This window comes from Paenibacillus nasutitermitis, from assembly GCF_014641075.1.
Taxonomy (GTDB): Bacteria; Bacillota; Bacilli; order Paenibacillales; family Paenibacillaceae; genus Paenibacillus_Z; species Paenibacillus_Z nasutitermitis.
This window is the reverse complement of sequence record NZ_BMHP01000007.1, coordinates 173,015-230,203: the sequence shown is the minus strand read 5'-3', so window position 1 is coordinate 230,203 and position 57,189 is coordinate 173,015. Positions and strand designations below refer to the sequence as shown.

The following is a 57,189-nucleotide window of genomic DNA, read 5'->3' as shown; positions in this document are numbered from 1 at the left end:
ACGCTCACTTTCCGCCCACTTTCATTTTCCAGAGAAATGGAGTTTGGTGTTTTCTCGAAAATTGATGCATATTCGTAGATAACCGTCGTATTCGAAAACCAAATAAAGGTCACAAATATAAGCAGGGCAGTACAAATTATCATCATTATTTGCCACTTCTTTTTTACTCCATAAATGTTCTTCACCTCCTCTTAGCTCATTTAATACTCTTTACATTCTATACCTAAGTCCTAACGGATTTGTTACGCATAACTGTCGCCGATTCTTGAGAGCCTGTTTTTCGTTGTATTATCGTACCCGTTAGCTTAATCCCACAACCTCTATAAAAATGACATATATACACCCTTACCTTGTATTAATTTAAATCCAAGTTGCTTGTACAAAGTACGAGCAGGGGCGTTATCATCATCTGTTTCGAGCTGTACTCGTGTTGCTTTATTAGAAATAGCTAAATCAATGGCATGCTCCATTAGTTTCCTGCCAACACCCTTCTTTCTATGCTTCGATGATGAATATAATGCCTCTATACGCAATACTGGGTAGCCTTTGCTGATCGAGAAGCTCCAAGAAAGGATGATGAACCCAATATATTCATGATCCTGCTTAGCTAAAAAACAATTAGATGAGCCGTCATTAATAAACCTATTTAAGATTTGTTCACATTGTTCTAGATGCTCTGGTGATGGTTCTGATTCGCCCACTCCATTGGAAGAAGAATTTAAGTAGCCTGCTATCAAATTTTTGACTTTAGGAATATGAGATTCATCAAGGGATATGATTTCTATATTCAATACAATCCCTCCCATGCAAAGTTAAAATCTAAATATAATTAATTCATGAAAACCTCAGTATCCTGCCCGTACTTCAACGGACAACGGCAGCCGATCGTATGGCTGGCTGCTGCGGTGTGTGAGTAGATCCAACTATCGTTCACCGTTAGTGTAAGATTGTTTGCTTATTTTTTATCCCTTATTTCACAAAGAATTTTTTCAATTCCCTCCATCTTCCTTAACATCGAATATTGGTTCCCAATCATACCCGCCAAACCAATTACCAATACAATTATAATAAGTAATTCCATTCTCACCCTCCGTAATCTGATTTCCTTTTCTCATACCATTGTAACATTTATCCAATTAAATGCCTGTTAACTGACCAGGCAGCCGACTATATCGGCAGCCTGGTATCATTGTGTTATCATTCACCGATAATTAAGCAAGGACTGCCGATCGCAGGTAGCCTATTGGTCGTTGTGCTATCGTTACCCATAACGGAACTCCGATATTATTGTCATTATCCGATTTAGGATGAAGACTATTTTCTATTACAAAGAAATGATTGAAAATACCTACTACTCGTATTTTATTGTCAGTATCTCCAAAAATTTTTGTCTCTGCTGTCATAAAAATAATCTGATGTGTGAGATGTGATGATTTCAAGTCATTAATAGTGTGAAAGCAATTAGAGCTTTCGGTACTGTCACATTTAAGACCATGGATCTTATGGAGGTAAATATCATAATCTTGAGTACTTGGTTTTGTATAAACCATCACAAACAATAATATGGAAACTATTAGGAAGGCATATCTTTTCTTGATAAAGGCACCTCATCTCTTATGGATAATTGTACCATATAATACTGCAATAACTCCCCAATAGTTCAACAAGGCAACACCACGCTCTACTGCCCGTTACTTCAAATGAAAAGAAGCAGACTACCACTGCATTCTGCTTCATTCCACTATCGCACCCGATAGTTGAACAGCTATTTTCTAACTGAGATACTATTGTTTTCAACTCAATTAAGTCATCTATAACGATATCAGCCTGAGAAAGTTCGTCGTCTCGTGCAACCATTATCTTTAGCTGCCTTTATATCCGATAGGCGGTCTCCAAATACTGCTGCATGTCTTTTAATGATAATTTGAACTAAGTCTGATTTATTTAACGATTCAACTTGTTTGGATACTAAGGGTTTCAGCAACCCAATTTTCCAAATGATAATAACTCACAATCGCCTTTAAATATTCCGTTAAAATTGACAATCATTCTCTTTTAAATGACCGAAACTTCAATTACATTAAATGATTAAAAGCATCATCGAGTGATATTTCTAGAATTTTATCTGTTTGAAATAGTGTGCGCTGCTGCTCATGCTCCCACCTCTTAAAACCATCCCAGTATCACAGGCATTTGCTATTCCCGGCAATCCTTATCTTTACGCCATAGCGCCTAACGGGTTAGTATAGGGATGACCTGGTGTTACCGAATATTCAAAGAAAGAGGGGATTGCTATCAAGGCTTGGCTGAAAATGGGACTCTTCATGATCCTCGCCCTATTCCTGACGCGTTTCATCCCGTTTTCCGCGTTCTTCCGCAACGTCGATACGCTCGTTCATGAGCTGTCGCATGCGCTGGTTACGCTGGTTCTTTCGGGAAAAGTCATGTATATCCATCTGTTCTCCAATCAGGCCGGCGTTACCTACTCCTCCTATACGGAGCAATGGATGACGATTCCGATCTCGCTTGCCGGTTATATGGGTTCGTCTTTATTTTCTCTATTGTTGTTTCTGCTATATGCCCGCCGCAAGGAAAAAGCCGGGCTGATTATCGCAGCCGTTCTGGCCGTGGCAGGTGTCGCCCTGTTTGTCCGCAATGGGTACGGGATGACCTGGTGTGCCGGATTTGCCGCTTTGACGGCGGTCATTGCTGCCATGGCGCCTATCTGGCTGAGGCATGGCTATTATTTGCTGATCGCCTTTATCGTCCTTGTAGAATCCGTTATCAGCCCTTTTGTCATTCTATCGAATGCCATCCTTTCAACCGGCTCCGCGGGTGACGCCGCCAATCTGGGCAAAGCGACTTTTGTGCCGGCATTTGTGTGGGCGCTGCTGTTTACCGCTTTCTCGTTATGGTGCGCGAAGATGTCAACCGGTCTGCTGTTCAAGCGCGGGTTTGGTCAAAAAACTTGAAGCCTATGCCGCTATGGTCTTCATCAAGCCAAGGCTGCACAGCAGCCTGCTCCATTCAGTGAAGAATCTTGCGCAGCATCCATTCGATAAGCGACCAGGGCAGCCATCTTTTCATGATCGCGATCAGTTTGGCATCGCTCCCGCATGTATAACGGAGCTTCGGATGACGGGCTTTAACGATTTTGACAATCGTACGGGCGACATGAATCGGATCCGGGGCATTGTCCTCCGATTTTTTATTGAACCGGTTGAACGCATCCGTCATTTTGGCGTAAGGTGAATCAGGGGCCTGATGATAATCATGTTTCTCGGCAATTCCGGTGTTGTAGGTTCCCGGCTGCACGAGCACAACGGCAATGTTGAAAGCAAGCAGCTCCAGGCGCAGTGCTTCGCTGAACCCTTCTACCGCAAATTTAGAAGCCGAATAAGGTCCCGTGTTGGAAAACCCGATAATCCCTGCACCGCTGCTGATGTTGATGATTTTCCCTTGGGCTTGCCTGCGCATATGAGGAAGAACGGCTTTGGTCACCGCGACGGTCCCGAAGAAATTGGTGGCGAATTGGGCGTGCCAATCCTTGACAGGAATCTCCTCTACGACTCCCATCACGGCATACCCCGCATTGTTGACGAGCACATCAATGCGGCCCCAACGGCCGACTGTCTCGCCGATCGCCAGGTCCACCTGCTCCTCTCGCGTAAAGTCCATCTCCATAACCTCGATCCGATCCAGAACCGCCTTCTCCCCAGCCATCGAAAGCAATTTATCCTGCTTCCCCATATCTCGCATCGTTGCGATGACATGGTAACCTTCCTGCGCCAGAGCAATCGCTGTTAATAAACCAAAGCCGCTGGAAGCTCCCGTAATCAAGGCTACCGGCCTGCCGCCCGTGGACTCCATATCTCTCAATTCAAGACCACCTTCTTCGAACCAACTGGATAAAGCTTTTTCTTACGATCACCATTTCCAGATTCATATATTTGCGCTGGCAGGCATAGCCTTTCAAGCTCCTGCAAGGAATTCATACGATTCCAGGAGGAACGTTCCCCCGCCCCAGGACCGGGAAACAAACCAACCTGCAGCATGTTTTCCCGCCACCCTATCTCCTGTACGCTTAAAGCAGCAGAAACGGAAGTTTAATCCAGGTACGGGGGCACGATTCCAATGAATGATCAGAAAACCATATATGTCTTGATGACGGATACCGGAACACTATTCACGAGGATGATTAAATTGGTCACGAAAGCAAAGCATAACCACGCCTCCATCGCATTTGACCCGGACTTGAAGGATGTATACAGCTTTGGCCGCAAGCAGCCCCGCAATCCGCTGTCCGGCGGATTCGTCAAGGAGGATATCAAGGGAAAGCTGTTCGGCAAGGCCGCCTGCGCGGTTTACAGCTGCACCATTAACCGCTCCGCATATGAGCGGATGCAAGCTTACATTCAAACCATCGAAGCCAACCAGCAGGACTACAAATACAATCTGATCGGCCTCTTCGGAATCATCCTGAATATGGAGGTTCAACGGGAGAATGCTTATTTCTGCACGCAGTTTGTGGCCAAAGTGTTTGAGCACAGCGGGCTTCCCATTGCCGACAAGCCGGCGTCTCTGGTCACTCCCGGCGATCTGGAAAGCTCAGCCGCCCTGCGGCTGGAATACCAAGGCGAGCTTGCGCGTTATATCCATCGGCAAACAACCACGAATCCGCAGGAGAAGCAGTCTGCCTGACGGAAGGCGCATCCCCTAAGCGTTCATCTTATTTCTTCGAAATCAGCTTTCCGACAAGTTGGGCTGCCGATTTAAGCCTGGGCTTGATCCTGTGCTTACGGACATAATCATACGTTGTCAGGGTTACCCCTGCATCCCGCAGCGCATAAGCAAAATCATCGCCCTGCATCAGCTTGTATTCCCACACCCGCTTCTCCCAGGATGGCACAAGACTGGAAAGACGCGCATCTTCTACAGCCGGGTGAATATACGTTTCACTGACCCCGTCCGGAAGATCATAGACCTTGGCCAGCATCATCTGCTTGAAACGGTCATAGGTTTCCCCCTCTTCCACACCGTATGAGTGGCTGAGCAAATAGTCCGGAATTGGCACGCCCAGCGCATCCGCCAGGGTCACAACCTTACGCAGCGCCTGCTCCGCGCCAGGGATGGATGCAAGGAACTTATCTCTTGGATCGATCCAGCGGAACAAGCGAAACGGCAGACGGCGGCGGGAGCATTGCCATAGCACCTGCGGCAGATAGCTTCTGCCCGTCGCCAGTCCGTACAGGCTGCCCATATGGTTATCCGCATGAGAGATCTTAACTCCAGCCTGCTTCACGGCTTCAAACTGCGCCCGCATTTCACGCACGACCGCCTTCGGATCGGATAACCGCTCGAAAGCCTCAATGGTTGCAGGCATCCGCCCGTCCGCGTCTTGCAAGGACGCATCGCCGGTCAGACTGCTCCAGGGGAGCGCGTCATATTCGCTCGTGAACGTAAGATGAAGTCCAATGTTCGCTGCTTGCCGCTTGTGGCACCAGGCTGCCGCTTCTTCAAAAGCTGTAGCCGGGGGCATAATCGTTGCCGAAGAGACCTTCTCCTCCTCCAGCAGGTGCATAATCGCTTCGTTGGCTGCTCCGCTTTGTCCAAAATCATCGCAGTTTACTATTAAATATTTATCCAACCGGCTTACCCCTCACTTTCTTGAGTCTTCATTCACCGAAAATGGCTTCAGGAAAAGCGATATGATCAAAGAAACCATCAACAAACAAAAAGGAACCACACAAATTAATACCCGGAACGTTAAATCCGGGTTGGGGCCGGGATCATCGCCGCTGACATAACCGTAAATCATCCCGATAATCCAGAAGGACAAGGCCGAGATCAGGCCGCTGGAGCGGGTTATAAACCCGCTGACCGCCGTATAAACCCCTTCCCTGCGCTGTCCGGTCCGAGCAGTATCCAAATCGATGATACGGCTGTTCAGCACCGGCGGCGTAACCAGAAACCCGGCCAGTCCGAAGCCGACAATAATCCCGAACGTAATTCCGCTGGCAAGCCCCTGGCCGAACCACAGCGGAACAACGGATAAGGCGTAGACGGCAAGCGATACCCGCCAGCCGTTATGAGCCCCTAATTTATTTACGATCCAATACCAGACCATAACGAGCGGAATGACCGATACAAAGATTGAAGCCAACAGAAAGGTGACCTGGGCCTCAGGGATTCGGAGCGCATACTTCGCGTAAAAAGGGATCATGGAGCTGAGCAGCCCGTTCACGGTCTGGGCAAAGGAGTTGGCGATATTAAACAGCCAGAACTCCTTGTTCTTGAGCGTCTCCCGAAAAGCTTCCACAAGCCCCAGCTTCGGCTCGGCGTCCGCCTGGCTTCCTTCCTGTACCGACATGACGCACAGGAGCATGAATAACCCAAACAGGACAGCATAGATAAGCGCCATATAACCAAAACCAAACGCATCGAAAACCAGAGGGGTAAGTGCCGAGCCGATCAGAATCGCGACAATTTGGAAACCCTGCTGGATGGCGGAAGCTTTGGCGCGAATCCGGTTTCCCCGGAACAGCTCCGGAAAAAGAGCACCGTAATTGACCCAGAGTATGGTGGCGACTCCCTCATAGAGGATCAGCGAAACCAGAAACCACAAGAATAGATCCATATCCTTCAGTCCATGCGGCACCGCGAAAACCATGACAAATGCGGCCATGAAAAGCGGAATGGCGGAGTAAAGCCACGGTTTGCGGCGGCCAAAACGAGTCCGCGTCCGGTCGGACAGATAACCGGCAATCGGCTGGTTCACGGCGTCCCAGATCAAATATAGAGTTCGCGCCAGAGTGGCAAGCCCCACCCCCAGCCCCAGCTTCTCCACATAATAGTAGCTGTAGAACGAGTTGAAGGCCTGACTTGGAATCATTAAAGCAAACATTCCCAGCGCGTAAGTAAAAGGAGAATTCATCCATTTTTTGTTCATTCGATCTGCTCCTGTACCCGTTATCTTACGCTATACTCTTTCTCTTAGCCAAGTCCGGATTCCTCCCCTGGTCCAACCATTTTCTGACAGAAAACAGAAGGAGAATGCAACGCCGGCACCGAATATAAAATTTAGAAAGAAAAGGACATACGATTGGAGAGGAATCAAAAGCCATGCGAAGTGAACAGGAAATGATGAAGATCATCGTTGATTTTGCCAGACAGGATCCGCGGATCCGATTGGCCGTGTTGGAAGGGTCGCGAACAAATCCAAACATCCCCCCTGACCGGTTCCAGGACTACGATATTTCCTATTTTGTGACCGATTTGGATACTTTCAAAGAAAATGATCAGTGGCTGGATATTTTCGGGAGCCGTATTATGATGCAAAAGCCCGAGGATATGGAGCTTTTTCCTTCCGAATTAGGGAGCTGGTTCTCGTATATCATTCTTTTTGAAGACGGCAATAAAGTTGACCTCACCCTTATTCCCGTGAATGAAACCGAACAATATTTTGCCAATAGCGATGGTCTTGTAGAAGTTCTGCTTGATAAAGATGCTCTTGTCAAAAAAGAAGTGTCAGCAAACGACCACCAATATTGGATTAAAAAGCCGACCGCACGCGAATTTGACGATTGCTGCAATGAGTTCTGGATGGTTTCGACTTATGTCGTAAAGGGACTTGCGAGAAAAGAAATTCTATTTGCAATTGACCATTTGAATGAGATTGCCCGGCCTAATTTGCTCAGAATGATGGCTTGGCAAATCGGAGCGGAGAAAGGTTATTCCTTTAGCATAGGGAAGAACTACAAGTTTATCGAGCATTACCTCCCGGAAGACGACTGGAATGCATTATTAACGACTTATTCCGGAGACAGCTATTCAACGATGTGGCGGTCTCTCTTTACTTGCTATGAGCTATTTCGGACTTACGCCAAAGCTGTAGCCCAAAGTTTGGGATACGCCTATCCCGATTATGACGAAGGGATTACGAAGTATACAGAAAATCATTACCGTTCCTTTATCGAATAGCATTTTCAGTGGTAAAATTTGCGCTCGTCGCCTCACTCTTAAAAACGCAAAAAAGACGGAAAGGGAATCCGCTATAAGCGCCCCTTCCGTCTTTTTGCGATTTCTTACTGCACAACATTACTGCGGCTTCGCCGATAAGGAAGCAACGGACACAATTCCTCCGCTTTGGCTTGCCCGGACAACAGCCTCCAGAACCGCCTGGTTGTTGAAGCCTTCTTCCAGGCTCGCGAATTCACTAACCGTATTGCCGCGGATCAGCTCGCGAAAAGACTGCCATGGATTAAGCCCTTCTTCCGGCGGAACCGCGATCAATTCGGTTATCGTTTCCTTCACGCCATTCTCCTTAGGATGGGTCCATATTAGCTGTTGGTCATTCAAGGTGCTGATATGCAGCGTTCCCTGGTCGCCATAAAGCGTCACTTCATGCTGATTGCCGGAGCCGATGGCATTGCGGGAGGTCTGAAAGACACCAATCGCCCCTTCGTTGAAACGGGCATTAAAGCAAGCAAAATCGTCCACCAGCACATCATAAGGCTGACCGGTCAACGGATCCGAACGCTCCGGGACTATGGTTTTGAGCATCGCCTGCAGCTCGCTGATCCGGTCCCCGAGCAAATATTGCGACAAATCTATCATATGGGATCCAAGATCGCCAAGTGTCCCCGTGCCGGTCACTTTCTCGTCAAAGCGCCAGACATAGGGCGTATTAGAGGGGGGAGCCCCCCATTCCTGCAAATATTGAACAAACAAATGATTGATCTTGCCAAGCCGGCCCGCCTGGATGAACTTCCTCGCATGCTGGAAAGCTGCTCCGTTGCGGTAGGAGAAATTTATCATCAGCGGGATAGGATTGTGGCGATAGAGTTCCAATACCTCCTCAGCTTCCTCAAAGGTCCGCGTAAGCGGCTTCTCTGCAAAAAGAGGCTTACCTGCGGCTATGCAGCCTTTCAGAATAGCAGCATGCGTGTTGTTTGGGGTAACCGAAACAACCCCGTCCACTTCCCCGTCGGCAATCAGCGCTTCATAGCTGTCGTAACGATGCTCCGGCGAAATCCCCAGCTTGTCCCCCAGCTCCTGTACCGCTTCCGCGCTTACGTCACATAATGCCGTGATCCGGACGCCAGGTACTTTGCCGAACTGCTCGATATGCCAGCGGGCCATGCCGCCAAGGCCAATCATGCCAATTCTGATTTCATTCATGGTCAACCCTCATTTCTGAAATTTATCTTTTCCAACAACCGCCTACCATTAATGCTTTCTAAGTCTCATACCCCAAATCCTCCTTGAGTAAGCTGTCTGATCCATAATAAAGCGCCGGGATTGCTCCCGGCGCTTCACATACTTACTCTGTTTTTTTCAGCTTGTCCCTGTCATGAGCTTCAACCTTGCCTCCGCTTTCCTGCCTGGTCCGCGATTCCTTGCAGCGCTCACGGATTTCCTTGCGCAGCTGCTTGGCGTCTTTGCCTTCCGTAGCGATGCCAAGCTTCTTCGCAAAAGTCTGGAGCCTTACCAAGTGCTTGGCTTCTTGCTCCGCCACAAACCGTTTCCATTTGGCTTCATCCGCCTTGCGCGCGGCTTTGAGCTCTTCACTGAGCTGCTTGGCGTCCTTGCCTGCGGTCTCAATGCCAAAATATTGCGCAGCCTCTGTCAGGCGTCTCATCCGGAACTTCTCATGGTCGCGACCGCCATGTTTGTGGTGATCGCGGCCATCCCATTGGCGGATTTCTTTACTGTCTTCTTGGGAGGAAGAAGGACTTGCAGGAGGCATTACTTCCGCCGCCCGGGCAAATCCCGGTACAGCGGCAGCAAGAATGATGCCTGCGGCAGCTGCTGTTATCCAATTTTGTTTCCATACGATCATCTTCTGGTCAGCTCCTTATGAAGAGGAATGTCTATCACCACCGATAGTTTGTCCAACTTCAAGGAGTCGTAGTCAACTTTTCCCATTAACAGTACTTTAAGGGGCAATCCCGGTCGAGCCTGTACCTTCGTGAAGCCGGACAAGATCTTGAACGAGTGCATCCTTGGCAAAATGCTCTCCGATGAACACCGCGACATCATTGACCTTCCCCTGCGGCGTAATACGTGTGAATTCAAGCTCGCGATACGCATATTGGAACAGGAACCGGCTGTTTGTGTCCGAGAACGTAACAATCCCTTTCGCCCGGTAAACGTCATCCGGAAGCCTGGATATAAGCGACTCAAAATCGTAGCTGTTCACAGGACCGTCAAAGTAATACGTCAATGCCATCACATGGCTATGCGAAATCCCCATGTCTGTGGTCTGTTCGTCATGCGGATGGTGATGGCCTTCCTGGCTGCAGTTAGCCCCGCAAACATGGCTCTCGTGCAGCTGCCTGGCATCTGTGCCTGCTTGCCGCCCGGGAGAAGGATCGAACATATTCAATTCCACCATACACCGGACTGTGATCGTCAGCGGAGCGTAACTGTTCAGCTCCCTGATCAGCTGCTGCACTTCGATAAGCTCGTCGGGACCCAGCTTGTCCGCCTTGTTCATAATCAGGTCGGTCGCACAGCGGATCTGATCCTGCATCAGCCTGTAGGTTCTGCCGCCGCGGCGGCTGCGACTCAGCAGTTCCGGCCCGTCAACCACCGTCGCAATGGTCTGCAATTCGACCCGAATGTAAAGAGCTGCCTCCGTCACCGCATCGATAATTTCCATTGGATTAGCCGCTCCCGTTGACTCAATCAGCACCACATCGGGCTGATGCTCCTCGATCAACATTTTCAGCTCCAGACCCAGGTCTCCCCGGATCGTACAGCATATACAGCCACCGAGCATCTCGGCCATCGGTACATCGTCGTCGACGAACTGTCCATCCAGATTGACATCTCCAAGCTCGTTCATGATAACGGCCACTTTCACATCGGCCGCTTTATAATAATCGATCACCCGGTTGAGCAGGGTTGTTTTGCCGCTGCCCAAGAATCCGGAAATCAGATGAATCGGCACCCTAGCGGATGGCTGCTTCTGTAATTGCTCCGTCATGACCCTCGTCCTTTCTCTTTCATCCTATCCAAATTATATCGTAATCGTTAAGCCTCTAACAGGCTTTTCCTTTCAGTGGGGGCATAAGGGATACCTGTATGGCGGTCTGGCCGAGAGAATAATCGACCGAGTTTGAGAGAAGTATAAGGAAGGTTTCGTTACTTCCTTCCAAGGAGGTCCATGATGGGGACTGCTTCAACCACTCAAGATCCGCCGTCACTTGCACGGACGCTCGAAGATTTGCATAACTGCATAGAGGTCATACATCGTACATTCCCGGGCAACGAGGAGCTGCATGCCGTCTATTTCTCCAACCTGGTCGATATGGAGAGACTTCACCATGATCTCATCGTGCCGCTCTCACAGGCCGATAACGCTCAATTGGCAGCGCTTCTCCAACAGGGGGGCGGCTTGCTGCAGAACGCCGATGATCACACAAAATGCATTGATGGCATTCTGGATGGACAAGCGGCAGTCTTTTACCGCAATCAAGCTTATCTGATCGATCTGCTGAAGACAATCGGAAGGAATATCGAGCAGTCCGGGACCGAGACCGTAATGGCCGGTCCACATGACGGATTCGTCGAAAATATCACGGAGAATCTGAGTGTCATCCGCAGGAGGATTCGCAGCGCGCAATTGAAAACCATTTCGCTCCATGTGGGTGAAATCACAAAGACCCAGGTTATTGTAGCCTATATTGAAGGAATAGCCCAAGACGAGCTGATTCAGAAGCTTGTCGAACGGATCAAGGATATCGAAATCGATGCCGTATTCGACACCAATATGCTTGTGCAGATGATCGATGACAATCCCAATTCCGTCTTTCCTCAATTTATGACAACCGAGCGTCCGGATGCGATCTGTTCCAAGCTCACAGCGGGACGGGTTGTTTGTCTGGTTGACGGCTCTCCTTCAGCGTTCAGCTGCCCTTCTTCGTTCTTTGAATTTTTCACTTCGCCTGATGATTATTACCAGCGGTGGCTGTTGGGGAGCGCCCTGAGGCTGCTGAGGATCATCGGATTTGTCGTGACGATTGTATTTACGGCATTCTATGTATCCCTAACGACCTTCCATTATGAGATGATCCCGCATACGATGCTGCTCAATCTGACTCAATCACGCAGCCGGGTCCCTTTTCCGCCGCTGTATGAAGCGCTGCTGATGGAAATCACCATCGAGCTGCTGCGCGAGGCGGGTGCGCGGCTTCCCACCAAGATCGGGCAAACAATCGGCATCGTCGGCGGTATCGTGATCGGACAGGCGGCTGTCCAAGCCGGATTCACCAGCAATATTCTCATTATTGCCGTGGCTTCATCCGCTATCGCCTCTTTCGTTATCCCCAGCTACATTATGAGCGCATCCATCCGCCTGGTCCGGTTCGGATTGATCATTCTGGCTGGTGTACTGGGCAATTTCGGCCTGGCCATCGGCATTTGCTGGATCGTCATACATCTGAGCGGCATCACGAATTTAGGCGCCTCCTATTTATCGCCGGTAGCTCCTCTGTCTGGGAAGGAATGGCTCGACACCTTTATACGCGGACCTTTCTCTACCCTTCGCAGGCGCCCATCCCTGGTGCGCTCACCCAACCCGAACAAAAATAAAATGCGAAAGTAGTGCTTTGCCCTTGAAGGAAAAATTGAATTGGTTTCATATTGCCATTCTCATTTACATGATCGAGCTTGATGTCAGCATGTTCAGCATGCCCCGGCTTGTTGCCGAAAATATCGGAACCAACGGATGGATCGGGGTTATGCTGCTGTCTCTTGTCGCGGCCTTCAATATCTGGCTGATTCAACTGGTTTACCGGGCAAGCCGGGGGCGGTCCGCATTCGAGATTGTCGAGCGGTCGGTTCCCCGCTTTCTATGGATTCCCGTCTATCTTCTGCTTGCTTTTCTTTGGATAGCCCTTGGAGGTTTAATCGTGAAGAAGTATGTCCTGATTTTTCAAATGCTTTCTTTCCCTACAACAAATCCATTGCTTCTTTATGGAGTTATCGTGCTCTTGATGTTTTATCTGTTGTCCAAAGGGATTTACAATATCGGGAAAGCAAGCACGATTTTCTTCATTTTTACCATTGTGCTAATCTTCTTCATCTTCTATTTTTTCTCCGACTGGCGGGCAATACGCTTTACAAATTTTATTTTTCAAGGAACCACTGCGGGCAATCCCGTCTTCAAATGGCTCCAAGTATTCCCCATTTTTATCGGCTACGAGCTGGCCCTCTTGTTATTCCCATTTGCGAGCAAACAAAGCAAGCTGATGAAAGGGGTTTATATAGGTCATTTCTTCCATACATTTACGATCCTGCTGATGATTGCCACCTGCTTCGGCTTTTTCAGCTTTGAGCAATTGAAGTCGCTTATGTACCCCGTTATCAATTTGTTGTCCTATATCGAGCTCCCCTTTATCAACCGGGTTGAAAATCTGATCTACACGATTTTTCTTTTCGCTAATCTTATCTCTATCGTCTTATATGCATGGGCGGCACTCTTATGTCTGAGGCGTATCTTTCCAGGAGTACGGTCAAGGCTTCTGGAACTGGTATTGACGGTCCTATTATTCGGATTCGGATTCATCCCCCTTATTTCCAGGGAAGCGGATGAATGGCTCAACACAGTCTTTTATAGCGAGATTACGCTCTCCTTTGCGGCTCCGCTTGTATTACTGGTGCTGTTGGCCTGGCAAAACCGTTTCCGCAAGGAGGAACTAACGTGAGAAAAAAAGCTATACTCTGCCTTGCACTTTGCTGCTGCACAGCAGGCTGCAGAGACGAGAAGATTATTGAGCAGCTGGGTTTTATACGTACCATCGCCTTCGATACCGGAAGCACGAATAAAAATGGCAAGCAGCTCCGCGTTACCATAAGCATACCGAAAGCCGAGCCGCCAAAAGAAAGCATCGTTCTGACATCTGAGGCCGCAACGAGCAAGGAAGCGAGGAGCACTTTTGCCCGGGAGAATAACCGGCAGGTCGTAAGCGGGCAGCTGCAGACCGTGCTTTTTGGCGAGGTTTTGTCACAAAAGGGATTGTGGCAGCATGTTGACACCCTGATCCGCGATCCAGCGATCGGCAACAAAGTCAGCCTGGCCGTTGTTGAAGGAGATGCAAACCAACTGCTCCAGAGAGAATATGCCCAATATCCGTCTACCGGCGATTACATCGAAAATCTGATCCGTTCCGCGTACCGCACGAACGAAATTCCTTATTCGAATTTATACACCTTTACGCGGGACTATTTTGACAAAGGGATAGATCCCATAACACCCCTTGTGAGAGCTTATAAAAATGCGATCCGGATAAGCGGATTGGCCTTGTTTCGGGAAGACCGTTATGTGGGGAAAATTGAATCCCGGAATTCGCTGCTCTTTGCTTCTCTGATCGGACCCGTGAAGGCCGGAGACCTGTCGATACCCGTGCCTGACGGGGATGGGGAAGGGAGCGATATAGTGTTTATGAGCTTTATTTCCAGCAAAAGAAAAGTGACGGTTAACGCGGTTCATCCGATCAAAAGCGGTTCCGACCTCTCCGTAACGATAAAGCTGAAGATCCGCGGTTCCCTTCTGGAATACTCGGGCAAACAAAATGTGCAGGATTCGAAGGTTCAGAGAAAATTAGAAACCCAGATGAATGCTTATCTCGAGAAAGAAGCGTTGACCATGATTAAGAATATGCAGCTGCTGGGTGCAGATTCCATGGGGATCGGCCAATACGCCCGAAATAAAATGGGCTACGCCCAGTGGAAAGAAGTAGATTGGCACGCTTTTTACTCCCAAACCCCTATCAAGGTCGTCGTCGATATGAAAATCAAGGATGTTGGAAAAGTGCAGGAATGATCTGCACCGTTCACCAGGCAAACAAAAAAGACCCGCTTATTGTTATTGGCGGGCCTTTGCAGCAAGAGAGTTTGTTTTTTTCCATTGAGCGATGGCGCTGCTTACTTCCTGATCACGCAACTTGTCGTTCGGTCCGGGCACGGTTGGGGCGACCTCATAGACATCGAAACGATGATCGATAGTTCCCATGAGTCGGCGTCCGGAATTTTTCACATCCTTGTTTCTGTGCATTGAAATCCACCACCTTTATGTTAAGTATACCTCAAATGCATATGTCTGACGTCACCAATTTGCATGGGTGTAATGGTGACGGGAACACGCTGACCGGTTTTATCATCCTCGCACCTAAAAACTATGATATACTCCCTTTTAGAATATCTTGCAGGAGGTTTGCTGAATTGAAAATTTATGTGATCCTCTCGTTTAACGAAGACGGGATGGAAAATGTATATGCAGGTACGGACGAAGAAAAAGCTTTGTCCTTAAAGCCTGACGACTTTGATAATTGTGATGCTCTATTTGTGGAAATTTGGGAAGATGGGGAGAAAACGGACGATTATCGCCTGGAATAATGCAAGCATGGTTAAGGGGAAGTGCGCGTTAAGGGCAGAATGAAAAAAGACGCTCCAGGCATGGCAAGATGCCTTGGAACGTCTTTTCTTTCGTTGCAGGCAGTATTAAGGAATCGGGATATCTGCCGCCCGGCGTATTTCATTGGCAAGACGGTGGATTTCCGCCCGGGCTTGCCGGTCGGTCGTCAGCTCGTAACTGGCGGCCAACAAGCGGATGATCGCTTGTGCATCCCTGGTTTCCATTTTATATTCCCGCTGGGCTAGAGGCGGCTTAACCGGCTGTTCGGATATCCGCGTATTCCACCAGCCTTCTTTCCCAAAGGATTCATTAAGGTCCAATTTCACCCCGGCTACGCTGGTGTCATTCTGGTACTGATAGATGTTGGCATGTTGACTTTTTTTCCCGCGGCTCCAGGCATAGGTCTGCCAAAAGTGGGAACAGGCCTGACGCTTTGCCATCTCCTCAATGACGGCATAGGAGCCATACACGCCTGTATGGTAGTCCAGCAATTGAGCTGAAGCAGCTCTCAGATAGTGTTCGATCACCTCGTAATCCTGCTGGCCCGCATCGTAATCGACCGCAAAATAGATCGCACTCCCTTTCGGCTGCCCGATCAGCTTGGCCTCCCTCAAGGCGGCCAGGCCGTCTGACTTGCCATGAGCTGCGCCTCCTGCAGGACGATTGGCGCTGGTTTCATAGACGGATACAATTTGCATGCCAGCGGATGTGATAGCCTCCGCTTCAGCGCGGTTCAGCCTCTTCCAGGACAGCCGCTCCGGGACAAGGTACCGGGCGGCGAAGACGAATCCCGCACCGGCCAGCACTTTCGCATTCGATGCGCTCAAGGGAATCGCACAATCGAGACCTTTTGCCATGGAGATCACCTGCTTTCCTGGGGTTGGCCCGTGTTGTAATCCAATACGGCCTTCTCGATTGCGGCGCGGATCGTTTCCGAAGAGACTTCAATACCAAGTTTGCCTATACGACTCGTGATGTAGTCAAAAGCAGCTTCGAGCTTCTGGGGACCGCCGCTTTCGATATAAGTGGCTTCAGCCAGCGCCGCTGCTTCTTTGGCGAGCTTATCCAGCAGGTCGCGTTGACCGGATGTCGTATGGATATCCAGCCATACATTCAGCTTCCGGTGCAGCTTCGCGATGATGCCGAGCAGGAAAGCAGCCAGCAGGCCGACAAGGGCCTGTAAGATCATAAGGACATACGGTTGTAGATGGGCCATGTTCAGTCATCCTTTCGTTTTCGTATCTTTTTGAAATGAATAAAGGCATCATAACGTTTCTTGTAGGTTTGGATGGACAGCAGAAGCAGCCCCAAGGCGGCCGCCAGTTGAGCGGTCAACCAAGCCGCCTTCTGAAGCTCCTCCAGTACCTCGTTGATGATTCCGAGCAATTCCGTTAGAGATATCCACAACATAATGCCCATCGACAGGGCGTAGGAGAATAAAAAAAAGAGCATAGCCAGCAAAAATGCGCTGACAACGCCCGATTTGATACGTTCCTTCAAATAGGTGATTTGTGAGACAAGCATAAACAAAGCCGATAGGGCAGAGAAGGTATATAATGCGAGCAGGGTCCAGTCCATGAAGCGGGACATCATCCTTCCCCCTCCTTCTCGTAAATCAGATATTTGGCGAAATTGTTGTTTCTGACGATCTCCTGCAGCTCCTGTGATAGATGGCAGTAGCGGTGGATGGACAAGGATACGCTGATGGAAGCGTTTTGGAGATCGTCCCGTTTGTCCCGGATGCGGGGAAGAAACCATTCCAACCATTTTAAAGGCATATGGATCATCCTCCCCTGTTATCAGGGGCATCTTTCTTAATTGTTTTGAACCATTCAATCATCGGCGCCATCACACCCTCGCGTTCTTTATCCAAAATCTCCTGCAGCCTGTCGCGATCCTCTTCCGCCCTGTCCAGCAAATGACGTGGAACCAAGTCACCACGGATCAGCATCCGGACGATATACAGCACCACAATGAGCAGGACAAGAGCCAGGATCAGCGAAAGACCATACTTTTCCGCCAGCTGGGCAAGCTTTTCAATGGATGATAATTGTTCCGGATCCATCCTGGTGACTCCTCCTTTTGATAGAAAGTTTTGGCCCCGTATAAACAGAGCCTCAAAGAATGATTACTTGATTAGGTTGATGAAGTCGTCATCGTCCCATTCCTGCTGCCTGATTGGCGATTGTTAGGATAGATATGAGTTTTGTGTTGGCCCCCAATGCCTCGCACCGCCATACGGCCATTGTTTTCCCACCTAAATGAACATAAGAAAAACCTTACCTAATAGGAAAGGTTTGGTTTATACTAAATGAGTACAATAACCGCTCGGGTCGTTCCTCTCCTTAAGGGGGTGGAACGTATGAAGATGAAAGATGTTCTCATGCTGCTCTTTGCGGCGGGAACTTTCCTTCTGGTCCTTCTGTCGTTTATCGCCAATCAGTTACGTTAATCGTGATTTGTAGGTAATAACACTGAAGGGACCCCTCGGTTAGCCGCCACAGGGTCCCTTCTTCAACATTTTATGGAGGGGCACGCCCTCGCGGTTCGTACACTGGAGGCTGTTAGCGCAGCCTCCTTTTGTTATCTTAAGCATATCATACACGTTTTAGACGTTCAAGAATCATTTAAATCGTTCAAACTCGCTTTGAATTAGGCACGGATGGCGTGACCACCTGAATTTGTCTCGTTGTTACCAACCATGTAGTTATAGCGCCATAAAATCCGTGCTCTAAAAGTTTCTACATGGGATCGCCTCGTAAGTAAGATATTCCACAAACTATCATAGTTTGTCAGGGCTCGACTATGGCCGATTTGTAGGGCTCCGGTATGTCAATCAATGAAATTCGATCCATGCTAAGCAGGAACCGATAGAGCCTAAGCTTGCGTTCGTCCATCTCTACACCTCCAGTTGCAGGCTTGCAAGATCTGCCACAAGCTGCTTGATCTCTGCAATTTCATCCGGGAGCGATTTTGGCGCCGCCGGCCGCGCCGCCCATTCTTCGTCGAGTTCCTGTTGTGAACGTTCTACTATCTCATCGCCCACAAGTTTTAGAATATACTGGCCAAGCTCGTTTGTGATGACTGGATTAAAATGCCGGCCGCCTGTCTCAAAAAAATGATCACTTGCCTGAGACGGTTCGAAGGCGTTAGAAAACGCATGAGTGACGAAACCCGCCGCATCCAGCCGGTAATAATGATTATATTCGTTCACGTCTGTTCACCTCCATTATAGTTCGGCATCAGCAGTCCAGTGACCGTAAATCTCGCTCGCCGCTGTTATGTTTATCGCATTCATTGAAATAAGATTGACTCCTGTTGTAGATGTATAATTTGTTCCCAACACCACATCCCCATAATTAATCGCCCACCATCTTCCAAGTTGGCCCTGATCGTTATAAAAAGAAATTGTAGGCACAACTCTCTTATCAACTTTGAACTTAATTTGACTGCCAAGCATCAACCTCGCTCCTGCTATATAATTCGCTGCGTTTAGGGTTGTTATATGAAGACCTAATCCAGTATAAAATGCTGGGGTTACATTCTCAGGATAGCTTTTTTCATAATACCTCTGACACAACGCCAACTCTTCGCCAAAACTGCGAGGCTGAAACGGCAGAGCGGTATCTCCGGCGTTGACTTGGACTTGTGCGATATCTATGTCTCCAGAGCCAACGAATGTTTCGGCCGTGCCACTACCAAATAATATTGTTGCATTGGCGGAGCCCCACATATAATAGATGCCAATTTGAAAATAATTATCGTTATTTGAGCCCAGTGTTTTACCCTGTAAGGTATTAGTATTTATGACAACAGTGTATTTGGTCCAAACAGGGCTTAAAGCTAGGATTTTACCTTGTATTTGCTCGTTTGCTGACGGAGAACCACCAGTGCCGTATCGCTGAGCACATGATACTCCTATTTTTTTCCCGCTGATACTTGACCTAGCCCAAAAAGATAAAGTCAACTTTTTGCCGGTTCCGCATAAATATTTTGTTGCGTTTTCGATACGTTGGCAAATGCAATACGATGCAGTAGCTCCAAATCCACTTCCGGAACCGTTAGGGCTGACTCGGTAGGCATAATGGGAACCTGGCAGCTCCGGTTGAGTCAAAACCAACTGCGAATTTATTAAAACAGGAAATGTGCCTCCATCAGCTGTCCCTGCCACAAGAAAGCGATCCGACAAAAAAGACGGAAGCACCGGATTAGTTATTCGCGTCCCCCTCTGCCACACATCAAAATTACCGTTAATCAATGCTTGCCTCTGAATCCCCATCATAATCGCATTGTCCACCGTATCCTTACGCGCCACATCGTCCGAATCCACAGGTGCTCCAACTTTAAACCGCCCATTCGAGTCGCGAATGGGCAGCCGGTTAGCTATTGCTGCAGATGTCGATTCTGCAAGCTTGGTTGTATTCGCGTTCAGTTCCGTGCCGAGCGTGTTCATATCCGCCTCGGTCACGATATCATCATATTGCCAGTTTGTTTTTGCCATCTTACTAAACCTCCTGAATATTAATAGTTTGAAGAAACAGCGCGTCAGCGGTCACGGGGATATTCACATCATTGCTGCTGATGATACGATTTGAGGCATCCTTGAGTTCAATCCTGGTTATGGCGGCAACCGATCCATTCGGCACTTTATACCGAAGGGAAACCGTACTGCCAATGATGGATTTGACCTCAAAGCTTGTTATCGTAAACGTTTCATTAAGAACGATCTTGGCAATGCGCGCCTCTATATATCCTGCTATATCAGATATAAAGCTTGTAGCAATTGTCATTTTATAACCACCTCCGGTTCCAGATTAGCAAATGCGGCAGCACCCAATCGCCATGTTGTATTGAGGCGTGTACGACGGTCAAATTTGCGCATAACAATGTGCTCCTGCAGCCCGATTTGATCATATACAGATGTTTGCTGTTCATAGATCATATTTGCCGGCAGGATCGTACGAACGGTGTATTCCACTTCCTTAAAAAGGGCTGAGTTTTCTAAGGCGGTTGCTACTCTCAGCGTGTGTGCCGCCACATCCCGGGTCACCAGTGTTTTGCCAGCCCCCACAAGGTAATCAAGACGTTCCTGCAGATAAAGGATTGTGAAAGGCGGTTTAGTCGAATACCGATTGACGATACGCTTACGTCGAAAATCAAATGACTCTATAGCAGGGTCTGCCTTGATACCCAGCATAGTTTCTCTACGCTTTAAAGCGTCTGCACCCGATGTCAGAACAAATTGATCATTGAATAATTGCTCAATCGCAAAGCTGGCAAGCTGAAGCTCAGCCTCCTCAGTAACAGCAAGCTCCATGAAATCCTTAACTCCAAGATAGTATTCCGGCCAGTTTGAAGAAATCGGATTAGGCATGCACGACCACCGTCCCAAACTCCGGGATCTCCTCAACCGCCAGAAGGACATTCGAAGCCGCACCGTTAAGTTTGGTTGCCTGAACGTCATTGATTCCGGATATGTTCAAGATGCGGGCATCAATTTGAGCTATACGAACGACTAGCTGCGTTTGATTCGCCCAATCTTGACGCAGCTCCAAGAAATACGTTTCAAGAACTGTTTCAACATCTGATTTCACCTGTGCCACGGTTACATTTGCTGCGAGCGTGACCGTTGTTTCAATATTTATCGTTCTGCCCTGCGCACCTGTAACCGTTACGACATGGTCAATAGGAGCCGAACCATATCCTTGCCCTGCAACCGGATCGACAATTTGCTGCACATTGGAAATAAGCGTTTCCGTCGGCTCGCTCCAATCCGCCGCAATAATCGTCGCCTTCACCGTTCCCCTGCCGTTCCAGACGGGGAATATTTTGGTCCCGCCGACACCGTCTAGCGCGTTGATTTTCTGCTTGTAATCGGCAATATTGCCGCCGAAGGCCGGTTCATTCACCGCTTCATAATAACGCTGCCGAAGCACCTCATCCGATTCCTCGTCTTCGCCGGGAACGAGGACATCTGCAAGCTCCGCCCGCACCAGTCCCTGCACGTAATCAATCGGCAGCAGAACGCCGAACTTCTGATTGCCTGCCGATCCCGCCGTCTCACTCTCCATCCGATAAATGCCCGCTTCCATTCGAGCTGTGGCAATCATCACGAGATTATCGATGGAGAACCGGCTGCCCAAGGACACCTCAACCGGCATATCGGCGTTTCCATAAAACATTCCTTTGCGCACCGCTTTAGTCGCCGGCTTGCGATTGACGCCAAACTCGGTTGTACGCCTGCTCAAATATTCGCCCGCCGCCGTATCCGCGAACGACAGGCTGTAATTGAGGTCCAGCTCCATATACATTTGTGCCAGCTCCGCCGCAGCGGGCGCACAGGCATCATAAATAATCGAACCCTCCCGCTTGTCGATGGAATCCGATACCCGCCCGAGCATCCGGCTCAAAATCGAATCAAATGTGATATGCTCATACACCGGCTGTCACCTCCCTTGTAAATTCAAATGCTCCGGTATCCGTCACGACTGTAAAAACAGCCGTTATCGCATCCCCGGTTACCTCAACCTTCAAATCCGTGATTCTGCGGATACGTTCATCCTGCAGCAGCGCTTCATCAAGCATTCTTCTGACCTGAGCTTCCACGAACAGCGGATTGGTCCCGATCAAGGACTCCAGCTCATGCCCATAATCGAAGCTATATATCTCATGCCGGTAACGCACCGTCTGCAAAATCTTAAACACCGCCTGCTTCACAGCGTCCTGTCCGTCAACCTTCCCCGACACGCGCCTTCTATCCAAATCCAGCTTGTACGTATTCGATGGCTGGATTACTTCGTCCAGCTGTTCATTGTTGATTTGACCTCCAAGCGGAATCATCCCCCCACCACCTTGTCCAAAATAACGTAACGGTTGCCGCCTTGTACACGCACCATCAGCACCCGGTCGCCTGCTTCAAGACCTTTCCGAATCACATACGTTTCGGCGCCAATTACAAGCTCATAACGCTGCACATTTTCCGTAAGGATCAAAAAATCCGCTGTGAGTGTAAAACGTTGGTCAACGTTTACCTCAAGCGGACTGGCCTGAATGACTTTACCGTATAAAATATGGACCGGGCTGCCCGACTCGACCACATTCCCGGCCGCCGATTTGATCACATCCAGTAAACTTCCCATTAATCCACCACCTTCAAATCTAGGCTCATGATATGCTGCGCCCCGTCGAATTTATGCTGGCACTCATCCACCAGATAAGGTTGATTGACCCCCATTTCATGAATGACAATACTGACATAGGAGCCTGCGCGAATCCTTAGATCCCCGATCGCGTCCACTTTCAAGGTCTTCGACTCCCTGTTCCTCAGCAGGAGCAGCTGATCCTGCATTTCCATAATTTGCGCGTCGTTCATTTTGTCATCAACCGACTGGTAAAGCAGCAGCAAGCCCCACTGGGCGATGGTATCGCTCCGCTGCGCGACGAAAATATCCCGCATCCCGGTCTCCTTATTGTCGCGATACAGCTTGATTTTGTTATACGTATCGCTGTCTATGGACCGTTTGGCGGAATAATCGTACATGAGGCTTTCCTCGCCAATCCAGAAGGGAACGCGCAGATTCTTGACATTGCGGAGCGACAAGGATCCGAAATCATCAAACAGCACAAAATTTCCGTAGCCGTTAATCAAGGTATAATCCAGCGCTTTGCAGATGATATCCAGCAGCTTAACATTGTCCTCCAGCATGGTCGGAATTTTGTAGCCGGTATCGTCGACGTCTCCCAGCGTTAATTGATAATCGCCGGCGATTTTGCGGAGCACTTCCGATGCCGTTTTGTTGGCAAAGCTATACATCGCTTTCCCCGTCAAATAACGGATCTGATCGTAGCAGAGGAGCTTCACATTCTCATCTCTACCGGAATTGATTGAAAAAATATAGCCGTAAAAGACGTTCTGGTTATCCTTGCGGAACCGGATAATATCCCCGTTGTTAAAAGCGAACTTCGAATCCTGCCACACGCTGTTCTTGATCAGCGTCAAATCTAGTGTGCCGGGCTTGCCGATCCGGCTCGTCTTCCAGGTGATGTCCGCAACAATATCGGAAATATTCCAGATGGTCCCCCGTTTGTCATCCATCAGCACCTCAAGCATGGGCAGCAGCTCCTTGCGGAATTTTGAGCACCATGCCAATCGGCAGCTTCTTCAACTGCGCATTTGCTATGCCGTTCAGCTTCTGAATTTCTCCCCAACGCTCCCCGCTGCCCAACAGCAGCTTAGCCACCTTCCACAGCGAATCTCCTGCTTTAAGCGTATAGATTGCGGGTGGAAGCTGGTCATTGGCCCGCGCCGGCTCCGGTTTCTTCGTCCCTTTATCGTCAACCTTCACCTTCTGTGCGGCATAGAATTCATATTTCTTGAGCGTGATGCTGTATTCGATATCTCCTCCGCTCCCGGCGACCTCCTTCCAGTCGAATTTCTCAATGCTGGCTGGCGTATTCAAGTTGAATGAGTCGCCCATGAATTCGAAGCGGATCGGGCGCTTGCTTCTCATCCAATTGAGGATATACTCAATATATATTTTGGGCTCCATCAGCGTGTTTGAAGTCACCAGCGGATCATGATCGACATAACCCCCAATAAGATTTTTTCGGCCGGATACCCGTTTGCCCGGATTCGGAAAAAATCCGCTGAAGGAATATTCCGGCAGCTGCGGATTCTGAATGACGTTGATCTCGCCTATTCCCATCACATCGTAGGTTTTCCCGTTGCCGCCCTCGCGGAGCTCAATCTCGCCGGGATTAATGGGAAACTCGAAGTTCTCCTGGCCATTATTCCAGCTTAACCGTATGCCGTATTTCATCCGTACACCCCCTGTGCCGATGAGGCGATCTCGGTTTCAAGCGAGGTTTTGATCCGGCCGACGATGGCATCCACATCATAGCCGTTGTTGATATTGCCCGTGTGTGTCATATTGACGCTTGGCGTCAGCGACACGAAGTTCTGAATATTCTTCATCTCGGCCAGCTCCCGCATCATCTTCAAATCCTCGCCTTTGATATCCACGGTATCGTTGACCTTGCCAACCTCTTCAACCTTGCCGATGTCCGGCAAGTCCCCTCCGGCGGCCGGAAAAGCTGGTGATACAGGCATTCCGGGTGTCACGGGCATTTGAGGTGTCAGAGTATCCATGCCCGGTAGGCCGCCAAGGCCTTTGTTTGGATCATCCAACGGTTGAACCGGAGACACAGCACCTCCCATTCCCCCAGACTCTCCGAACGGATTAAAATTACCTATCATATCCCCGGCATTGTTAAAACCACTAACTGCTGCATCGTAACCTGAATTAAATGAATCTTTTGCATCTTTATATTGCATTTTTTTATCTGAGTAATCATATACACCCTTGTCACTTACTGGTTTATCCCTCTCAAATTGCTCTTTTACATATGAGATCGTATCACTAACTGCATTAGAGAATCCCCCACTAATTATTTCTATATTTTTCCCTCCAAACAATCCAGAAATTAAGTTCCAAGCTCGTATGAACCCATTAACCAGTCCAGTAAACATATCTTCAATTGTTTTTGCAATCGATGCTGACTGTTCAAGAATGCCTATCAGCATGTCGTAAAATATTTTTTTAAAAGCATATGCAGGATGAATAAATAAATTTTTGAGAAACTCTGCAAAAGAAACAAATAAATTCCACATACTTGCTACTCTATTCTGTACAATAGCCCACAAGGAATAAAACAAACCCACTACAAAACCCACAACCTGATCAGTAGATACCCCCAAATAATTCAGGACAGTAATAAGAAGCCCTATTCCCGCTACAATTGCTAGCAAGGGCCATAACATAATGATTAAATCAACTAACATTGATGCAGCAATCACAGCAAATACAGCGCCGAGAACCAGCAGCATATTTTTAAATAAATCGAGATTCTCTATCACGAAACCGATAATGATCGAAGCAATATTCCCAAAAAATTCGAATCCCATATAGAGCGAAGTAAAAAAGGAATCAAATCTCCCATCTTTAAAAGCTTCATTCAGCATAGTAATCGCAGGCAGCAAAGCAATAATAGCTCCCATGCCTGCATTTGCTAATGAAGATTCCAAATTGACTCCCAGTGCTTCGACTTGTTTGGCGGGAGTGGCCAACATTTCCTCCAAACCTGACTTCCCCATGTCCTGAAGCTCCAGAAGCTTTTCGAACGAAGCTATAAAAGCGTCCATATTTCCTGTAGCTGCACTATCAACGATGCCGGAAGCTTGAATGACTTCGTCGCTCACCTGATATTTCTCGGTTAAAGCCCCTGTATCTCCGCCCATTACATCCTTGACCATCGACGAAGAGTTCGTCATGCCTCCCCCGCTGGGATCAAAAACAGATAAACGTGTCGCGATCTGCGTTAACTTCTCTGTTTGCTCTACATTTCCATTAAATAAAGAAAGGCCAGCCATCAAAGATTCATTAATATCCTGTCCTGCTGCACGCGCATCTTTCTTGATATGTTGAAACAAATCTTGTCCTTCATTGCCTAATTGAGCCTGAAAGGTCACCATCACTTTGGTCTGCTCCATAGCCCCGCCAATAGCCGTATTCACCATCCCTTCGATGTTCGAAAACTTGGCATACGGCTTAGCGACATCTCCAGCTTTTTTAAAATACTTTAGCGTATCCGCAATTGTCGGCACATCTCTTCCTCCCGCTTGCACAGCAAAACGCCCCTAATAGAGGCGTTTTACGATGCAATGTTTATTTCTTCCTCCGCTGCTTCTTCTCCGCTTCGATCCGAACGTCGATCATCGCAATGACCGCCGCCTTCTTCGTCATGCTCCATGCTGCAAAGTCCCACGGCAGGATGGAAAGTTCATGGAGGGCGTAATAGGCGTAGTTGGCTTCACCGTCGCCCTCCTTGATCAGTTTTTTACGTCTTCCACGAGCTCGTTGATGTCGCGGTCGAAACCGTTGACCTTCTGCACTTTTTGGACGAGCACCGCGTATTCGCCGGAAAGCAGCATTTTCTTGATCAACTGCTCCCCGCCAAGGACGCCATAGGATTTCTGCAGCTCGGCATTTTTCAAATCCGGGAAAACAATGCTCGCCACGACCAGCTTGGCCATATATTCCTCGGGACTCGTCTCCGGCACCTTCATCCCGTTCTTGCCTTTCACAAGGCGCGTGGCCGATCTGCGGATTTCCTCATTCTCCGCCTCCGACATCGAGCGGATTTTCCACGCCACCGGCGCGCCATCCTTGTCCTTGAAACGGTCCGATACGATGAAATCCTCCGACATTTCCGCTGCCGCGTTCTGGGCGAAAAATAAACTGAGTTCACTCATGAATGTCATTGCCTCCTCTTTATCTTTGAAAATAGCTGTTAAACGGTTGGATTGTTGAAAGCGGTCGACACCTCGACATCGTCGAAAGTGAACGCCACTTCTTCTTCAAGAGCATCATCCGAGGAAATATCGAACTTGGCCATAATGACGCTGTCCATGTTGCACTGCTTAAGCACAACGGTCTGCGACCCTACGGTCGACGCGGGATCCTCGTTCGTTACATGCAGATCGAAGTAGGTGTCAATGCCATCGGTAATATATTTCATCATCAGGCTGCGGAAAAAGCTGGTCATATAATAGATGGTCAGCGTTCCCGAACCGGTCCAGCCCGATGCCTTATGAGCGACTTGACGTTTGCCCAGAATCGGCACATCGGATTTGTTCTTTTCCACCGTAGCCTCCAGCGTCTTGGCATAAAATAATTCCTCCACCACGCCGTTCACCGTAATGTATGCACGAGCTGTTTTGCCATTAATCGTATCGCCTGCGTTTAAAAATGCCATAATGGATCGCGCCCCCTATTCTACTGTCACTTTGACATAAATTTTTTCGATGCTGTCGACCGGCGCCACATGCGCTTCAATCAAGACACTGTCGGATTCCGTGCCTGCCGTAACGGCAATATCCGTCTGCGAGTCGAAATTCTGAATCGCGTTGATATTTTGCAGCGTGTTCAAATAATTGACAACCTCGTTCTTGAGCAGATTGCGGCCATCCTGGTTATTGGTTACTTTACCGATAAAGAAGCTGCTGAAAATACGGATAAAATCATTGTTGATCGCATCAAGGACGCGAACCACCCGGTTCTTCGAGAAGGCTTTGCCTTTCTCCGGCGTGAAGCCCGTCAGCGTATTGATATCCTGCTCGACAACCGCCCGGTTGTCATTCGCCGTGAATACAAACTCGCCAGCTTGCAAGGCGGCAATAATTTGCGAATTGGTGTAGCGTGTGGCCACATCGACCGCCCCGTCATAAGCCGTATAAGTCAGAGATTCATTCACCTGGGCACCTGCAGTCGCTCCAGCTACCCAAGCTGTGCATTCGCCAGCCGTCAGCGTAGTGCCGTCATCCAGGACAACGCCATTCTTGACGCTGATGACTCCTTCATAATTGGCGACTGGATAATTCTCCACCACCACCTGGATTTTCTTGCCTTCATCCTCGCGCAGTCTCTTGGCGAAGGAGACGACGGTGCCTTTGAGCGCACTATCCCCGGAAGGCAGCGCCAGCGTATGGAAATCATGGATTTCGATGGCATTCAGATAATCCGCCACATCCTGGTTGGTCACCGTACCGTCGGCCCCGCCCGTAAGCGGAATGCCCGCCGATGCGCTCAGCGCCCCTGTCCCGCTGAACACGACCCAATCATTGGCCTTCAGTTCGCCGATATTGGCTGCGGATTGCTTGTCCGCTTCTTTGCCGGCCACAAGCGTGGTTACATCGAAGAGGGAGTTGTTATCCACATTTGCGGCTACGGTCACGGTGATATCATTGCCCCGGGCGCCTCCCCAGCGTGCGGTAACCGTCAGACCCTCATTCGTTTTGGCTGCCTTCGTGCCAGCATTCAGGCGGTACAGAAGCAGTGTTTTGGCCCGTTTGAGCGCTTCCCGGATCAATTTCATCTGTGGTTCTGTTGAACCGTAGCCTAGCTTCCCGGCCGTATCTTCTCCTGCTTCAATACGAATCACCTTCCCGGGTTCTCCCCATGACAGAGAGAGAGGCATCGTAACAATACCGCGTTCCCCCAAGGTTCCCACTGCTTTCGGTGCCGATTCGAGATTGACGTACACACCCGGTCGAACTTTATTTTGTGTTGTAAATGTTCCTGCTGCCATATTAACGTACCTCCTGTTTCATAAATTGGTTGATTCGCATGATTGCCTCTTCGATCGGATAATGGGCCGCATCTTCAAGGGTTGCGCTTAACACATCCCGCTCCAGCGGTGTAAAACGTGCCGATTTCAGCAGCTGCGCTTTTGAGAAGCTTATCTCCGCCGAATTCGGTTCGATTGTTAATTTGCTGCTCACTTATTTGGTCCCCTCCTTCACCTGCATGCTCTGCATCAGTGGTTCACGCGGTTGCTCCTTAATGACGGGGAACGTATAATCCACTGCGAAATGAAGCATATTTTCCACGACTTCATGCTTCATATTAGTACCATGATAGCGGGCCCCCTCGATGCCGATAAGCGCCAAATGCTCATACAAGCGCTCGGCAATATCACTGATCTCCCCGGCCGTGCCGCCAGCGGGCTTATATGCAATATCGAAGGTGTGCATCCGCCGGTAGCGATTATTCAGCTCCTGGGACTGTACAACCTTGGCCAGCTTCACGATTATGCAGGGCGGCTGCCCATCTCCCGCGCCGTCTTCCCCATAAATATCAATCTCAGGAAACAGCTCCTCAAGATGAGCTACAAGCCCTTCATAAATCCGATTGATCGTTACCAGAATCATCTTTCATTCTCCTCCCAACGGTTCTTTGGCCCGCTCACTCCTTTGATCCCCGTCTGTCTATCCTCGTTCTCATTCCGGTTGATCATCCTCCGTTCCCCTTCCTGGCTGACTTGCACTGCTGCCTAGTTTAAGGCCATCCGACAGGGCCTCTTCCGGTGATAAAGCCGCGTCGTTATTGGCTTTTCCGCTTCTTCCTGCTCGTTTTCTTCATTTGTTCATGCTATCATAATAACACGGTTTTACGAACGTTTGTTCCTATTTATGTCCTGCATTTGTCCACCTGCCCCTGGGACTTTCTCCATAGGAGAACGCGAGAAGCTTCATACAAAAAAAAAGCCAAGCCCCGTAGTATACGGAGCTTGACGTCTTGTAGAAATACTAATCTATTGCAAATCATCGGCTAGTATATAAGCTGGAGAATCAAAGCTTGTCTTTATCGTAAATCGTAATCTTGCGTTCCGAAGGCGTTCCAAGCTTAACTCCGCCTTCAGGATCCGACAGCTTTAATATAAAGGATTCGGGGTCTTCCGGCAGGGCATCATCCAGAATGTCAATATCAAAGGTTCTCGACATCTCGCCTTGTGCGAACGTCAGCGTTCCCGATATATCCGTATAATCCTCACCAGGTGTCGCTGACAGGGGAATAATCGAATAATGGACCTTTACAGGGCCGTCAAATCCGCCCTGCCTAAGTACCTTCATATGGATTGGCCCCGTCTCCTCAATTGCAAAGTAGGTTGGGGTATCAAAATAAAGCTTGCCATAATGATCGTTGCTCTTAATGGTCACGACAGTTGAAGATGCACCTGCCGTCAGTTTCGCTCCTCCAGTCGGATTGCTCAAAGTGACGGTAAACTGTTCGTCGCCTTCTTCATCATTATCGTTCAGGATTGGAACCGTAATCGTCTTGGTCCACTCTCCGGATGCAAAGGTTAAGGTTCCGGAAACCGATGTGTAGTCCTCTCCCGCAGCCGCCGTCCCATCGCTTGTCGTGTAATCGACCGTAACCGCACCACTACTGCCGTTGACGCGCGATACCTTGAGACTGATCGTCCCGTCGGTCTCGTTTATGCTCTGTATCGGTTCCACCTGCAAGGAGCCGGGCGGATTGCTGATGTTATCTTTGTCGTAAATCGTAATCAGCCGCTCGGAATACTTGCCCAGCTTCGCTCCGCCCGTCGGATCAGAAAGCTTCAGAATGAAGGTTTCGGGTCCTTCCGGCACATCATCATCGAGAATAACAATATCGAATGCTTTCTGGCTTGAATTAAAGATGAGCGTCCCCGACTTGTCGATATAATCCTCGCCAGGCACAGCGGTAACGGGAATAAGCGAATAGTGAACGGTTGGAGTGCCTTCGAATCCATTGCTCCGAATCACTTTCATACGAATCGGCCCCGACTCTTCCAGCGCGAGATAGGTTGGTGTCTCGAAACTAATGGTACCGCCAAGATCGTTGTCTTTGATGGTTACTTCTGTCTTCTCCGCACCGGCCACCAGGCCCGCCCCTCCGGTCGGATTGGTTAATGTAACATCGAATGTCTCGTTTTTTTCATAAATCGTATCATCGATGATCGGTATCGCTATGGTCTTGGCCACTTCACCTGGGCCAAATATCAACGTTCCGTTTGCGGCTTTGTAATCTTTGCCGGCGATAGCCGTTCTGTCGCTTGTCATATAGTCAACCGTAACGGTTCCTTCAGACCCGTCAGTGCGCGAGATATCAATGTTAAGTGTCCCTGCGGATTCGTCAACTAGCTGCGTTGCCGGAAGTTGGAATTTTCCTGCAGGTACAACATCGTCGTCGAGTATTTGCAGCGCCACAAAGTTGTTATAGATTCGTGCCCCTGCGCTGGGATTGCTGATCTTCAATCCGAACGACTCCGTCGGTTCATCCTGATTGTCATCGACGAGCGGGATGGTTACCTTCTTCACCATCTCACCAGGCGCAAAAACAAGCGTACCGCTGACGGGCTCGAAATCCGTCTCTTCCTCCGCGAAGCCCGCTCCACTTCCGTTACCCATCGCAGCATAATCAACGGTTACTTCCTGATCCCAGCCATAATCGTCAACACGGAGCACGCTTACAGTCAATTCTCCGTCATTCTCAGGAGCGGACGTAGGGCAAGTCTGGCCGAATTTCTTGCATTTGGCTGGATCGACTATCAACTCTCCTGGTGTCGCGTCAGGTCCATCATCCCTGATGGTTATCGTCAAGGTATCGTAATCACCCAGATGGTAACCATTTGTCGGGTTGCTTAGCTTAATGGTGAATGACTCATCAGGTTCCTTCACGTTGTCTCTCAGAATACGTAAAGGAATAGTCATCCAAACTTCTCCATTGTTCTTTAACGTCGCGGGTTCGAGGATGAAGTCTTCACCATTCTTTGCAGTACCATCGATTGCCGTATAATCGACTGAAAAGCCGCGGCCGCTATAATCAAACTTTATTCTAAAGTAATTAAGTTCTTCGTAGTCTTCCGAACCAAAAAATTCATCAATCGTCTTCTCCGGGGAATTAAATGAAACTTTGAGACCTTCAAATCCCTGATCGATAATCGTCACATTCGCTGTGTCAGCAGTACCTAGAGACGCGCCGCCTGTCGGATTGCTCAGCTTAACATGAAAGGTCTTGTCGGCGTTTGTGGTGTATACCGGAATCATTACTTTCTGCACCGTAATTCCGGCCGGGAAATAGACAGAATCAATAACGCTTCTGTATTCATGCCCGTCTCTGGCCGTTCCGTCGGAAGTGGCAACATCGACAGTGACAGGGTAATCACTGCCGCCTGACCTTTTTATCGTCACAGATATATTTCGTTCCGTTACATCATTATAGAGCTCAACGAATGGAGGTTCCGTAATCCTGTACTCAATCTGTTCAAATTCGATCAATCCTGCTCGCGGCTCGTCGTCATCGTCCATAATGGTGATGTCGAGACTGCTGGGATTGCCCAATGTGCCGCCCCCCTTCGGATTAATTAGTCGAATCGTGAACTGCTCATCACCCTCGATGTCACTATCGTCGGCAATAGGAATACTTAACAGCTGATCGCGCTCATTTTCACCAAAGTGCAGTGTACCTGTTACCGGTGTATAGTCGCTGCCTGCAGAGGCCGTTCCTGGAATGACCTCATAATCAACCGACACGCCCCCATATACGTTCGCCGTCACACTCTGGCGGCTGACCTTTACCTCGTATTGTCCTGCGGTTTCGTAAACGTCTGTTGCCTCTGGAACCAGTTTGAATTCACCACCAGAAGTCGCATTCCTGCTGACAACCTGAACCTTCATGGTTCCGATTGGCCCGATTGCAGCGCCGCCGTCCACCGCTGTTAGCACTAGCTGAAAGCTCCCATCCTGTAATTGCATAGAGTCGTCTTGATAAAAGTGAACAAATACCTTTTTCTCCGTCTCCCCCTCTGCAAATGTCACATCTCTGGTAACCAAATGGGCACCCGCGTTTCCATTGGCACTACTAATGGAAACCGTCGTTGCCCCTGACGCTCCCGGAGTACGCAGCACAGTAAATGTCTCTCCGTAGAATGCATTTTTTCCATATACGGTCTGCTCTGCCTGACTGAATTGCACTAGACCTGCTTCGGTCCGCTCGTCGTCAGTTATCGTTAGCTCCGTCGTTGAGATTATACCGAGCACTGCCCCGTTTGTCGGGTTGGAAAGTGTGATCGTCAAAGCCCTGCTGCCATCAAGCTTATAATTATTAATGGTACTGATAGAAAATGTTTTTATGCTCTTCCCAGGATCAAAGGTCAATGTTCCGCTGCCGGACAGCAAATAATAATCCTTTCCAGCAACGGCTGTGCCGTCCTTAATTTGATAATTAACCTGAACGCGCCCGGTTGTTCCTCCCGTCCGTCTTACTGCCACATCTATTCTGTCATTTTCGGACACTTGCTGGCTTGCGGCAGTAAAGCTCAGCTCGACCGGAGAAGTCGCGAAGGCAGCCTGTCCGAAGGCAGGCGCGAGCAGCGCAACCAGCATTACCGCTGCAAGCAGCGCAACCAGCATTACCGCTGCAAGCAGCGGGGCCAAACCTTTCCGGACGCGATAAATCATACTCTGAATCATCAACCAATCACCATCCTTGTTCAATTAGGTCCTGTAAAAGAAGGACGACATTTGATCCGCCCTTTTTACCGATACAAAATGTATCAACCATGATAATATAAGCTATTTTTCCAAATATAGTCAATGGTTCCACGGTTTCATTTGTCCCCTTCAACGGTACTTGGATAAATTAAGCAGGTTAGAACTGTACGGCACCTGCCTGCCATCAACCTTCATTCCTCCTTGTTAAATAGCATAAAAAAAAGCACCCGCTAAGGTGCTAACATCATTTTATATTTTTTAGGATCATACCAGTGGTTGTTGAATTAAAGTAGCGAAATTAAATTGATGTAAATGGCCATCATTTAGTGTAGTCATTCCTTTTACAAAATGGACATGTTTACCGTTGCCAACAGAAATTGCACGTCCGGTCCTGATTTTTTTGAGATTATGGAAGTGGTTTAAGAAATCAGTATGCGTTAGGTCTATTTCATGAATATGACTGTTGCCTACCGGGATTACTTGACCGGTAACACCTGCAAATCGATGATTATGTCGATCTGCGCCTTGTTCTGCTAATTTGGTGCTGCCTTCAAATTCATGCACATGGGTCTGTCTTCTTCTTGCAATTCTTGGTTTTTTCATAAGAAACACTCCTCTTCCGAAAAGTAAACTCCCATTATAGTATTTAATTGGGAAGGAAGTGTGTTACGGCATATGTCCTTATGTGCAAACGTACCTTCTTTGGATCCCGCTGCCGCCCCCCTGCACCCGGCTTGATGTCCCTGGCAAACTCCTTCTGCTGCATCAATGTGCCAGCATTCCCTGACCCCTTGCTCCTGTTATCGCCCCGTATTCTTCGATGGATTTGCGTCTCCAATTATAGAGCGTGGACCGGGAGACGCCCAGCTCGTCCATCATGGCCGCGGCATTCTTGTCTTCCATAAATTCCAGCCGCAGCAGTTGTGCATACTCCGGCTTGTATTCACCCAGCACCTCAATCGCCCATTCGATCTGCTTCTTCTCCTGCTCGATCTTCTGCAGCTCGCTGATTCGTTCGATCACATCGTCATAACCGCTTCGCACTCCCGATCTGGCTTCTATGACCTTTTCGATTTTGCCCTTCAGCTCACGAAGCAGCTTCTGGTCCTCCTCATCGGCGGGGCTGAGTCCGCTGACTTCTCTTAATTGACTGTGGGTCCCCGTTTTATACTGATTCAGATAAGCATGAGCCGTCGTTTCCAGCTTTTGTTCCCGCTTATTCAAGTACATATAGGAGGGCAACCCGCGCAGCTGCCGGTGAAGCTCCTGAAGCTGATCATCCTGGCGGAAGGAACTGATATAGATGCCGTTGCCTACCGGCTGCTTCTCCAGCACCTTGATTCTGGCGGTTAATCGTTTGTAGGACCGCAGTTGGTCAATCGCATTTTGCTCATTGTGCTTTTCATTCATATATAATCTCTCCTTTAATAAATAGAATGATAATTTATTTATCATAAATAACCGCAGCAGTGCATCTTTCACTAAACAAAGCGTTTGACTGAAATTCTGGCTTTCGTTACAGTCCTCAAAACAAAACCGGCAGTTGCAGACATTCCCCATTCCTCCAGAAACTAAGCATTAATAAAGAATTCAGGGGAGGGAAAAATCCGGTTGACTTCAAAAATAAAATTATCTATACTAGTCAACAAGATAATTCATTTATCAATCGAAGCAAATCAGAACCGGATCCTCGATCGATAAGGTCATTATAAAAGATAATTATTTTATCCGTCAAGGGATTTGGACATTTTGTTGGAGGTCATAAATATGAGTATGGGATCAATGCTGATTCGCCTTCGAGAGGAAAAGGGTCTAACGCAGGCCGATGTCGCAGCCAAGCTCGGTATCAAGAGAGCCCGTTACAACGCCTGGGAACATGACATCGCCAAGCCACGGGTTGCGATGCTCAATCAATTGGCTAATTTCTATGGCGTAAACCCCGATTTTCTGCTAGGCTTTGAATCACACACCCCTCTTCCGGAATGGGCCACAGCCAAGGACAAGCGGGATTTCAAGAAAATGCTGGAGGAAGACGAGGTTGTCATGTTCGACGGCGTTCCGATCAGCGATGTGGGGAAGCAGCGCGTCATGGATGTACTGACAGGCTTGTTCTGGGAAGCGAAACAGATGAATAAGAGGAAGAAATAACCGCTAACGATAAAAGGTGATGCCATGAATGAAATCATAACCAAACTCATCCGCCGGTTTCACACCAATGATCCGTTTGAGATTGCGCGTGGGCTTGGGATTCATATCCGGTTTTTGGAGCTTGGGGAAGGTACCCGCGGTCTTTATTACAAGAAACTGCGCCGGCGTTTTATTGTCATCAATGAGCAGCTCGACGACAATTGGCGGAGGTTCGTCTGCGCCCATGAGCTGGCCCATGACCGTCTACACCCTGGACTCAGCCGTTTCTGGCTGGATGAGCAATCCTTCTACAATGTTGGAAAATACGAACGGCAGGCCAATAAATTCGCCGTCCGTCTGTTGATGGCCGGAAGCCCACCAGTGAAAGGGGAGACAATCGAGAAGCTGCTCAAGCGCAATGGGATTCCCGAAGAAATGCAAAGCTTTTTCTATTAATAGCGGTAATCTATATCAACACGCGCAATGGCTGGCCAGCCATTGCACGTGTTTTTCTTCGTGATGACCGCCTCAGCATTTGGTTAACACAACGGATCGAGCAGGATTTACAACTCTCACGGATTATGATAGATTATAAACAGCCAAACATCCTACGTTTAGAAAAGAGGCTAACCTCATGCTGCAACAGCCAACCCGTTTTACACTTGTCGAGCAGGTAGCACGGCAGCTTGAAACACTTATTGAGTCCGGGGAGTGGCCTGTAGGCAGCCGTATACCCGCCGAACCCGAGTTGATGACACAGCTCCAGGTAAGCCGCAATACGTTAAGAGAAGCCATACGCGCACTGATCCATGCCGGACTGCTCAAGACGAGGCAAGGCGACGGCACCTATGTCCGTTCCGCAAGTGCGTTGGGAACGCTTATGCAGAAGCGGCTCCTTCGCTCCGATCTGCTGCAAACCCTGGAGGTGCGGCATGCGCTGGAGCGAGAAGCGGCCTTCCTGGCTGCTTCCCGCCGCAATAGCGAAGATATCGAAGCGATCCGTGCTCATTGGTCGGCCTGTCAGAAGGCTGTGGAGCAACAGGACAGGCAGACCTATATTGCCGCAGATATTCAGCTTCACCAGGCAATCGTAGCAGCCTCTCATAATGATATTTTATTGGAGCTGTACAAGCATATTTCGACGGCTCTACAGCAATCTGTCACGTACGTCGTGGAACTGAGCAATCAGAAAATGCACGACGAATTCCATCAGCAGCTTGTCGAAGCCATTATCGCCCAGAATGCGGACAAAGCTGTCGAAGCCGTCCATTTCTATATCAAGCAGGCCCGCAGCGACCTGGAAAACCATTTGGAGGAAACATCATGAATGCAAGCAGCAAGCTGGAACTTCATCTACCGCGGGAGAATCCATCGGCCCGCACCCAGAGCGGCCTTCTGATTCTGGGCTTTATTTTTATAGCGCTTAATATGCGGGCGCCTCTTACCTCTGTTGGCCCTCTTATCGGTACAATCCGCGATGACTTGGGAATGTCCAACACGCTGGCAGGCAGTATTACAACGATCCCCCTGCTGGCCTTTGCTTTGTTATCCCCATTCACTCCGATGTTTGCCCGCCGCCTCGGGATGGAGCGGGTCCTGCTGTACGCGCTGATTCTGCTTGTCCTGGGTACTGCGCTGCGGTCGGTTGACAGTGGAATCAGCACCTTATTCGGGGGAACGATACTGATTGGACTTGCCATAGCATTATGCAATGTACTGCTTCCCAGCCTAATCAAGCGGGATTTCCCGCTTAAAATCGGCCTCATGACAGGAATCTATTCCTTATCAATGAATTTAAGTGGGGCGATTGCAACGGGAATAAGCGTCCCTTTATCCAACTATACACAGATTGGATGGAAAGGGGCGCTTGGCTGCTGGGGTATCCTTGCCTTGCTTGCCACCTTCATCTGGCTGCCGCAGCTCCGCAGCCTGAATAAGCCCTCCCTTGCTGCCGCTGCCGCAAGTATTCCCCAGGGATCGATCTGGCGGTCGTCTCTCGCCTGGAAAGTTACCTTGCTTATGGGCACGCAGTCGCTCATTTTCTATGTCACCTTGACCTGGCTGCCGGAAATTCTCGTATCACGGGGAATGAGCGCAAGCTCCGCAGGTTGGATGTTGTCTTGCCTGCAGTTTGCCCAGCTTCCTTGTACATTTATCGTGCCGATTCTGGCGGCAAGAATGAAGAATCAGCAGCCCTTGGTCGGTATCATCACCCTATTATATCTCATTGGCTTCGGAGGTCTTTTCATTCAAAATACGGCGCTCGTTCCGATCTGGGCTATCATCCTGGGTATTGCTGGAGGTTCATCCTTCAGTCTGGTGATGATGTTCTTCAGCTTGCGAACCAGACAGGCCCATGAAGCCGCCCGTTTGTCCGGAATGGCGCAATCTTTCGGTTATCTGTTTGCAGCCTTCGGCCCCATTGTGTTCGGTATGCTGCACGATACGATGGGCAGTTGGACTCTTCCGCTCTGCATGTTAATTACAGCCAGTCTGCTGATTTCCGTATTTGGCTTGGGCGCAGCAAAAAATCAGTACATTTGGAATTCCCATTAACAGCCGTTTATTGATTGACAAATAGCATATCGATGTAGGAATAGTAGGATCCTGGCGTCTGTGTCTCGCCTGTTGAAACCGTAAGGACATACACCTCAAGCGGGTCCCCCTGCTTGAGGACTTCAATATCCAACTCGTGTACGCCTGCCGGAAGCGTCAGCTCGAGGAACTGATCCTTTTGCGGCCGGTGGTATGCAGGCATAAATTCCAGCACTTCCTGGCAATCAATAATGCTTGTTCCGTTTAGCTTCGCTTTGACAGGCGCGTTAGCCGCAGCGATCAAGCGTATTTTCCGTTTGGAAGGATTTTGAATCCAGGTTTTGGCGCGGTATACGCCGTCCCTGCTTGTCATCAGTGCATCCACCCAATCCATGCGGCTCCCGGCAAAGATGACGTTCTTCCCTTCTTCATTATCCGGCCCCCAGACGGTCCAATGCATGGCCGCAACCAATGAGAAGGGTACCCGCTGCGCAGACCATTTATGCCCATCATGCATACGAACCCAGCGCAAGGCCAGATCATAGGTAGGAGCAGCCTCTGCAGAAGAGCGGATTTCGGCAGCCCAATGGATCGTTTCGCCTGGTTGAAGCTTAATCTGCTTCTCCGATCCTCCCTGCCAGCCTGCAGGCAAGTCCAGCGCCATGTTCCCCTCTTGAACCACCAGTGAATTGTTTGTTATGGATATTTCAATGGATTTGGATTGTTCCCTGCCAATGGAGGGACCCTTATCTCCATAATCAATAACAAGCTCCAGATCTGGCACTTCGCATGTACCTTGAGGCAGCAAATAGTGGTTCGCTGTCACTTTGCGGTCCCACCAGCTTTGGACCGCCGCTTCACCATCCGCTTCACGGCTCCATGAGGTGGGAAGTTCCGGGTGCACCATAATGCCGGTATCCCAGGCTGCCAAAACATGTTTGCCCATTCGAATCGTGCGGCGCGTCAATTCATCCAGGTTCGCAGGCGCCGGAAAGCCTTTAATCGGCGGGCTGACAACAACGCGATCCCCCACGGGCTTTACCCATTTCTCCGGAAGCCCTTCCGGTCCCAGAATCATGCCGAGTATCGCTCCAAGCGTAGCTGCCGTGCAATCCGTATCGTAGCCGCAGTTCGCCGCTTTCAGAATAGCATCTTCGAAATCCTCGCCGTACAGCCAGCCTAGAAGCGTAAAGGCGATGTTTTGCGGCGCATCCGTGAAATTATCATCTCCATGATGCAGGAGAATGAGCGATCTTGCTTCCGTCCAGGATTTCCCTTCCTTATGCCAGATGAGCAAATCCTTGACCGCAAGCGCCGTACGGCAATCCGGTGGAATATAGGTCAAACCGATTTCAATCAGACGATCCCTGTCCTGCTCCAGGAAGATCGCGCTTTCGATTGCAGCGAAAAACATCTCCCCGTAGACGCCTTCTCCTCCGGCATGATCGACAATCGCATCATGATAAGCGTAATGCGCTGCCGTTTCGGGCGATCCCGGGGCTACCATAGCCCAAATTTCGGAACGAATCGGCGAACCCATGCAGTTTGTGAACGGGTTGTTGAACCAGCCTGCTACGGGCGCTACCAAGCCCCTGCGCAGATTAGTCACCGCATATCCGTATTCGTCAAACGGAAAAAACACATGCTCCACCCATTCCTGTCCAAGCTCTTTACAGGTCAGACCGGGGCCGTATTGCTCAAGAGCATGAAGCCAGACCAGCTGCAAATCCAAATCGTCATTTTCCAACGGACCGTCGGGCAGCTCAGGGTAAAAGTCCAGGTTCAGCAGTTCCTTAACTCCCTCAATCGGCGCTCCCAGTGTTCCTCCGATATTTTTGCCCAGCCAGCCCCCGTAAACCATCCGGTAATAATCCTGTTCATTCAATATGCTTGTTCCCATCCTGTTCATCCTCCATCCATATATTCATCTCTATTGATCCATCATCAAGGCTATTAACCGCTGCTTAGGAATGACCGGCTTCATGCACGGCTTAGCCTTTCACACTGCCAAGCACAATTCCCTTCATGAAATATTTCTGAAGAAAAGGATACAGCACCAGAACCGGCAGTGCCGCCATGAAGATTTGCGATGCTTTGGTCGTACGGTCCGACACCTCCGCCAGCGCCTTCATATCTTCCGCTGTGAGGTTGCCGCCAGCAGTAAATAGCTCCGTGCTTACAACCAGTGTCTGCAGATAGGTTTGCAGCGGATAATTATCGGGCGATTTCATAAAGATCAAGCCGTCAAACCAGGAATTCCACTGCCCCACGCAGGTGAACAACAGAATAGTCGCCAGTGCGGGCATGGATATGGGCACCATCATGGTCCACAGCAGCTTCCAATGGGTACATCCGTCGACAAGAGCCGCCTCCTGGATTTCCTTGGGCGTTCCGCGGAAGAAATTAAGCAGCAGTACGATATTAAACACCGCTACCGCCCCCGGAAGAACAAGCGCCCAGATGGTGTCCAGCATATGGTAGTTGCGAATGACCATATAAGTCGGTATAAGTCCCCCGCTAAACAGAATCGTCACGAAGAAAAACCACACATAGAAGGTTCGCATCGGAAACTCCGTCCGCTCCTTGGACAATGGATAAGCGGACATAATAACGACGATCATACTGATCACTGTCCCCAGCACAACCCGTTCGATCGACACAAGCAGCGATTGCAGGAACTCTGGCTTGGACAAGGCATATTTATAGGAGCTCAAGGTAAAATCAACCGGCCACAGCTTGACAGCTCCCGCCGTCGCCGCCGAACTTGAACTGAAGGAAATCGCCAAAATGTTAATAAGCGGGAGAAGGCAAACGACTGCCAGAGCGATAAGGAATACATTGTTGCAGATCAGAAAAATCCTGCGCCCAAGCGAAGCATTGAGGTCCATTGATTATCCCTCCTTTCTTTAAATAAGTTGGAAGGCCGGTGATCTTGGCGAAGCAGCCTGATTGTCACCCTTTTTTAAAAAATCCGATATCCGGCCAACCGGTAAGCCAGCCAATACGACGCTCCGACAAAGATCAGGGAAACGACCGATTTGAATAAACCGACAGCCGTCGCTACCGCATACTGGGCATCAATGAGACCGAGCCGATAAACGAAGGTATCCAGAATATCCCCCGTCCGGTAGACAAGCGGATTATACAGATTGAACACCTGATCGAACCCCGCATTCAGCACGCCGCCAAGCCCAAGGGTAGCCAGCAGCACAATAATGGGGAGCATCCCCGGAAGTGTTACATGCAAGGTCTGCTTCCATCGGCCTGCACCATCCATAATGGCCGCTTCGTATAAGGTCGGATTGATGCTGGTAAGTGCCGCCAGATAAACAATTGTCCCGAACCCGAATTCCTTCCATACATCCGTGACCACCAATACATAAGGAAACAGCTTGTCATTGCCGAGAAAAAATTGCGGTTTCATCCCCAGCCAGCCCATCGCCTCATTCAAGAGACCATGCGAAGGAGAGAGGATATCGATCAATATTCCGCCCAGAATGACCCAGGATAGGAAATGCGGCAGGTAGACAAGCGTCTGCACCGAACGTTTAATGGAGGACTTGCGTACCTCATTCAACAGCAGAGCCGTAACAATAGGCGCAATTTGACCAAAAATGATTTTCAGAAAAGCGATATAAACCGTGTTCCACAGCACCTGGCCAATACCGGGCATTTCGAGCATAAATCGAAAATTATCCCAGCCCACCCACTTGGAATCGAAAAAACCTTTGGCGGGAATGAAGTTCTGAAACGCGATAACAATTCCCGCCATCGGGATATAATGAAATAATATGAGCAGCACGATCCCGGGCACCAGCATCAGATGCAGCGGGAGATGCTTCTTCCAGGGTCTTCTTTTGGCAGCAGCCGCTTCCATCGTCATCATTCCTTTAACTCATGTCATTCCCGAAGGAAGCGGTGTCTTGCGCCCACCCCCTTCCTTCTACTTAACTGCTATTGTTTGGCTTTATACCATTCATTAACTTCCGTTGTAATATCGTCGCCTCCGAATTTCTTCCAGTCGGCAAAAAACTTGTCGAATTCACCAATATCGGATTGGCCCATGATGATCTTCGTGAATACTTCCTGCTTCATTTTATCCAAGGTGCTTTTTTTGGCTGTCATGGTCGGTGTGCTCGGACCTGAGTATTCGTCGACCAGATACCGATTATCCTTCACATAATCGCTGACTACGTTCATACCGCCTTCGGGTCCGGCCCACTTATAAGATGACCAGGCTTGACCTTCCTCGTTGCTGTCCGCGAATTTGCCCGATAACCACAGTTGATAAAGGTCATAATGATGTTTTACGTCGGCGATCGGATTATCCATATACTTGCCGGCATCAACAGATTCCTGTACGCCCCGGTGAATATTGATCAGCTCCAGCGGATCGCTAATAATGACTGCCGCATATGCCGATACATTAATTTCCTTATTGGCTCCTCCATACCAATACGCGTCCAGGCGTCCTTCCGGACCGTACTGCTTCTCCACTGCAAAATTCAGCAGCTTCACAAGTGCTTCCGGATGCTCGAAGCCTTTGCGCACGACATAATAATTGGAGACCGGAACGCTGCCCGATGTGCTGGCCGGCTGATCATCGAAGGAAATCAGAGGATAAGGTTTCCAATCCGACTTTTCCTTCTTGTAGTGGTCGGTAAGCGGCCACCATACGGCGCCTTCTCCTGAATAGAACATGCCTGTTTTGTTGGAAGCAATCAGCTCGTACGCTTTAGCCTGATCCTTGACCGCAAATTCAGGATCAATAAGACCCGCCTTGAACATCTCCTGCAGCTTCTGCAGCGCGGGCTTCAGTCCCGGCTGAACATCCCCATATACCAGTCCCGAATCTTCCTTCACCCAGCGTCCCGGATAAGCGTGGAAGCTTTCGAAGAAACCCATCAGGGAATTCAAATCTTTGTTGATTCCACCAAGTCCTATCGTATCCTTCTGGCCGTTTCCATCAGGATCCTGATTGGCAAAAGCTTCAGCGATCCGGTATACGTCATCCATCGTCTTGGGCTCTGCCAGATTCAGCTTCTTGAGCCAATCCTGACGGATCCAGAGCATTTGGGCACCCGTGCCGGTAAAGCTGACCCCCGGCAGCGCCAGCAGCTTGTTCTCAAAGGTGGAGGCTTTCATTCCGTTGCCGCCGTCATTGGTAATGACCTTCTTTGTTTTGTCCGAAGCGTATTGCTCGAATACATCCGTCAAATCCTCGACCATATCGGCATCGACGAGCCGTTTGAGCTCGTTGGCGTTTACCGTCAGGATATCCGGGATATCACCCGAAGCAATGGTTACATTCATTTTTTGCTGCCACTGGGTTTGCGGAACGCTCCACTCGTTCACCAGCTTGATGCCAAGCTCCTCTTCATAGGAACGGTACCAGATATTGTTGTCCATACTGTCGCCCTTCTCAAATTTCAGAGATGGAGGCAGCCATCGGACAGTCTTCACTTCCACCGGAGGGTCGTATTTCCCGAGAGGATCGGCTGCTGGCGTATTTACAGCATTTCCCGCCCCATCACTGTTTCCTTTGCCCGTTGTATTCGCCAGGCTATTCTTGTTTCCATTCGCTCCGTCGTTCGCGCTGCTGCATGCTGTCATGAAAAGAAGCATGGCCGCGGCGGCGAACATCAGGCACCGTTTCATTCCGGCGTGCTGCATGTTCAATCCCCCTTATGTTGTAACCGTTGTCACAGGTCTTCAATAAGTATAAGCCTGTTGCCCCGCAGGCGTAACAGGCCACTTCTTTACATCCGCTTATCTATTTTTTACCTCTTTGCTGAACCCGTTCTAAGGTAAGCCGGCTTCTATCTCTCTTCAAGATTGCGGTAATCCTGTGGAGGATGTCCGCTTGCCTTCTTGAAGAAACGTGTAAAATGAGGTGGCGAAACAAAACCGAGCACACGGCTGATTTCATGGATTTTCATATCGGAATGCAGCAGCAGACGCGAAGCTTCCTTGAGCTTCGTTTCATGAATATAGCTGAGCAGGTTCATGCCTGTTGCCTTCTTGAATGCCCGGGACAAATAGGAAGGATTAAGCTGGACCAGCTCGGACAGCCGGACCAGAGACAAATCCTCACCCAGATGCTCCTGGATATATTGTTTGATCCGCTCGATCGTATGGTCGCGTCTTTCCGTAAGCTCCTGCCGCTGCAGTTCAAAAATTACCATAGCCAAGTCCAAATAATACCCCAGCAGTTGTTCTGCATCCATCTGAAGCTCTGCCTGCTGCAGCAAAGGCTGCAGGTTCGTACGCACAGCCAGTCTCTCCTGCTGGTTGAAACGATGCATATGCCTCAGGAACAGGAGGGAAAGCGAGGAATGGATCAGCTCGGTCTGGGTGGATTGTGATACAAACCATTCCCATTCCCGCATAAAGTCATTCTCCTGGCTTGCGGCCAAATAATCGCCGAGTTGTTCGGCTTTGCGCAGAATTCTTGCCCGCGTATACTCGTTTTCATCGAAGGCAGCCTGGATCAGTCCATTCTGATTGCCGGATTGACGATCCAGCTCATGACGCAGCAGTGCCCAGCGATCGGCAACTTCATCCCATCCGCAGGGCGACCGGTCCAGCAGAAACAATAACGGAGTCGCAAAGGACTGCAGACATTCTATCTCCATATGCTCGGCTACTTCCTGCACCGCCAGCGGAACTTCATCCCATGGCATCCCACCGGCTTCCGTATCCCTTGCAGCAGGCTGTACGAACCAGATCATCGTATTCTTGTCGATAAAGACATAGCTCATCTGCAGCTGCGAATATCCGTACTGCTCCAGGATCACCTTCATTCCCGTGTGCAGCTGCGCTTTGGTAACAGGCGGTAAAGCAGCAGCAGTTCTGACTAGCCTTGACGCCATCAGCAGAACCGGCATTTCTGCATGCAGCGGAATGCGCAGCTCCGCAAACTGCCTGCCCCGCTCCAGAGCATCGTCCGCCTCGCCGTGCAGCAGGTCGGTCAACAGCTCATTCTGCAGCAGTGGCAGCGATTGCTCCATATGCTGCATCGCTTTAACCATTAAACCTTCAATTTGCTGCTCTCCTTCAATTTCACTGATTGCATGGTGAACAGTCTCCAGAATGACTTCATGCCCTTCAGTCTTAAGCAAATAACTGGTATTGTCGTGACTGATCGCCTCGTAGACATAATCGAATTCACTGTGTCCCGTCAGGAAAATCACCCTGCATCTGGGCCATAATCTGCGGATATGCTTATGCAGCTCCATCCCGCTCAGCACGGGCATCCGAATATCGGTCAGCACCAGATCAAATTTCCCCCGCTTCAGCCACTCCAGCGCCTTCTTGCCGGAATAGGCTTTATACAGGTCCAGCTCGAACGGGAACCGCTCCTGCAGCAGCGTATAGAGGCTGTCTGCAATATCCGGTTCATCATCCACAATTAACAGTCGCAGCATCTTCCGATTCCCCCTTCCGGATCATCAATATAACTTCCAATCCTCCAAGTCCGCTGCGGCCCACCTGCAAGCCGCCTTGCTCGCCATATTTATTGCGCATGCGACGATGAATATTGAGCAGAGCCGTGGTTTCAATCGCATGGTCATCCGTTTCCAGCCAAGCCTGAAGCTCATCCAGCCGATCCTCTTCCAGGAAGGTTCCGTTGTCTCCGATCCGGATCAACAGATGGTCCTTTTCTTCCTGAAAGGAAATAACAAGCCGCCCCCCCTCCTCGATATGATCAAAAACATGTTCGAAAGCGTTCTCAATCAGGGGCTGAAGAATCAGTCTCGGGACCATAACCGCCCGGTAAGCGGGCGGGACTTCGCCGTACTCCGCTTGCATCCGCAGCCGGAAACGTCTTTCCTGAATTTCCGTATAGATTGCGGCATGCTTGACCTCCTCCATCAATGGAACCTCGTCTGAGGAATTACGGGTTATGTAACGCAAATAGCTGCCCATCTGTGAAGCGAACAATTTGGCGCTGTCATAATCTTCCACGGCAATCATGTTAGACAGATTAAAATAACTGTTATACAGGAAATGGGGATTAATCTGCGATTGAAGCTGCTTAAGCTCCGAACGCTGAACCAGTATTTTTTGCGTATATACCTGCTCAATCAGCTCGCGCATATGCCTCGACATCTTGTTAAAGCCCTGCAGCAAATACCCGAACTCGCTGCGGCTGTGCGAATCGACGGATACATCCAGCTCCCCCTTCTCCATCTTCCGGAAAGCGCGAAGCAGCGCAAGCAGAGGTCGGTGAATCATACGGTACAGGGATATGCACAGCACAGTAATAAAAATCAGAAAAACAACTGTGAGCACCCAAAAAAGCTGCTGATAGCGGTATAAATTATAGAACAGATGCTTCTCCGGCACATAATGAATCAAAGAGAAGCCAAGCAGCTTCGAGAACCGGGAGGATACCAGAACGCGGTCAGCTCCTTCGCCAATGGACGTCATATTCCTTGCGGTATCCGATATTCCGGACCTGTGGTGATCGATAAACTGATCCAGATACGTGTTTTTATAAACATGCGTGCGGATATCAAACTCTCCGGTTGGATCGATCAAAATGGAGCCGCTGTTCTCGCTGCTCTCCAAAGCAGAGAGGGATTTGCTGAGTTCGCTTGAGGAAAGTTCGACGATAATCGAATAAAGCGCGTTCTCCTCTTCATACAGACCGCGTACCTCATGAACCAGAACGATATAAGGGATATGATTCACAAAATAAATCGCCTTCCCCGGATGCACCTTAGCCAGTTTTCTAGTCGTATCAAACTGCTCGGTGCGAATCGATCCGGAACCCTGCATCGCCGATATCGTCTGTTTAATCGAAGGCACATGAACCACAACATCCGATATATACAGACTGCTGTTCTTTATTGCGAACAACCGGTCCTGTACCAGAAGAATGGCCTGACTCTTATCGAATTTGTTCATGTAATCGGGAATGACGGCAAGCTTGTTCAGAAATTCATCATTAATCAGTTCAAACTGAAGCAGTTGAATCCGTTCGACTTCCTTCTCCATCGCCCGAATATTGGCATCAACCCGCGATTCCATGGAATTGGAGATTTCCAGCCGCAGCGCATTTTGGCTCCCGGAATAGAAATTGACCCCGATTAATACGATAGGCACCAGCATCAGGCCAAGCATCATGGCCAGACGAAGAAACAGCGAGTTATAAAGTTTCCTCAGCCCAATACGGATCATACTCACTCCTCTCCCCTTTAGTCTAGTAAACAATATACTACGGGAAAAAATGAGATGTACATCCTCCCAAGCAAATTAAATATATATGGGCCGGGTAACATAAGTCCCTTCCTGAAATATTTCTTAATCGAATTGTTACACCCGTTTCATCTGATTTTAAGATTAGCCGCCTATAATAAGAACTAACAACCCCCCTTTATTAATATAGAACGGCTTGGACCCGCAGAGATGCGGGTCATTTTTTTTTAGACCATACCGATCGCTCCGCTCCCTTATGTGGGTACCAACCTTTTCCTGACCCCTAAAAAAAAAACCATCCTCCACATAAATGTGAAAGACAGTTTCATTGGGCGAGCTTCGTTTTTTAATGTATGCTCTTCTTCTCCGTGCTTCCGCCCATGACGTCGGAGACATGCTGAATGGAGATGAAAGCGCTGGGATCGATTTCCTGGACCACATTCTTCAGCTTGGCCACTTCCAGCCGGGTGACAACGCAATAAATCATCTGCGTATCCTCCTTGGTATACCCGCCTTTTGCATAAATAAAGGTCGTGCTTCTGCCCAGCCTGTTTGAGATGGCCTCGGAAACCTCTTCGTAATCCTGTGTGATAATCGTAACGGATTTGGATTCATCCAGACCTTCCACAACAATATCCATGACCTTCGCGGCAATATAGAAGGAAAAGATGGAGTACATGGCGGAATCGGCGCCGAACACAAACCCTGCCACGATAAAGATGAACACATTGATCATCATGATGATTTGGCCAACCGGAATGCGCAGTTTTTTGGATAAAAGAATGGCTACGATCTCCGATCCATCAAGCGCTCCGCCGTAGCGGATAACCAGCCCCACGCCAAGACCCAGCGTAACGCCGCCGTAAAGGACAGCCAGAATTTTTTCAGTGGTGAACGGCTCTACATGATGCAGGAGAAATGTCGTGACCGACATAATGCCAACCGCATATAACGTGGAGAACGCAAAGGTTTTACCAATCTGCTTATAGCCGATAAAGAGAAAGGGTATATTGATCAGGAAGATAAAGATCCCCAGTGAAATTGACGTCACTTCGGACAAGACAATCGAAATCCCCGTGATCCCCCCATCAATAATGGAGTTGGGCACCAGGAACACTTCGAGGGCGATTGCCATCAGGACTGCCCCTACAGTGAGGAAAATAAACTTTTTCAGAAGATCAATAAACTTCGTTTTTCTATGGATTCTGGGCATCAACTGGCTCCTCCTGTGAGATATATTTAGCTGGCGTTCTCCACATTCATAATATCCATGAACGGAACCTTCGTAATTTCACCGAGTCTTTCCATATGTACAAGCCTTGTGCGGGTATCCATCAGAACAATTCTTCCCTGAACCTTCTGTTCCCAACCCCATACCGTCAGCATCAACTCGGATTCCTCCTGTTTGGCTTCTATAAGCCTTTCCCCCAGTTCTTCCAGTTGAAACTCGTCTCTTGTTGGTCTTTTTGGCGCCTTAGCCATGCCAATCATTCCTCCCTGCCTTCAAATTCAAGCTGAACCTCCATCACAATCACGACCGCATCCCATGACACTATGGCTTCTGAAAAAGAAAGGGTCCGCTCCCCCGACTAAGGATTGCGGCCCTATTATGTCGATTCGTCATGCTCAAGTCACTGATTCGGCTGGCCTTTGCAGATAATCGCAAAAGATGGCGATGCGAACTTCATCTTAGTAAAACACCTACTCTTAAGGTTACCATACTGAGCGAAAAAAATGAATAAAGAATGAAACGGATGTTCTACTTTCTGTCCCAATCTGCCCTGCAAGAGGCGCACATTTCTCCTATAGACAGAATAAGCTTTGTTTTCTTCTTGTGCTTGTGACATGATAAAGGCAGGATGAATCGTGGAAGGAATGATAGAGATGATGAACAGGAAATCCGGAACGGTTACGGTTAACGGAATGGTTTACAAACTGCTGGCTGACCCTGATTTAACCGGTCGGCTGCTGACCGAAGGACGATTCCAGGCCAATGATTGCGAATTCTCTGCGCTTGCAGTGGATCATGAAGGGAAACAAAGTCGTATCTATTGGATCCTGCCATTAGTCGATGGTGTTGTTGTCAATGACCTCGACTGGAGTGATGCAGACCGGGTTGAGTATCTATAGTGTACAAGCCGGCTGTTGACTTACATAAAAGCAACAAGAAATCCCCGTCCAGCACAAGGCCGGACGGGGATAGATATATCATAATAGATAAAATTGGTTGCGGGGGCAGGATTTGAACCTGCGGCCTTCGGGTTATGAGCCCGACGAGCTACCGGGCTGCTCCACCCCGCGTCATGATCAGGCACGTTTTGTACCCGGAGATTATAGTATAACCTTTATGAAGGAAATAAGCAAATATTTTTTCTTCTTAAACGGATTTCCGGTTTGGGCCGCAGCCTAATTTGTACCAGGCAGGTGTCACTGCTTCGTCATTGTGAATAGGCTGTATCATCAAAGTGATGGAGGTTCAAACAATGACAATCAATCCTTACGCCTATCCATATGTCCGACACCCCCACCCCTATTATCAGCCTTATTATACACAGCATCCCGTCCATCCGTACGCCTATCACCCATGGATGCATCCTACAGGCCGAGAGCCTTACTGGAGCCAAACAAATGGGATTCACCCAGGCGGGCTCCACCCCGGAGGTCATGGCGTCGGGTTTAATGCAGAAGGGCACCTCGGCCCCTTTGGGATGGGTGTTCATGCCGGCGGTCACATGGGTCATGGATATGAGGCAGGATTCTATGAGGATGGCAATCCAGGGGGCAACCAGGACCTTGAGTTGCAGTCAAACAGTCATGCAGGCGGAGGATATGGAGTCGGTATTAATGCCGGCGGCCACATTGGAGGCGATCACGGTCTGGGCCTGCAGGCAGGAGGACATCTCGGCACCCATGGTGTCGGTGTTCAAGCAGGCGGTAATGTCGCCGGCCATGGCGTCGGTGTGAAAACGGGTTTTAACTGGGGATAACCCTTTCACATGTATGAAAGAGAGCGCTGCTTTTGCGCTCTTTTTCGTGTTATCCGGACTTTTTTGAGGCTTCCGCTGATGGAATTTACATCACCCTTAGTCATGCAAAACCTGTCCTTCCCATAAAATAAGAAAAAGAAGGCGAGGTGCTACGATGAATAAATACAGTGTTGCCGGTGCTGCAATTGCATTCATATGTCTGGATGTCTATCTCATCAAGACGCTTCGCAAAGTCATGAACACGCTGGATGAATCCAGTCTGACGCTGCGTGAAGCTCGTAGTTCCATTCATGTGCTAAGCCTGGAAGCCAAGAAGCTGATTCACAATGCCAATCAGGTCACCGTGGACGTCAAGCATAGAATCAAAACCGTTGACCCCTTGCTGGAGTCAGCTTCGGATGTCGGCGAGGTCATTCACTCTGTGGCCGAATCCGTTAAGCAAGCAGCGGGCATTACAGGAAAAGGAGAATCGCAAACCGACCTCCTGCACCATTCGAGCGTTCCCACCATGTCCCATCCTTTGCCTGCTGCCAGCGTGTACATTAAATCAAGGTAATACTGGAAAATAACCCGTTCCCTGGCGACCGGCCGGGCGGGTTATTTTCGTTAGCTTTTTACGAAAGGTTGTCACAAATATCATGATGAAAATCGGTATTGAGTCTAAAGCCTATCTCTACAGATACGGCATAGCCGAAGGCTTGACATTAATGAAGGAGCACGGCTACGAGTGCCTGGATTATCAGGACTTTATCGACACCAAAACCGAGCTCTTCGAATTAAGCGAAGCTTACTTTGAAAAGACACTTCATGATCAAAGAACGGCAATTGAGGCCGCAGGTATCGAAATTAGTCAGTCACATGGTCCGTGGAGATGGCCTCCTCAGGATTCTACACCCGACGGTATAGGAGACTTGCACTGGCTCCCTTACATGGGCATCATCGACTGGAAGGACTTCACAAATGCTCTGGTAGAAATCGGTTTTGACGATAGCTTCTCTCTTGAGACCTCCGTCTCCGAAAAAATTCCCGACGATATCCGTGGCATTCACGAACGCGCCCTCTTCGCATCTGCGAAAAAATTAGCCGCAAGATGAGATATCGCACAAGGATGCAATGAAATAGGCCGATTTTCACCTAATGGACTCATTGCTTGCTTATTTAACATCAATCAATACTCTTGGAGTAAAGCTCTGCTATTTCATTTTCGCTTAATGCCCGGTTATATACAGCCAAGCCGCCTAATAAACCGTGATAAAAATTACCGATTTCATCTGAACGATTCACTGCTCCTACAGTAAAATCTGCTCCATCCTTACCTCCATCAAATATACCATCCGGGTAAGGATAAGGATTATAGCCCTCGCGATAATCAAGCACGCCATCTAAATAAATCGTGGATTCGCTTCCATTATAGGTAAACACGATGAAATGCCATTCACCTTTTGCAACTGGTGTCGTACCAATTGCACTAGTCATACAATATTTATACCCTGGTGTAGGTCCCCCAACGGCTGATACATGGCCACATGCTTGTTCGGAGCTATCCCAAATTTCCAGATTAATAAATAGCCCGTACTGACGCCGTTTTTTCGTTTCATTCCAGATGCCTGCCACAAACTCACAGCCGCTGCTCGACCTTTCCGTTCTTTTGACCCATGCCATGACCGAGAACCGGGCATCTGCACCATAGATGTTTAACATCGGGCACTCTTCTCTAGCTATGCTCAACCATTTAGAATCCGATAAATCAATTGCTTTTCCACCGGCTATAGGAGCCTCGATAACGTCAACCGCACCATTCATTTCTTTCAGCTTATAAGGATAAGGTCCCTTGGCGATAAAGGTATCTCCTTCTTTATTCTGAAAGTCCCATAAAGAAATTAAGCCCTCTGTTTTTATAAATGAATCGCTTGCTGTTAACTTATTCATCGTGACCTCCTTATTGATTTACGAACCATTCATTCATTGCTTTAATTGCTGCTTCTCCGCCTTTGGCATTAAACTCTTCAACAAACTTATCAAACTCTGACAGATCACGTTTACCCATAATAAATTTCATTGCATTTTCTTCCATATAATTTTGCAGCTCTGTGAACTTAGTATCCCATGCCTCTACAAATGGAGAATACGCCGTTTCTTCTCTATTTTGTTTGAATGGAAGCAGCTCGTTATAGTACGGCAAAAATCCTTTAGCAGCTAATCTTGAGTTAAAGCTTTTATCCGTATCTAGTGAAAAGTACAATGTTCTCCACGGTATTTGATTGCTTTGCTCGGCTGTTTGAACCACTTCGTTATTCTCGATGGTATAATCCTCATTTTCGATTCCGAAGGTAATTAACTTATCTGTTTTGTCCTCAAGCAAAAAATTATAATACTCGGCAGCGCCAATTTTATTTTTAGCTTTCTTTGGAATAACTAAGTAGGTATCCGCTAATGATTCCGCTGGTATTCCTGATTTACCGTCCTGTCCAATTGGCGGTGCAATGTAATGTATGGTATCCGATTTTCCTTTCTCTTCAATCGCTTGATCTATTCTCATTGCATCCGACCAAAAGGTCGTAGTCATCGCTGCTGTACCGTTGATCATCTTGTCTTTAACATCTTTATTGATCGCGAATTCCTTATCGATGAGTCCTTCGTCATACCACGTCTTCATGGTTTCCAGAAATTGTTTGTATTCTGGCTGAAGCCAAGAAAATTCCAGTTTTCCATCCTTGACAACGGTTGAAGTGCCTACTCCAAATGCGCCAGCTAATGGAGAAAAACCTGATTTAAATGCTCCCGGATTGGACGTAGCCGCTGTATATGGCGCAATACCCTTCTTCTCTTTAATTGTTTTTAAAGTCTTATACATCTCATCCAATGTTGTAGGCGCTTTCAAACCAAGCTCACTTAGTATATCGGTGCGCACCAACAGACCATTTCCTACTTTTTGAGCAATCCTAATGGGTATTCCATACGTTACACCATCTAATTTAGCTACATCCAGTTCATCTTGTGAAAATACACTCGAAATGTTAGGAATGTTTTGTTTAATTAAATCGTCCAGCGGCTCAAATGCACCTTGTTGCGCCAGCTTAAAATAATCGGATTTACCTGGAATCCAGAGTATATCCGGCACATCACCCGAAGCGAGTAACACAGAGATTTTTTGTGACACATTATCCTTTGGCAACGGCTCATAGTTCAAGTTAAGCCCTGACCATTCACTCAATAAATTGACTAATTTATTGTTATTAATATTATCGTTACCAGTAAACTGTTCCAGCCCTGCATGATAGGTTCTCATAATTTTCAACGTATTCGATTTGGATGCTTCACCATTTTCGGAATCATTAGAACCACATCCTGCCAAGAGTGTGATCACCAGCATGGAAGCGAGTAATGCCGTAATTACTTTTCTTTTTGTCATGATTGTTTCCCCTTTTTTTATTATCCTTTTTCAGCACCTAGCATAATGCCTTGAACAAAATATTTTTGAATAAACGGATACACACACAGGATTGGGACCACAGCGCAAAGTATAGCCGCAGCTCTAATCGTCTCTGGCGTAATATCCTGGAATACATCACCAATATTCAAATCCGCTGTTCGATCATCCGTTACGAGTTGTAATAAATACATCTGCAGCGGCATCCAACGACGCTCCGTAATATACATCATCGCCTGAAAGAAGCTATTCCAATAGCCTACTGCATAAAACATCGATATTGTAGCAATGGAAGGAACAGATAAAGGAAGATAGATCGATATTAACACCCGTATATTGGAAGCTCCATCAATCCGTGCAGATTCTTCTAAGGAGTCAGGCACGGCTTGAAAAAAATTCCGGATCAATATCAAATTGAATGGTGATAATGCGACAGGCAAAATTAAGGACCAAATCGAATTTAATAGACCTGTTTCTTTAACAATTAAATAGGTGGGAATAATTCCACCACTGAAGAACATCGTAATGATAATCAACAGCATAAACATTCTGGACAATGGAAGATGTTTGCGCGATAGCGGATAGGCCGCTAATACGGTAATAATCATACTAATCAGCGTACCTGCTACTGCCAAAAAGATCGAGTTTGTCAGAGAATGATAGAACTGTTTATTTTGCAGCACATACTCGTAAGAACTAAAATTAAATCCTTTAGGCCAGAATACAATTTCTTTAGACAGAACGAAGGCTTCACTGCTTAAGGATTTAGCCATAATATGAAAAAATGGTAAAATGACCGAAAGCGATAGCAGCGTTAGGAGAGCAGCATTTACATATTGGAAGAGCTTTTCGCTTCGTGTTCTAATCAATTTCCACTCACCACCTGCACTTTAAAATATACCTTTTTCTCCCAAACGGCGTGCAATGCTGTTAGCGATAAGTAGAAGAACACAACCAATCGCTGATTTGAATAAGCCAGCAGCTGTCGTTAAGCCAAATTGCATTTGCCCTAAGCCTACTCTAAATATATACGTATCAATAATGTCAGCGACATTATACACCGTAGCATTATACATAACTAAAATTTGTTCAAAACCGGCATCAAACACATTGCCAATTCGTAGCAGTAATAAAATCACAATCGTTGAACGAATGCCTGGTAAAGAGATATGCCAAATTTGTCTTAAACGACTCGCGCCATCTACCTTAGCTGCCTGAAATACTTCATCATTAATTCCTAGTAATGCCGCTAAATATATAATGGCTCCCCAACCTGCTTCTTTCCAATTGTCAGTAATGACTAAAATCCAACGGAAGTATCGTTCATCTGACATGAAGAAAATAGACTCAAAGCCTAACTGCTCAATAAATTTATTAACCATACCACTGCTTGGTGAAAGAAGATCAATAACGATTCCACCAACAACAACCCAAGAAATAAAGTGAGGGATATACGTCACCGTTTGAACGATACGTTTAAATCGATTGAATATCATTTCATTTAGCATTAATGCGAGTAAGATTGGCGCCGGAAAGCCAAACACTAATTTCATTAAACTGATTACGATCGTGTTACGAATAACTCTAGGGAACTCGGCAAATGTGAAGAGCTCTCGAAAATGCTTCAAACCTACCCAAGGGCTATCCATAATTCCTTTCATAATATTAAAGTCTTTGAAGGCAATGACCACGCCATACATCGGTAAATATTTATATATGAGTATAAATAACAGTGCTGGAACGAGCATGAGATACAAATCCCAGTATTTCAAATACGTTGTTCCTCTTCGTAAGGAACCTTTGTTCCCGATGTTAATCATTTAACCCTCCTTGCTCCATTCGGCATATGATAACTATACAAAGCTTTATCGATCTTTCCTATTCACTAAATTTGAGTTTAAATGCAACTATTTTTACTTTTCGAAAAAAATCTTACTTCTTCATCTCACTTGGTTTAATTCCATTCCAGTACTTAGCAAACAGCTTAGAAAAATAATTCACATGCTTATAGCCAACCTGCTGGGCAACGTCATAGACTAAATATCCGGCAAGCAATAGTTCCTTTGCCTTCTCCATTCGCAAGCGAAGCACATATTCTGAAAAAGATTCGCCAATAATTTTTTTGAATATACGACTAAGATAAGAATAGTTAACATACAAACGATCTGATAGTTCATAAAGGCTTAGTGTATCTTCATGCAAGTTTTCATTAATGTACTGGACAATTTCTGCTTTACTAATTTGAGTGCTAATTTTTCTTCTTTTCGATATGGCCATACTGATGATTACAGCCATCTTCTGCAGCCATTCCGCGATTTGATTCTTGCTTAGCAATAGCTGATACTCTTCAAATAGTTGATATTTATCAGCAAGCAGATCTCTCATCGACCAGCCATGTGTATGTGAAATCCGAATAAATACATTGATCAGCCTTAATAATATTTCCTTCGCTTCAAACGCCGCCACTCCTTCATTAAATCGAAGCTCCATAATACGATAGACAATATCGTTCATTTTCACCAAATCTTCTATTTCAATAGCCAGCTCCAGCTGCTTCTCCAAATCATCAAATACGAGCCAGCTATCCTGCTGCGGCACTTCATGTCGATACTGAATTCTTACATCGTTCCCAAGTACAATTCTTTCCCGAAGTGCCATCGTTGAATGCTTATAGGCTTCAGCAACATGCAAATTATGATTTACAATCGTGCCGATCCCTACACTAGCTGTAAGCTTCATCGTGTCCTTGACCGCACTAAGCAGTTTCTCCAAATGAGTATTTACTTTTGTTTTCCAAACACCAAGCTCGCTTTCCTCTACACAAAATAATAAAACAATGGTCATGCCATCATTATTCTGCAATACCACTCCATCCATATCCTGAAAAATATCTCTGCTTAAGGTATATAGTGAAAATTGTACGAGTGCCCGATCCTCATTAAAAAATCTAGTGTTCGTTTCTGATATAGGGTCCATATCAATCGTCATAGGCCAAGCATATTTAAAATCAAGGTGGATGGATAATTTTTCACTTTTCGTTTCAATTTCCCACAATGAATATCTTCCATACAACCATTCCTTATAAAAGGATTGCTGCAAATACGGAAGATGCTCGCCCCAGCTTTTTTGCAGCAACGAGAGTTTATGCTCTTCAATTAATTCCTTCTCATGAACATCCTTAATCTCGAGAACAGCCTCTTCCAACTCTTCATTCGTCGCAGGCTTAATCAAATATTTGTGAACATTGTATTGAATACTTTCTTGGGCAAACTCAAAGCTATCATAGCCTGTTAATATAATGATTTTAATATCAGGAAAGTGCTCATTCGTATATTTTGCCAGCTCAAGCCCACTCATATCCGGCATATTAATATCTGTCACAATCAAATCAATATGTTCTCTTAGCAGTACAGCGATTGCTTCTGTTCCATTACTAACCGCTTCGACAACCTCAACTTGATGAATATGCCAAGCGATTCCTTCTGCGACTCTATCCCGAACATAGTATTCATCTTCAACAATTAACATCCTCATAGGTTGTTCCCCCTGCTGCCTGGTATGATTAAAGTTGTTTTTGTACCTATCCCCGGTTTACTTTCTATGAGCA

The 57,189-nt window shown here is 48.1% G+C and carries 62 protein-coding genes, 1 tRNA gene and 1 pseudogene (1 of these 64 running past the window's edge); 16 read left to right on the top strand and 48 right to left on the bottom strand.

Translation table 11 applies throughout. The features are described from left to right. Positions 1-320 precede the first annotated feature (320 nt). Both IEY46_RS30875 and IEY46_RS30870 read right to left on the bottom strand, forming a co-directional pair. On the bottom strand, positions 321-791 hold the full coding sequence (locus tag IEY46_RS30875) for a GNAT family N-acetyltransferase (RefSeq protein ID WP_188998602.1): 471 nt from the start codon (positions 789-791) through the stop codon (positions 321-323). Between the two features lie 964 nt (positions 792-1,755). Continuing rightward, positions 1,756-2,036 (bottom strand): annotated as a pseudogene (locus tag IEY46_RS30870) (nucleosidase); the annotation flags it as partial. 288 nt (positions 2,037-2,324) lie between these two features. Between IEY46_RS30870 and IEY46_RS30865 the strand changes: the two are divergent. After that, positions 2,325-2,972: a M50 family metallopeptidase gene (locus IEY46_RS30865; RefSeq protein ID WP_229750657.1), complete on the top strand. Its 648-nt coding sequence runs from the start codon at positions 2,325-2,327 to the stop codon at positions 2,970-2,972. Between the two features lie 55 nt (positions 2,973-3,027). On the opposite strand, the gene IEY46_RS30860 is transcribed toward IEY46_RS30865, so the two are convergent. Continuing rightward, positions 3,028-3,870: an SDR family oxidoreductase gene (locus tag IEY46_RS30860; RefSeq protein ID WP_188998646.1), complete on the bottom strand. Its 843-nt coding sequence runs from the start codon at positions 3,868-3,870 to the stop codon at positions 3,028-3,030. Positions 3,871-3,875: 5 nt separating this feature from the next. Further along, positions 3,876-4,055: a hypothetical protein gene (locus IEY46_RS30855; protein WP_188998598.1), complete on the bottom strand. Its 180-nt coding sequence runs from the start codon at positions 4,053-4,055 to the stop codon at positions 3,876-3,878. Between the two features lie 79 nt (positions 4,056-4,134). On the opposite strand from IEY46_RS30855, the gene IEY46_RS30850 reads away from it, so the two are divergent. Further along, a complete protein-coding gene (locus tag IEY46_RS30850) occupies positions 4,135-4,701 on the top strand; it encodes a hypothetical protein (RefSeq protein WP_188998595.1) in 567 nt (188 codons plus the stop codon). Between the two features lie 28 nt (positions 4,702-4,729). On the opposite strand, the gene IEY46_RS30845 is transcribed toward IEY46_RS30850, so the two are convergent. Both IEY46_RS30845 and IEY46_RS30840 read right to left on the bottom strand, forming a co-directional pair. After that, on the bottom strand, positions 4,730-5,647 hold the full coding sequence (locus tag IEY46_RS30845; RefSeq protein WP_188998593.1) for a ChbG/HpnK family deacetylase: 918 nt from the start codon (positions 5,645-5,647) through the stop codon (positions 4,730-4,732). A 12-nt stretch (positions 5,648-5,659) separates the two neighbouring features. Continuing rightward, complete coding sequence (locus IEY46_RS30840; RefSeq protein WP_188998590.1) at positions 5,660-6,949, bottom strand: MFS transporter; 1,290 nt, start codon at positions 6,947-6,949, stop codon at positions 5,660-5,662. A 173-nt stretch (positions 6,950-7,122) separates the two neighbouring features. Here IEY46_RS30840 and ant(6) point away from each other — a divergent pair, with 173 nt between their 5' ends. Next, entirely contained in the window at positions 7,123-7,980 is an 858-nt protein-coding gene (ant(6), locus tag IEY46_RS30835; RefSeq protein ID WP_188998588.1) for an aminoglycoside 6-adenylyltransferase, read from the top strand. Positions 7,981-8,097: 117 nt separating this feature from the next. Here the strand turns inward: ant(6) and IEY46_RS30830 are convergent, their stop codons facing one another. The 3 genes from IEY46_RS30830 to IEY46_RS30820 all read right to left on the bottom strand — a co-directional run bounded on the left by IEY46_RS30830 (position 8,098) and on the right by IEY46_RS30820 (position 10,990). Continuing rightward, on the bottom strand, positions 8,098-9,180 hold the full coding sequence (locus tag IEY46_RS30830; protein ID WP_188998585.1) for a Gfo/Idh/MocA family protein: 1,083 nt from the start codon (positions 9,178-9,180) through the stop codon (positions 8,098-8,100). Positions 9,181-9,322: 142 nt separating this feature from the next. Beyond that, on the bottom strand, positions 9,323-9,841 hold the full coding sequence (locus IEY46_RS30825) for a hypothetical protein (protein ID WP_188998583.1): 519 nt from the start codon (positions 9,839-9,841) through the stop codon (positions 9,323-9,325). A 96-nt stretch (positions 9,842-9,937) separates the two neighbouring features. Continuing rightward, positions 9,938-10,990, bottom strand: a complete 1,053-nt coding sequence (locus tag IEY46_RS30820) for a CobW family GTP-binding protein (protein ID WP_188998580.1) — start codon at positions 10,988-10,990, stop codon at positions 9,938-9,940. 183 nt (positions 10,991-11,173) lie between these two features. On the opposite strand from IEY46_RS30820, the gene IEY46_RS30815 reads away from it, so the two are divergent. The 3 genes from IEY46_RS30815 to IEY46_RS30805 are packed head-to-tail and all read left to right on the top strand — an operon-like array spanning position 11,174 to position 14,830. After that, complete coding sequence (locus tag IEY46_RS30815) at positions 11,174-12,610, top strand: spore germination protein (RefSeq protein ID WP_229750656.1); 1,437 nt, start codon at positions 11,174-11,176, stop codon at positions 12,608-12,610. A gap of 22 nt (positions 12,611-12,632) precedes the next feature. Further along, positions 12,633-13,712, top strand: coding sequence for a GerAB/ArcD/ProY family transporter (locus IEY46_RS30810; RefSeq protein WP_188998573.1), 1,080 nt, complete (start codon positions 12,633-12,635; stop codon positions 13,710-13,712). After that, a complete protein-coding gene (locus IEY46_RS30805) occupies positions 13,709-14,830 on the top strand; it encodes a Ger(x)C family spore germination protein (protein WP_188998570.1) in 1,122 nt (373 codons plus the stop codon). Before IEY46_RS30810 ends, IEY46_RS30805 begins: the two co-directional genes overlap by 4 nt. A 42-nt stretch (positions 14,831-14,872) precedes the next feature. Here the strand turns inward: IEY46_RS30805 and IEY46_RS30800 are convergent, their stop codons facing one another. Beyond that, positions 14,873-15,061: a hypothetical protein gene (locus IEY46_RS30800; RefSeq protein ID WP_188998567.1), complete on the bottom strand. Its 189-nt coding sequence runs from the start codon at positions 15,059-15,061 to the stop codon at positions 14,873-14,875. Between the two features lie 167 nt (positions 15,062-15,228). Here IEY46_RS30800 and IEY46_RS30795 point away from each other — a divergent pair, with 167 nt between their 5' ends. Further along, entirely contained in the window at positions 15,229-15,402 is a 174-nt protein-coding gene (locus tag IEY46_RS30795; RefSeq protein ID WP_188998565.1) for a hypothetical protein, read from the top strand. Between the two features lie 105 nt (positions 15,403-15,507). Here IEY46_RS30795 and IEY46_RS30790 read toward each other — a convergent pair whose 3' ends face one another. From IEY46_RS30790 to IEY46_RS30770, 5 genes are read right to left on the bottom strand one after another with little or no spacing between them, the layout of a single operon-like run. Next, positions 15,508-16,278 carry a DUF1906 domain-containing protein gene (locus IEY46_RS30790; RefSeq protein WP_188998562.1) on the bottom strand — a complete coding sequence of 257 codons (771 nt, stop codon included), beginning with the start codon at positions 16,276-16,278 and terminating at the stop codon, positions 15,508-15,510. Between the two features lie 5 nt (positions 16,279-16,283). Beyond that, entirely contained in the window at positions 16,284-16,637 is a 354-nt protein-coding gene (locus IEY46_RS30785) for a phage holin (protein ID WP_188998559.1), read from the bottom strand. 2 nt (positions 16,638-16,639) lie between these two features. Continuing rightward, on the bottom strand, positions 16,640-17,014 hold the full coding sequence (locus IEY46_RS30780) for a hypothetical protein (protein ID WP_229750655.1): 375 nt from the start codon (positions 17,012-17,014) through the stop codon (positions 16,640-16,642). Then, positions 17,011-17,199 (bottom strand): hypothetical protein, encoded by a 189-nt coding sequence (locus IEY46_RS30775; protein WP_188998554.1) that lies wholly within the window; start codon positions 17,197-17,199, stop codon positions 17,011-17,013. The genes IEY46_RS30780 and IEY46_RS30775 overlap by 4 nt, the downstream gene beginning before the upstream one ends. Before the next feature lie 5 nt (positions 17,200-17,204). Then, positions 17,205-17,486: a hypothetical protein gene (locus IEY46_RS30770; RefSeq protein WP_188998551.1), complete on the bottom strand. Its 282-nt coding sequence runs from the start codon at positions 17,484-17,486 to the stop codon at positions 17,205-17,207. A gap of 297 nt (positions 17,487-17,783) precedes the next feature. On the opposite strand from IEY46_RS30770, the gene IEY46_RS36615 reads away from it, so the two are divergent. Next, the gene (locus IEY46_RS36615; RefSeq protein ID WP_229750654.1) at positions 17,784-17,873 is read left to right on the top strand and encodes a putative holin-like toxin; all 90 of its coding nucleotides are present in this window, start codon (positions 17,784-17,786) and stop codon (positions 17,871-17,873) included. 447 nt (positions 17,874-18,320) lie between these two features. Here the strand turns inward: IEY46_RS36615 and IEY46_RS30765 are convergent, their stop codons facing one another. The 18 genes from IEY46_RS30765 to IEY46_RS30680 form a co-directional block, all read right to left on the bottom strand. Continuing rightward, positions 18,321-18,635 carry a hypothetical protein gene (locus IEY46_RS30765; protein ID WP_188998549.1) on the bottom strand — a complete coding sequence of 105 codons (315 nt, stop codon included), beginning with the start codon at positions 18,633-18,635 and terminating at the stop codon, positions 18,321-18,323. 15 nt (positions 18,636-18,650) lie between these two features. After that, positions 18,651-19,922 carry a hypothetical protein gene (locus tag IEY46_RS30760; RefSeq protein WP_188998546.1) on the bottom strand — a complete coding sequence of 424 codons (1,272 nt, stop codon included), beginning with the start codon at positions 19,920-19,922 and terminating at the stop codon, positions 18,651-18,653. A gap of 4 nt (positions 19,923-19,926) precedes the next feature. Further along, entirely contained in the window at positions 19,927-20,211 is a 285-nt protein-coding gene (locus IEY46_RS30755) for a ketopantoate hydroxymethyltransferase (RefSeq protein WP_188998543.1), read from the bottom strand. Next, on the bottom strand, positions 20,208-20,795 hold the full coding sequence (locus IEY46_RS30750; protein WP_188998540.1) for a putative phage tail protein: 588 nt from the start codon (positions 20,793-20,795) through the stop codon (positions 20,208-20,210). Before IEY46_RS30750 ends, IEY46_RS30755 begins: the two co-directional genes overlap by 4 nt. After that, on the bottom strand, positions 20,788-21,861 hold the full coding sequence (locus IEY46_RS30745) for a baseplate J/gp47 family protein (protein WP_188998537.1): 1,074 nt from the start codon (positions 21,859-21,861) through the stop codon (positions 20,788-20,790). The genes IEY46_RS30750 and IEY46_RS30745 overlap by 8 nt, the downstream gene beginning before the upstream one ends. After that, positions 21,854-22,261, bottom strand: a complete 408-nt coding sequence (locus IEY46_RS30740; protein WP_188998535.1) for a DUF2634 domain-containing protein — start codon at positions 22,259-22,261, stop codon at positions 21,854-21,856. Before IEY46_RS30740 ends, IEY46_RS30745 begins: the two co-directional genes overlap by 8 nt. Beyond that, a complete protein-coding gene (locus IEY46_RS30735; RefSeq protein WP_188998532.1) occupies positions 22,258-22,560 on the bottom strand; it encodes a DUF2577 domain-containing protein in 303 nt (100 codons plus the stop codon). The genes IEY46_RS30740 and IEY46_RS30735 overlap by 4 nt, the downstream gene beginning before the upstream one ends. After that, positions 22,560-23,531: an XkdQ/YqbQ family protein gene (locus tag IEY46_RS30730; protein WP_188998529.1), complete on the bottom strand. Its 972-nt coding sequence runs from the start codon at positions 23,529-23,531 to the stop codon at positions 22,560-22,562. The genes IEY46_RS30735 and IEY46_RS30730 overlap by 1 nt, the downstream gene beginning before the upstream one ends. Further along, positions 23,524-24,240: a LysM peptidoglycan-binding domain-containing protein gene (locus IEY46_RS30725; RefSeq protein WP_188998526.1), complete on the bottom strand. Its 717-nt coding sequence runs from the start codon at positions 24,238-24,240 to the stop codon at positions 23,524-23,526. Before IEY46_RS30725 ends, IEY46_RS30730 begins: the two co-directional genes overlap by 8 nt. Further along, complete coding sequence (locus tag IEY46_RS30720) at positions 24,237-26,084, bottom strand: phage tail family protein (RefSeq protein WP_188998523.1); 1,848 nt, start codon at positions 26,082-26,084, stop codon at positions 24,237-24,239. Before IEY46_RS30720 ends, IEY46_RS30725 begins: the two co-directional genes overlap by 4 nt. Before the next feature lie 225 nt (positions 26,085-26,309). Beyond that, complete coding sequence (locus IEY46_RS30715) at positions 26,310-26,732, bottom strand: phage tail assembly chaperone (protein ID WP_188998520.1); 423 nt, start codon at positions 26,730-26,732, stop codon at positions 26,310-26,312. 38 nt (positions 26,733-26,770) lie between these two features. Beyond that, positions 26,771-27,235 carry a phage tail tube protein gene (locus IEY46_RS30710; protein WP_188998517.1) on the bottom strand — a complete coding sequence of 155 codons (465 nt, stop codon included), beginning with the start codon at positions 27,233-27,235 and terminating at the stop codon, positions 26,771-26,773. Between the two features lie 15 nt (positions 27,236-27,250). Then, complete coding sequence (locus tag IEY46_RS30705) at positions 27,251-28,567, bottom strand: phage tail sheath family protein (protein ID WP_188998514.1); 1,317 nt, start codon at positions 28,565-28,567, stop codon at positions 27,251-27,253. 1 nt (position 28,568) lies between these two features. Further along, positions 28,569-28,760: a hypothetical protein gene (locus IEY46_RS30700; protein WP_188998649.1), complete on the bottom strand. Its 192-nt coding sequence runs from the start codon at positions 28,758-28,760 to the stop codon at positions 28,569-28,571. Further along, on the bottom strand, positions 28,761-29,189 hold the full coding sequence (locus IEY46_RS30695; protein ID WP_188998511.1) for a phage tail terminator family protein: 429 nt from the start codon (positions 29,187-29,189) through the stop codon (positions 28,761-28,763). It abuts the gene before it with no gap. Between the two features lie 420 nt (positions 29,190-29,609). Next, on the bottom strand, positions 29,610-33,278 hold the full coding sequence (locus IEY46_RS30690; protein ID WP_229750664.1) for a Calx-beta domain-containing protein: 3,669 nt from the start codon (positions 33,276-33,278) through the stop codon (positions 29,610-29,612). A 285-nt stretch (positions 33,279-33,563) separates the two neighbouring features. Further along, the gene (locus IEY46_RS30685; protein WP_188998506.1) at positions 33,564-33,902 is read right to left on the bottom strand and encodes a YmaF family protein; all 339 of its coding nucleotides are present in this window, start codon (positions 33,900-33,902) and stop codon (positions 33,564-33,566) included. Between the two features lie 162 nt (positions 33,903-34,064). Next, the gene (locus IEY46_RS30680) at positions 34,065-34,709 is read right to left on the bottom strand and encodes a DUF1492 domain-containing protein (RefSeq protein ID WP_188998503.1); all 645 of its coding nucleotides are present in this window, start codon (positions 34,707-34,709) and stop codon (positions 34,065-34,067) included. Positions 34,710-35,066: 357 nt separating this feature from the next. Here IEY46_RS30680 and IEY46_RS30675 point away from each other — a divergent pair, with 357 nt between their 5' ends. The 4 genes from IEY46_RS30675 (at position 35,067) to IEY46_RS30660 (ending at position 37,982) form a co-directional block, all read left to right on the top strand. Further along, a complete protein-coding gene (locus tag IEY46_RS30675; protein ID WP_188998501.1) occupies positions 35,067-35,447 on the top strand; it encodes a helix-turn-helix domain-containing protein in 381 nt (126 codons plus the stop codon). 24 nt (positions 35,448-35,471) lie between these two features. Beyond that, complete coding sequence (locus tag IEY46_RS30670) at positions 35,472-35,882, top strand: ImmA/IrrE family metallo-endopeptidase (protein ID WP_188998497.1); 411 nt, start codon at positions 35,472-35,474, stop codon at positions 35,880-35,882. A gap of 178 nt (positions 35,883-36,060) precedes the next feature. Then, on the top strand, positions 36,061-36,753 hold the full coding sequence (locus IEY46_RS30665) for a FadR/GntR family transcriptional regulator (RefSeq protein WP_188998494.1): 693 nt from the start codon (positions 36,061-36,063) through the stop codon (positions 36,751-36,753). Further along, positions 36,750-37,982 (top strand): CynX/NimT family MFS transporter, encoded by a 1,233-nt coding sequence (locus IEY46_RS30660; RefSeq protein WP_188998491.1) that lies wholly within the window; start codon positions 36,750-36,752, stop codon positions 37,980-37,982. The genes IEY46_RS30665 and IEY46_RS30660 overlap by 4 nt, the downstream gene beginning before the upstream one ends. A gap of 7 nt (positions 37,983-37,989) precedes the next feature. Here IEY46_RS30660 and IEY46_RS30655 read toward each other — a convergent pair whose 3' ends face one another. The 8 genes from IEY46_RS30655 to IEY46_RS30620 form a co-directional block, all read right to left on the bottom strand. Then, the gene (locus IEY46_RS30655) at positions 37,990-39,861 is read right to left on the bottom strand and encodes an ADP-ribosylglycohydrolase family protein (protein ID WP_188998489.1); all 1,872 of its coding nucleotides are present in this window, start codon (positions 39,859-39,861) and stop codon (positions 37,990-37,992) included. A 91-nt stretch (positions 39,862-39,952) separates the two neighbouring features. Then, a complete protein-coding gene (locus IEY46_RS30650) occupies positions 39,953-40,849 on the bottom strand; it encodes a carbohydrate ABC transporter permease (protein WP_188998486.1) in 897 nt (298 codons plus the stop codon). Positions 40,850-40,923: 74 nt separating this feature from the next. Then, on the bottom strand, positions 40,924-41,847 hold the full coding sequence (locus IEY46_RS30645) for an ABC transporter permease (RefSeq protein ID WP_229750653.1): 924 nt from the start codon (positions 41,845-41,847) through the stop codon (positions 40,924-40,926). Between the two features lie 68 nt (positions 41,848-41,915). Next, entirely contained in the window at positions 41,916-43,634 is a 1,719-nt protein-coding gene (locus IEY46_RS30640; protein ID WP_188998484.1) for an extracellular solute-binding protein, read from the bottom strand. Positions 43,635-43,780: 146 nt separating this feature from the next. Next, on the bottom strand, positions 43,781-45,388 hold the full coding sequence (locus tag IEY46_RS30635; protein ID WP_188998481.1) for a response regulator transcription factor: 1,608 nt from the start codon (positions 45,386-45,388) through the stop codon (positions 43,781-43,783). Beyond that, the gene (locus IEY46_RS30630; protein WP_188998479.1) at positions 45,363-47,147 is read right to left on the bottom strand and encodes a sensor histidine kinase; all 1,785 of its coding nucleotides are present in this window, start codon (positions 47,145-47,147) and stop codon (positions 45,363-45,365) included. Before IEY46_RS30630 ends, IEY46_RS30635 begins: the two co-directional genes overlap by 26 nt. A gap of 364 nt (positions 47,148-47,511) precedes the next feature. Beyond that, a complete protein-coding gene (locus IEY46_RS30625; RefSeq protein WP_188998477.1) occupies positions 47,512-48,378 on the bottom strand; it encodes a YitT family protein in 867 nt (288 codons plus the stop codon). Positions 48,379-48,404: 26 nt separating this feature from the next. Further along, a complete protein-coding gene (locus IEY46_RS30620) occupies positions 48,405-48,647 on the bottom strand; it encodes a YolD-like family protein (protein ID WP_188998474.1) in 243 nt (80 codons plus the stop codon). Between the two features lie 384 nt (positions 48,648-49,031). Here IEY46_RS30620 and IEY46_RS30615 point away from each other — a divergent pair, with 384 nt between their 5' ends. Continuing rightward, positions 49,032-49,295, top strand: a complete 264-nt coding sequence (locus tag IEY46_RS30615) for a hypothetical protein (RefSeq protein ID WP_188998472.1) — start codon at positions 49,032-49,034, stop codon at positions 49,293-49,295. Between the two features lie 94 nt (positions 49,296-49,389). On the opposite strand, the gene IEY46_RS30610 is transcribed toward IEY46_RS30615, so the two are convergent. Beyond that, positions 49,390-49,466: transfer RNA gene (locus IEY46_RS30610), tRNA-Met, on the bottom strand. Between the two features lie 182 nt (positions 49,467-49,648). Here IEY46_RS30610 and IEY46_RS30605 point away from each other — a divergent pair. The 3 genes from IEY46_RS30605 (at position 49,649) to IEY46_RS30595 (ending at position 51,246) form a co-directional block, all read left to right on the top strand. Next, positions 49,649-50,152, top strand: coding sequence for a hypothetical protein (locus IEY46_RS30605; protein ID WP_188998469.1), 504 nt, complete (start codon positions 49,649-49,651; stop codon positions 50,150-50,152). A 154-nt stretch (positions 50,153-50,306) separates the two neighbouring features. Continuing rightward, positions 50,307-50,708, top strand: a complete 402-nt coding sequence (locus IEY46_RS30600) for a DUF948 domain-containing protein (RefSeq protein WP_188998466.1) — start codon at positions 50,307-50,309, stop codon at positions 50,706-50,708. 82 nt (positions 50,709-50,790) lie between these two features. Continuing rightward, entirely contained in the window at positions 50,791-51,246 is a 456-nt protein-coding gene (locus IEY46_RS30595; protein ID WP_188998464.1) for a hypothetical protein, read from the top strand. Between the two features lie 70 nt (positions 51,247-51,316). On the opposite strand, the gene IEY46_RS30590 is transcribed toward IEY46_RS30595, so the two are convergent. The 6 genes from IEY46_RS30590 to IEY46_RS30565 form a co-directional block, all read right to left on the bottom strand. Further along, positions 51,317-52,081 carry a LamG domain-containing protein gene (locus IEY46_RS30590; RefSeq protein WP_188998460.1) on the bottom strand — a complete coding sequence of 255 codons (765 nt, stop codon included), beginning with the start codon at positions 52,079-52,081 and terminating at the stop codon, positions 51,317-51,319. Between the two features lie 10 nt (positions 52,082-52,091). Next, the gene (locus IEY46_RS30585) at positions 52,092-53,564 is read right to left on the bottom strand and encodes an extracellular solute-binding protein (protein WP_188998457.1); all 1,473 of its coding nucleotides are present in this window, start codon (positions 53,562-53,564) and stop codon (positions 52,092-52,094) included. Positions 53,565-53,584: 20 nt separating this feature from the next. Further along, entirely contained in the window at positions 53,585-54,451 is an 867-nt protein-coding gene (locus IEY46_RS30580; protein WP_188998453.1) for a carbohydrate ABC transporter permease, read from the bottom strand. Between the two features lie 21 nt (positions 54,452-54,472). Continuing rightward, positions 54,473-55,402, bottom strand: a complete 930-nt coding sequence (locus tag IEY46_RS30575; RefSeq protein WP_188998451.1) for an ABC transporter permease — start codon at positions 55,400-55,402, stop codon at positions 54,473-54,475. A gap of 112 nt (positions 55,403-55,514) precedes the next feature. Beyond that, entirely contained in the window at positions 55,515-57,116 is a 1,602-nt protein-coding gene (locus tag IEY46_RS30570; protein WP_188998449.1) for a response regulator, read from the bottom strand. Further along, positions 57,113-57,189 carry the end of a sensor histidine kinase gene (locus tag IEY46_RS30565; RefSeq protein WP_188998446.1) on the bottom strand. It continues 1,648 nt past the right edge of the window, so the window shows 77 of its 1,725 coding nt (coding positions 1,649-1,725); its start codon lies beyond the right edge, outside the window; the stop codon is at positions 57,113-57,115. Before IEY46_RS30565 ends, IEY46_RS30570 begins: the two co-directional genes overlap by 4 nt.

Bases quoted from the DNA above. Each gene is read 5' to 3' on its own strand.
- IEY46_RS30570 (WP_188998449.1), bottom strand. From the start codon at position 57,116: ATGAGGATGTTAATTGTTGAAGATGAATACTATGTTCGGGATAGAGTC.
- IEY46_RS30705 (WP_188998514.1), bottom strand. From the start codon at position 28,567: ATGGCAGCAGGAACATTTACAACACAAAATAAAGTTCGACCGGGTGTG.
- IEY46_RS30595 (WP_188998464.1), top strand. From the start codon at position 50,791: ATGATGAAAATCGGTATTGAGTCTAAAGCCTATCTCTACAGATACGGC.
- IEY46_RS30605 (WP_188998469.1), top strand. From the start codon at position 49,649: ATGACAATCAATCCTTACGCCTATCCATATGTCCGACACCCCCACCCC.
- IEY46_RS30780 (WP_229750655.1), bottom strand. From the start codon at position 17,014: ATGATGTCCCGCTTCATGGACTGGACCCTGCTCGCATTATATACCTTC.
- IEY46_RS30770 (WP_188998551.1), bottom strand. From the start codon at position 17,486: ATGGATCCGGAACAATTATCATCCATTGAAAAGCTTGCCCAGCTGGCG.
- IEY46_RS36615 (WP_229750654.1), top strand. From the start codon at position 17,784: ATGAAGATGAAAGATGTTCTCATGCTGCTCTTTGCGGCGGGAACTTTC.
- IEY46_RS30760 (WP_188998546.1), bottom strand. From the start codon at position 19,922: ATGGCAAAAACAAACTGGCAATATGATGATATCGTGACCGAGGCGGAT.
- IEY46_RS30725 (WP_188998526.1), bottom strand. From the start codon at position 24,240: ATGAAATACGGCATACGGTTAAGCTGGAATAATGGCCAGGAGAACTTC.
- IEY46_RS30600 (WP_188998466.1), top strand. From the start codon at position 50,307: ATGAATAAATACAGTGTTGCCGGTGCTGCAATTGCATTCATATGTCTG.
- IEY46_RS30860 (WP_188998646.1), bottom strand. From the start codon at position 3,870: ATGGAGTCCACGGGCGGCAGGCCGGTAGCCTTGATTACGGGAGCTTCC.
- IEY46_RS30775 (WP_188998554.1), bottom strand. From the start codon at position 17,199: ATGCCTTTAAAATGGTTGGAATGGTTTCTTCCCCGCATCCGGGACAAA.
- IEY46_RS30785 (WP_188998559.1), bottom strand. From the start codon at position 16,637: ATGGCCCATCTACAACCGTATGTCCTTATGATCTTACAGGCCCTTGTC.
- IEY46_RS30695 (WP_188998511.1), bottom strand. From the start codon at position 29,189: ATGATTCTGGTAACGATCAATCGGATTTATGAAGGGCTTGTAGCTCAT.
- IEY46_RS30620 (WP_188998474.1), bottom strand. From the start codon at position 48,647: ATGGCTAAGGCGCCAAAAAGACCAACAAGAGACGAGTTTCAACTGGAA.
- IEY46_RS30680 (WP_188998503.1), bottom strand. From the start codon at position 34,709: ATGAATGAAAAGCACAATGAGCAAAATGCGATTGACCAACTGCGGTCC.
- IEY46_RS30675 (WP_188998501.1), top strand. From the start codon at position 35,067: ATGAGTATGGGATCAATGCTGATTCGCCTTCGAGAGGAAAAGGGTCTA.
- IEY46_RS30865 (WP_229750657.1), top strand. From the start codon at position 2,325: ATGATCCTCGCCCTATTCCTGACGCGTTTCATCCCGTTTTCCGCGTTC.
- IEY46_RS30825 (WP_188998583.1), bottom strand. From the start codon at position 9,841: ATGATCGTATGGAAACAAAATTGGATAACAGCAGCTGCCGCAGGCATC.
- IEY46_RS30645 (WP_229750653.1), bottom strand. From the start codon at position 41,847: ATGATGACGATGGAAGCGGCTGCTGCCAAAAGAAGACCCTGGAAGAAG.
- IEY46_RS30685 (WP_188998506.1), bottom strand. From the start codon at position 33,902: ATGAAAAAACCAAGAATTGCAAGAAGAAGACAGACCCATGTGCATGAA.
- IEY46_RS30790 (WP_188998562.1), bottom strand. From the start codon at position 16,278: ATGGCAAAAGGTCTCGATTGTGCGATTCCCTTGAGCGCATCGAATGCG.
- IEY46_RS30730 (WP_188998529.1), bottom strand. From the start codon at position 23,531: ATGCTTGAGGTGCTGATGGATGACAAACGGGGGACCATCTGGAATATT.
- IEY46_RS30830 (WP_188998585.1), bottom strand. From the start codon at position 9,180: ATGAATGAAATCAGAATTGGCATGATTGGCCTTGGCGGCATGGCCCGC.
- IEY46_RS30735 (WP_188998532.1), bottom strand. From the start codon at position 22,560: ATGGGAAGTTTACTGGATGTGATCAAATCGGCGGCCGGGAATGTGGTC.
- IEY46_RS30690 (WP_229750664.1), bottom strand. From the start codon at position 33,278: ATGATTCAGAGTATGATTTATCGCGTCCGGAAAGGTTTGGCCCCGCTG.
- IEY46_RS30590 (WP_188998460.1), bottom strand. From the start codon at position 52,081: ATGAATAAGTTAACAGCAAGCGATTCATTTATAAAAACAGAGGGCTTA.
- IEY46_RS30640 (WP_188998484.1), bottom strand. From the start codon at position 43,634: ATGCAGCACGCCGGAATGAAACGGTGCCTGATGTTCGCCGCCGCGGCC.
- IEY46_RS30800 (WP_188998567.1), bottom strand. From the start codon at position 15,061: ATGCACAGAAACAAGGATGTGAAAAATTCCGGACGCCGACTCATGGGA.
- IEY46_RS30820 (WP_188998580.1), bottom strand. From the start codon at position 10,990: ATGACGGAGCAATTACAGAAGCAGCCATCCGCTAGGGTGCCGATTCAT.
- IEY46_RS30670 (WP_188998497.1), top strand. From the start codon at position 35,472: ATGAATGAAATCATAACCAAACTCATCCGCCGGTTTCACACCAATGAT.
- IEY46_RS30755 (WP_188998543.1), bottom strand. From the start codon at position 20,211: ATGACAATTGCTACAAGCTTTATATCTGATATAGCAGGATATATAGAG.
- IEY46_RS30575 (WP_188998451.1), bottom strand. From the start codon at position 55,402: ATGATTAACATCGGGAACAAAGGTTCCTTACGAAGAGGAACAACGTAT.
- IEY46_RS30750 (WP_188998540.1), bottom strand. From the start codon at position 20,795: ATGCCTAATCCGATTTCTTCAAACTGGCCGGAATACTATCTTGGAGTT.
- IEY46_RS30715 (WP_188998520.1), bottom strand. From the start codon at position 26,732: ATGAGTGAACTCAGTTTATTTTTCGCCCAGAACGCGGCAGCGGAAATG.
- IEY46_RS30635 (WP_188998481.1), bottom strand. From the start codon at position 45,388: ATGCTGCGACTGTTAATTGTGGATGATGAACCGGATATTGCAGACAGC.
- IEY46_RS30855 (WP_188998598.1), bottom strand. From the start codon at position 4,055: ATGCTGCAGGTTGGTTTGTTTCCCGGTCCTGGGGCGGGGGAACGTTCC.
- IEY46_RS30625 (WP_188998477.1), bottom strand. From the start codon at position 48,378: ATGCCCAGAATCCATAGAAAAACGAAGTTTATTGATCTTCTGAAAAAG.
- IEY46_RS30740 (WP_188998535.1), bottom strand. From the start codon at position 22,261: ATGATTCCGCTTGGAGGTCAAATCAACAATGAACAGCTGGACGAAGTA.
- IEY46_RS30585 (WP_188998457.1), bottom strand. From the start codon at position 53,564: ATGACAAAAAGAAAAGTAATTACGGCATTACTCGCTTCCATGCTGGTG.
- IEY46_RS30710 (WP_188998517.1), bottom strand. From the start codon at position 27,235: ATGGCATTTTTAAACGCAGGCGATACGATTAATGGCAAAACAGCTCGT.
- IEY46_RS30650 (WP_188998486.1), bottom strand. From the start codon at position 40,849: ATGGACCTCAATGCTTCGCTTGGGCGCAGGATTTTTCTGATCTGCAAC.
- IEY46_RS30840 (WP_188998590.1), bottom strand. From the start codon at position 6,949: ATGAACAAAAAATGGATGAATTCTCCTTTTACTTACGCGCTGGGAATG.
- IEY46_RS30655 (WP_188998489.1), bottom strand. From the start codon at position 39,861: ATGGGAACAAGCATATTGAATGAACAGGATTATTACCGGATGGTTTAC.
- IEY46_RS30815 (WP_229750656.1), top strand. From the start codon at position 11,174: ATGGGGACTGCTTCAACCACTCAAGATCCGCCGTCACTTGCACGGACG.
- IEY46_RS30630 (WP_188998479.1), bottom strand. From the start codon at position 47,147: ATGATCCGTATTGGGCTGAGGAAACTTTATAACTCGCTGTTTCTTCGT.
- IEY46_RS30665 (WP_188998494.1), top strand. From the start codon at position 36,061: ATGCTGCAACAGCCAACCCGTTTTACACTTGTCGAGCAGGTAGCACGG.
- IEY46_RS30660 (WP_188998491.1), top strand. From the start codon at position 36,750: ATGAATGCAAGCAGCAAGCTGGAACTTCATCTACCGCGGGAGAATCCA.
- IEY46_RS30850 (WP_188998595.1), top strand. From the start codon at position 4,135: ATGAATGATCAGAAAACCATATATGTCTTGATGACGGATACCGGAACA.